The organism is Sporosarcina koreensis, from assembly GCF_000826145.2.
Classification (GTDB): Bacteria; Bacillota; Bacilli; order Bacillales_A; family Planococcaceae; genus Sporosarcina; species Sporosarcina trichiuri.
Genome location: NZ_LN651337.1, coordinates 231,771 through 289,441, shown reverse-complemented (window position 1 = coordinate 289,441; position 57,671 = coordinate 231,771). Strand labels below are relative to the sequence as shown.

Annotated in this window: 56 protein-coding genes and 1 tRNA gene (2 of these 57 cut by a window edge); 8 read left to right on the top strand and 49 right to left on the bottom strand. The window is 53.9% G+C overall.

What is annotated here, in order from left to right; genetic code table 11:
• The 5 genes from sstT to BN1190_RS07095 form a co-directional block, all read right to left on the bottom strand.
• A protein-coding gene (gene sstT, locus BN1190_RS07115; RefSeq protein WP_040286284.1) for a serine/threonine transporter SstT crosses the window boundary here: on the bottom strand, window positions 1-1,034 show its 5' portion. It extends 208 nt beyond the left edge of the window; only the first 1,034 of its 1,242 coding nucleotides appear in the window; the start codon lies at window positions 1,032-1,034; its stop codon lies beyond the left edge, outside the window.
• A 220-nt stretch (window positions 1,035-1,254) separates the two neighbouring features.
• A complete protein-coding gene (locus BN1190_RS07110) occupies window positions 1,255-2,010 on the bottom strand; it encodes an AAA family ATPase (RefSeq protein WP_040286283.1) in 756 nt (251 codons plus the stop codon).
• An 89-nt stretch (window positions 2,011-2,099) separates the two neighbouring features.
• Window positions 2,100-2,804, bottom strand: a complete 705-nt coding sequence (locus BN1190_RS07105) for an SDR family NAD(P)-dependent oxidoreductase (RefSeq protein ID WP_244898690.1) — start codon at window positions 2,802-2,804, stop codon at window positions 2,100-2,102.
• Window positions 2,805-2,895: 91 nt separating this feature from the next.
• Window positions 2,896-3,555, bottom strand: coding sequence for a hypothetical protein (locus BN1190_RS07100; RefSeq protein ID WP_040286282.1), 660 nt, complete (start codon window positions 3,553-3,555; stop codon window positions 2,896-2,898).
• 35 nt (window positions 3,556-3,590) lie between these two features.
• Window positions 3,591-5,498, bottom strand: coding sequence for a bifunctional metallophosphatase/5'-nucleotidase (locus tag BN1190_RS07095; protein WP_040286281.1), 1,908 nt, complete (start codon window positions 5,496-5,498; stop codon window positions 3,591-3,593).
• A gap of 413 nt (window positions 5,499-5,911) precedes the next feature.
• Here BN1190_RS07095 and BN1190_RS07090 point away from each other — a divergent pair, with 413 nt between their 5' ends.
• Complete coding sequence (locus tag BN1190_RS07090) at window positions 5,912-6,547, top strand: 2OG-Fe(II) oxygenase (protein WP_040286280.1); 636 nt, start codon at window positions 5,912-5,914, stop codon at window positions 6,545-6,547.
• A gap of 328 nt (window positions 6,548-6,875) precedes the next feature.
• On the opposite strand, the gene BN1190_RS07085 is transcribed toward BN1190_RS07090, so the two are convergent.
• From BN1190_RS07085 to BN1190_RS07050, 8 genes are all read right to left on the bottom strand, one after another.
• On the bottom strand, window positions 6,876-8,345 hold the full coding sequence (locus BN1190_RS07085; RefSeq protein WP_144036075.1) for a hypothetical protein: 1,470 nt from the start codon (window positions 8,343-8,345) through the stop codon (window positions 6,876-6,878).
• A 91-nt stretch (window positions 8,346-8,436) separates the two neighbouring features.
• The gene (locus tag BN1190_RS07080) at window positions 8,437-8,949 is read right to left on the bottom strand and encodes a hypothetical protein (protein ID WP_040286278.1); all 513 of its coding nucleotides are present in this window, start codon (window positions 8,947-8,949) and stop codon (window positions 8,437-8,439) included.
• Between the two features lie 271 nt (window positions 8,950-9,220).
• Complete coding sequence (locus BN1190_RS07075) at window positions 9,221-9,829, bottom strand: alpha/beta hydrolase (protein ID WP_040287189.1); 609 nt, start codon at window positions 9,827-9,829, stop codon at window positions 9,221-9,223.
• Window positions 9,830-9,845: 16 nt separating this feature from the next.
• Window positions 9,846-10,829: a ring-cleaving dioxygenase gene (locus tag BN1190_RS07070; protein WP_040286277.1), complete on the bottom strand. Its 984-nt coding sequence runs from the start codon at window positions 10,827-10,829 to the stop codon at window positions 9,846-9,848.
• 196 nt (window positions 10,830-11,025) lie between these two features.
• Window positions 11,026-11,481, bottom strand: coding sequence for an inner membrane protein YiaA (yiaA, locus tag BN1190_RS07065; RefSeq protein ID WP_244898689.1), 456 nt, complete (start codon window positions 11,479-11,481; stop codon window positions 11,026-11,028).
• A 121-nt stretch (window positions 11,482-11,602) separates the two neighbouring features.
• A complete protein-coding gene (locus tag BN1190_RS07060; RefSeq protein ID WP_040286276.1) occupies window positions 11,603-11,881 on the bottom strand; it encodes a hypothetical protein in 279 nt (92 codons plus the stop codon).
• Window positions 11,882-12,189: 308 nt separating this feature from the next.
• Complete coding sequence (locus BN1190_RS07055; RefSeq protein ID WP_040286275.1) at window positions 12,190-12,798, bottom strand: CPBP family intramembrane glutamic endopeptidase; 609 nt, start codon at window positions 12,796-12,798, stop codon at window positions 12,190-12,192.
• 106 nt (window positions 12,799-12,904) lie between these two features.
• Entirely contained in the window at window positions 12,905-13,750 is an 846-nt protein-coding gene (locus BN1190_RS07050) for a pyridoxamine kinase (RefSeq protein WP_040286274.1), read from the bottom strand.
• A gap of 201 nt (window positions 13,751-13,951) precedes the next feature.
• Between BN1190_RS07050 and BN1190_RS07045 the strand changes: the two genes are divergently transcribed.
• Window positions 13,952-14,500 carry an ECF transporter S component gene (locus BN1190_RS07045; RefSeq protein ID WP_040286273.1) on the top strand — a complete coding sequence of 183 codons (549 nt, stop codon included), beginning with the start codon at window positions 13,952-13,954 and terminating at the stop codon, window positions 14,498-14,500.
• An 82-nt stretch (window positions 14,501-14,582) separates the two neighbouring features.
• Here BN1190_RS07045 and BN1190_RS07040 read toward each other — a convergent pair whose 3' ends face one another.
• The gene (locus BN1190_RS07040; RefSeq protein WP_040286272.1) at window positions 14,583-15,515 is read right to left on the bottom strand and encodes an NADP-dependent oxidoreductase; all 933 of its coding nucleotides are present in this window, start codon (window positions 15,513-15,515) and stop codon (window positions 14,583-14,585) included.
• Between the two features lie 221 nt (window positions 15,516-15,736).
• Between BN1190_RS07040 and BN1190_RS07035 the strand changes: the two genes are divergently transcribed.
• From BN1190_RS07035 to BN1190_RS07025, 3 genes are all read left to right on the top strand, one after another.
• On the top strand, window positions 15,737-16,516 hold the full coding sequence (locus BN1190_RS07035; protein WP_244898688.1) for an arylamine N-acetyltransferase family protein: 780 nt from the start codon (window positions 15,737-15,739) through the stop codon (window positions 16,514-16,516).
• Window positions 16,517-16,631: 115 nt separating this feature from the next.
• Window positions 16,632-17,060, top strand: a complete 429-nt coding sequence (locus BN1190_RS07030) for a HEAT repeat domain-containing protein (protein WP_040286271.1) — start codon at window positions 16,632-16,634, stop codon at window positions 17,058-17,060.
• Window positions 17,061-17,266: 206 nt separating this feature from the next.
• Complete coding sequence (locus BN1190_RS07025) at window positions 17,267-18,115, top strand: aldo/keto reductase (protein ID WP_040286270.1); 849 nt, start codon at window positions 17,267-17,269, stop codon at window positions 18,113-18,115.
• Window positions 18,116-18,285: 170 nt separating this feature from the next.
• Here the strand turns inward: BN1190_RS07025 and BN1190_RS07020 are convergent, their stop codons facing one another.
• The 5 genes from BN1190_RS07020 to BN1190_RS07000 form a co-directional block, all read right to left on the bottom strand.
• Window positions 18,286-20,343, bottom strand: a complete 2,058-nt coding sequence (locus BN1190_RS07020; RefSeq protein WP_098060123.1) for a transglycosylase domain-containing protein — start codon at window positions 20,341-20,343, stop codon at window positions 18,286-18,288.
• A gap of 238 nt (window positions 20,344-20,581) precedes the next feature.
• A complete protein-coding gene (locus BN1190_RS07015) occupies window positions 20,582-21,349 on the bottom strand; it encodes an AIM24 family protein (protein WP_040286269.1) in 768 nt (255 codons plus the stop codon).
• A gap of 303 nt (window positions 21,350-21,652) precedes the next feature.
• Window positions 21,653-24,814 (bottom strand): type I restriction endonuclease subunit R, encoded by a 3,162-nt coding sequence (locus BN1190_RS07010; RefSeq protein ID WP_040286268.1) that lies wholly within the window; start codon window positions 24,812-24,814, stop codon window positions 21,653-21,655.
• Between the two features lie 24 nt (window positions 24,815-24,838).
• Window positions 24,839-26,068 carry a restriction endonuclease subunit S gene (locus tag BN1190_RS07005; protein ID WP_052461735.1) on the bottom strand — a complete coding sequence of 410 codons (1,230 nt, stop codon included), beginning with the start codon at window positions 26,066-26,068 and terminating at the stop codon, window positions 24,839-24,841.
• Window positions 26,058-27,650: a type I restriction-modification system subunit M gene (locus BN1190_RS07000; RefSeq protein WP_040286267.1), complete on the bottom strand. Its 1,593-nt coding sequence runs from the start codon at window positions 27,648-27,650 to the stop codon at window positions 26,058-26,060. The genes BN1190_RS07005 and BN1190_RS07000 overlap by 11 nt, the downstream gene beginning before the upstream one ends.
• A gap of 236 nt (window positions 27,651-27,886) precedes the next feature.
• Between BN1190_RS07000 and BN1190_RS06995 the strand changes: the two genes are divergently transcribed.
• A complete protein-coding gene (locus BN1190_RS06995; RefSeq protein WP_052461734.1) occupies window positions 27,887-28,387 on the top strand; it encodes a hypothetical protein in 501 nt (166 codons plus the stop codon).
• Window positions 28,388-28,436: 49 nt separating this feature from the next.
• Here the strand turns inward: BN1190_RS06995 and BN1190_RS06990 are convergent, their stop codons facing one another.
• From BN1190_RS06990 to BN1190_RS06910, 17 genes are all read right to left on the bottom strand, one after another.
• Window positions 28,437-30,860, bottom strand: coding sequence for a heavy metal translocating P-type ATPase (locus tag BN1190_RS06990; RefSeq protein WP_040286266.1), 2,424 nt, complete (start codon window positions 30,858-30,860; stop codon window positions 28,437-28,439).
• A gap of 241 nt (window positions 30,861-31,101) precedes the next feature.
• Window positions 31,102-31,302: a copper chaperone CopZ gene (gene copZ, locus BN1190_RS06985; RefSeq protein WP_179860760.1), complete on the bottom strand. Its 201-nt coding sequence runs from the start codon at window positions 31,300-31,302 to the stop codon at window positions 31,102-31,104.
• A gap of 69 nt (window positions 31,303-31,371) precedes the next feature.
• On the bottom strand, window positions 31,372-31,614 hold the full coding sequence (locus tag BN1190_RS06980) for a metal-sensitive transcriptional regulator (protein ID WP_082023375.1): 243 nt from the start codon (window positions 31,612-31,614) through the stop codon (window positions 31,372-31,374).
• Between the two features lie 182 nt (window positions 31,615-31,796).
• On the bottom strand, window positions 31,797-32,123 hold the full coding sequence (locus BN1190_RS06975) for a four-helix bundle copper-binding protein (RefSeq protein WP_040286264.1): 327 nt from the start codon (window positions 32,121-32,123) through the stop codon (window positions 31,797-31,799).
• Between the two features lie 128 nt (window positions 32,124-32,251).
• Window positions 32,252-32,791, bottom strand: coding sequence for a DUF6241 domain-containing protein (locus tag BN1190_RS06970; protein ID WP_040286263.1), 540 nt, complete (start codon window positions 32,789-32,791; stop codon window positions 32,252-32,254).
• A gap of 137 nt (window positions 32,792-32,928) precedes the next feature.
• Window positions 32,929-33,002, bottom strand: a tRNA-Arg gene (locus BN1190_RS06965).
• Window positions 33,003-33,091: 89 nt separating this feature from the next.
• Window positions 33,092-33,595: a metallophosphoesterase gene (locus BN1190_RS06960; RefSeq protein ID WP_040286262.1), complete on the bottom strand. Its 504-nt coding sequence runs from the start codon at window positions 33,593-33,595 to the stop codon at window positions 33,092-33,094.
• Window positions 33,592-34,206 carry an XTP/dITP diphosphatase gene (locus BN1190_RS06955; RefSeq protein WP_040286261.1) on the bottom strand — a complete coding sequence of 205 codons (615 nt, stop codon included), beginning with the start codon at window positions 34,204-34,206 and terminating at the stop codon, window positions 33,592-33,594. The genes BN1190_RS06960 and BN1190_RS06955 overlap by 4 nt, the downstream gene beginning before the upstream one ends.
• Window positions 34,203-34,961: a ribonuclease PH gene (gene rph, locus BN1190_RS06950; protein WP_040286260.1), complete on the bottom strand. Its 759-nt coding sequence runs from the start codon at window positions 34,959-34,961 to the stop codon at window positions 34,203-34,205. Before rph ends, BN1190_RS06955 begins: the two co-directional genes overlap by 4 nt.
• A gap of 100 nt (window positions 34,962-35,061) precedes the next feature.
• Entirely contained in the window at window positions 35,062-35,880 is an 819-nt protein-coding gene (murI, locus tag BN1190_RS06945) for a glutamate racemase (protein ID WP_040286259.1), read from the bottom strand.
• Window positions 35,877-36,332 (bottom strand): MarR family winged helix-turn-helix transcriptional regulator, encoded by a 456-nt coding sequence (locus BN1190_RS06940; protein WP_040286258.1) that lies wholly within the window; start codon window positions 36,330-36,332, stop codon window positions 35,877-35,879. Before BN1190_RS06940 ends, murI begins: the two co-directional genes overlap by 4 nt.
• A 102-nt stretch (window positions 36,333-36,434) precedes the next feature.
• On the bottom strand, window positions 36,435-36,824 hold the full coding sequence (locus BN1190_RS06935; RefSeq protein WP_040286257.1) for an RDD family protein: 390 nt from the start codon (window positions 36,822-36,824) through the stop codon (window positions 36,435-36,437).
• Window positions 36,825-36,946: 122 nt separating this feature from the next.
• A complete protein-coding gene (locus BN1190_RS06930) occupies window positions 36,947-37,171 on the bottom strand; it encodes a helix-turn-helix domain-containing protein (protein WP_040286256.1) in 225 nt (74 codons plus the stop codon).
• 61 nt (window positions 37,172-37,232) lie between these two features.
• On the bottom strand, window positions 37,233-37,688 hold the full coding sequence (locus BN1190_RS06925) for an acyl-CoA thioesterase (RefSeq protein WP_040286255.1): 456 nt from the start codon (window positions 37,686-37,688) through the stop codon (window positions 37,233-37,235).
• Window positions 37,689-38,170: 482 nt separating this feature from the next.
• Entirely contained in the window at window positions 38,171-38,971 is an 801-nt protein-coding gene (gene sdhB, locus BN1190_RS06920; RefSeq protein WP_052461733.1) for a succinate dehydrogenase iron-sulfur subunit, read from the bottom strand.
• 53 nt (window positions 38,972-39,024) lie between these two features.
• Window positions 39,025-40,773, bottom strand: a complete 1,749-nt coding sequence (gene sdhA, locus BN1190_RS06915; RefSeq protein ID WP_040286254.1) for a succinate dehydrogenase flavoprotein subunit — start codon at window positions 40,771-40,773, stop codon at window positions 39,025-39,027.
• Window positions 40,774-40,816: 43 nt separating this feature from the next.
• On the bottom strand, window positions 40,817-41,425 hold the full coding sequence (locus BN1190_RS06910; RefSeq protein ID WP_040286253.1) for a succinate dehydrogenase cytochrome b558 subunit: 609 nt from the start codon (window positions 41,423-41,425) through the stop codon (window positions 40,817-40,819).
• Between the two features lie 227 nt (window positions 41,426-41,652).
• Between BN1190_RS06910 and BN1190_RS06905 the strand changes: the two genes are divergently transcribed.
• A complete protein-coding gene (locus tag BN1190_RS06905; protein WP_040286252.1) occupies window positions 41,653-42,069 on the top strand; it encodes a YslB family protein in 417 nt (138 codons plus the stop codon).
• Window positions 42,070-42,332: 263 nt separating this feature from the next.
• On the opposite strand, the gene uvrC is transcribed toward BN1190_RS06905, so the two are convergent.
• From uvrC to zapA, 12 genes are all read right to left on the bottom strand, one after another.
• Window positions 42,333-44,135 carry an excinuclease ABC subunit UvrC gene (gene uvrC, locus BN1190_RS06900; RefSeq protein ID WP_040286251.1) on the bottom strand — a complete coding sequence of 601 codons (1,803 nt, stop codon included), beginning with the start codon at window positions 44,133-44,135 and terminating at the stop codon, window positions 42,333-42,335.
• A gap of 69 nt (window positions 44,136-44,204) precedes the next feature.
• Window positions 44,205-44,519: a thioredoxin gene (gene trxA / locus BN1190_RS06895; RefSeq protein WP_040286250.1), complete on the bottom strand. Its 315-nt coding sequence runs from the start codon at window positions 44,517-44,519 to the stop codon at window positions 44,205-44,207.
• Between the two features lie 180 nt (window positions 44,520-44,699).
• Complete coding sequence (locus BN1190_RS06890) at window positions 44,700-45,683, bottom strand: electron transfer flavoprotein subunit alpha/FixB family protein (RefSeq protein WP_040286249.1); 984 nt, start codon at window positions 45,681-45,683, stop codon at window positions 44,700-44,702.
• Between the two features lie 37 nt (window positions 45,684-45,720).
• Window positions 45,721-46,494, bottom strand: coding sequence for an electron transfer flavoprotein subunit beta/FixA family protein (locus BN1190_RS06885; RefSeq protein WP_040286248.1), 774 nt, complete (start codon window positions 46,492-46,494; stop codon window positions 45,721-45,723).
• Between the two features lie 21 nt (window positions 46,495-46,515).
• Window positions 46,516-47,289 carry an enoyl-CoA hydratase gene (locus BN1190_RS06880; protein ID WP_040286247.1) on the bottom strand — a complete coding sequence of 258 codons (774 nt, stop codon included), beginning with the start codon at window positions 47,287-47,289 and terminating at the stop codon, window positions 46,516-46,518.
• A 131-nt stretch (window positions 47,290-47,420) separates the two neighbouring features.
• Window positions 47,421-48,002 (bottom strand): TetR/AcrR family transcriptional regulator, encoded by a 582-nt coding sequence (locus tag BN1190_RS06875; protein ID WP_040287181.1) that lies wholly within the window; start codon window positions 48,000-48,002, stop codon window positions 47,421-47,423.
• A 105-nt stretch (window positions 48,003-48,107) separates the two neighbouring features.
• Window positions 48,108-49,802 carry a long-chain-fatty-acid--CoA ligase gene (locus tag BN1190_RS06870; RefSeq protein WP_040286246.1) on the bottom strand — a complete coding sequence of 565 codons (1,695 nt, stop codon included), beginning with the start codon at window positions 49,800-49,802 and terminating at the stop codon, window positions 48,108-48,110.
• A gap of 240 nt (window positions 49,803-50,042) precedes the next feature.
• Window positions 50,043-50,456: a DUF350 domain-containing protein gene (locus BN1190_RS06865; protein WP_040286245.1), complete on the bottom strand. Its 414-nt coding sequence runs from the start codon at window positions 50,454-50,456 to the stop codon at window positions 50,043-50,045.
• Between the two features lie 76 nt (window positions 50,457-50,532).
• On the bottom strand, window positions 50,533-52,890 hold the full coding sequence (locus tag BN1190_RS06860) for an endonuclease MutS2 (RefSeq protein ID WP_040286244.1): 2,358 nt from the start codon (window positions 52,888-52,890) through the stop codon (window positions 50,533-50,535).
• Between the two features lie 17 nt (window positions 52,891-52,907).
• On the bottom strand, window positions 52,908-54,614 hold the full coding sequence (gene polX, locus BN1190_RS06855; protein ID WP_040286243.1) for a DNA polymerase/3'-5' exonuclease PolX: 1,707 nt from the start codon (window positions 54,612-54,614) through the stop codon (window positions 52,908-52,910).
• 76 nt (window positions 54,615-54,690) lie between these two features.
• Window positions 54,691-55,230, bottom strand: a complete 540-nt coding sequence (locus tag BN1190_RS06850; protein WP_040286242.1) for a CvpA family protein — start codon at window positions 55,228-55,230, stop codon at window positions 54,691-54,693.
• 9 nt (window positions 55,231-55,239) lie between these two features.
• The gene (gene zapA / locus BN1190_RS06845; protein ID WP_040286241.1) at window positions 55,240-55,500 is read right to left on the bottom strand and encodes a cell division protein ZapA; all 261 of its coding nucleotides are present in this window, start codon (window positions 55,498-55,500) and stop codon (window positions 55,240-55,242) included.
• A 412-nt stretch (window positions 55,501-55,912) separates the two neighbouring features.
• Here zapA and rnhC point away from each other — a divergent pair, with 412 nt between their 5' ends.
• A complete protein-coding gene (rnhC, locus tag BN1190_RS06840) occupies window positions 55,913-56,854 on the top strand; it encodes a ribonuclease HIII (RefSeq protein WP_040286240.1) in 942 nt (313 codons plus the stop codon).
• Window positions 56,855-57,375: 521 nt separating this feature from the next.
• On the opposite strand, the gene pheT is transcribed toward rnhC, so the two are convergent.
• A protein-coding gene (gene pheT / locus BN1190_RS06835) for a phenylalanine--tRNA ligase subunit beta (RefSeq protein WP_040286239.1) crosses the window boundary here: on the bottom strand, window positions 57,376-57,671 show its end. Its footprint extends 2,116 nt past the window's final position; 296 of the gene's 2,412 nt are visible here — the last part of the coding sequence; its start codon lies beyond the right edge, outside the window; the stop codon is at window positions 57,376-57,378.

Sequence of the window (57,671 nt, the reverse complement as noted above, 5' to 3'; positions counted from 1 at the left end):
AGCAGTGAACCGCCCGCGACACCTGAAGCGCCGGCAGCTGAAACAGCTGAAACAACGGACAGCAGAAGGGCGGTCAGGAAATCGACCTGGATGCCAAATGTGTGGACTGCAGACAGTGTCAGGACAGAAATCGTCACCGCGGCGCCCGCCATGTTGATGGTCGCACCGAGCGGAATGGAGACAGCATATGTGTCCTCATCCAGACCGAGCTCTTCGCACAATTTCATGTTGACTGGGATGTTGGCCGCTGAACTGCGGGTGAAGAATGCTGTAAGGCCGCTGTCACGCAGCACTTTGAACACAAGCGGATACGGGTTCCGCCGGATGTAGACGTAGACGATGAGCGGATTGACGACCAGCGCGATGAACAGCATGCAGCCGACGAGAACCATCAGCAGTCTGCCGTAGTCATACAGTGCCGAGATACCTGTTGTTGCAACGGCATCGAACACGAGACCCATAATACCGATCGGCGCCAAGCTGATAATCCACTGGACGACTTTCGTGATCGCTTCAGACACATTGCCGAGGACATCTTTCGTTGTTTGGCTGGCACTCTTCAATGCGAGCCCGAGTACGACCGCCCATAGGAGAATCCCAAGGTAGTTGGCGTTCAGAAGAGCATCAACCGGATTGGAAACGAGATTCAGAAGCAGCGTCTTCAGGACTTCGACAATCCCTTCCGGCGGCGTCAGCCCTTCCGCTCCAGCTGTCAGTTTCAGCGTAATCGGGAAAATGAAGCTCACACCGACCGCCACCACGCCTGCGAGCAGTGTGCCGATCCCGTAGAGTGTCAGGACCGTCTTCATGTTCGTCTTGGTGCCTTTCTTATGGGCTGCAAGCGCATACATTACGAGGAATAAGACTAACACAGGTGCGACAGCCTTCAGCGCACCGACGAACAACGTCCCGAAGATTGTCACCCACCCTGCTGATTTCGGCAGTGTCAATGCCAGCACCACGCCTAAGATAATACCCGCAATGATACGTTTCACCAAACTGATGCTGTTCCATTTGTTCCAGATCCCCTGCATACCGTATCCCCCTTTTCTGAATAACCTGATAAATGAATACGTGCCGGAATTCTCCCGGGTTGAGATATACATTACCACCGTTTCAAGAATTGGACAATAGTTTTTTTTCTTTCAGTTTATTCCAATCATGCAAGCATTATTCAGCATAAGAACGCTCAGGTCCTCACGAGTCAGAGGGTTTACAAGGGGATTCTATATCTTAATGGTTTCGTATGGATAATTATTTGAACAGATGATGCAGCAGCCGGTCGCGATCTTCGAAGAACTGTTTCAAGACCGAGTAGTGGGACGTCTCTTCCAAGAGTGCCTCCTCGATCCCCTGCTCGTCGATCTGGTAGATGACCGCGTCGGGATAGGCCATCAGGATCGGCGAGTGCGTCGAAATGATGAATTGCGAGCCATCCTCTGCAAGTTCGTGAATCCGGGCGAGCATGGCGAGCTGCCGGACCGGGGACAGGGCGGCTTCCGGCTCATCCAGTATGTACAGGCCATTCCCCTGGAACCGCTCGAGGAAGGCAGCAAAGAACGATTCACCGTGGGATTGTTCATGCAGCGACTTGCCGCCGAACGAATCGATGATCCGCGGTCCGCCGAGCGGTTCTGTATCCAGCTCCTCAATATGGGTGGCGACATTGTAATACGTCTCCGCACGGAAAAAGAACGAATCCCGCGGGCGCCGGACTCCTTTCGTGATCCGCAAGTATTCATCGAGATTGGAATGGGAATCATAGCTTGAAAAATTGAAATTCCGGGTTCCGCCTTCCGGATTGAAGCCGAGATTCGTCGCTGCCCCTTCCAGCAGTGTCGACTTCCCCATGCCGTTCTCACCGATGATGTACGTCACACTGGGGTGGAAGGTCAGTTCCTCCAAATGCCGGAGGAACGGAAGGCTGAGCGGATAGGAGCCGAACGAGCGGATCCGTTCCCGTTTCAGCGACAGGCTTTTGATGTATTGGGTGTCCTTTGTCAGTTTCACTGTGTCTCCCTGCTTTCATTATAGGCGGCTGCCTCTCCGTACAGGCCGTCTCCCCTTTCAGCGGCCGACGGTCCAGCCGCCGTCCACTTTCATCTCTGACCCTGCATATAGTCGGATTCGTCGGAGGCGAGGAACAGGGCCGCCGCTGCGATCTCTTCCGGTTTGCCTGCGCGGCCCGCCGGAATATCCTTGAGACGGCTGTCGTCGATCCCTTCGGTCATCGGCGTGTCGATGAACCCCGGTGCAATCAGGTTCACTTTGATGCCCTTCTGACCAAAATCGTAGGACAGCTGTTTCGTGAAGCCGGCGATCGCATGCTTGCTCGTCACATACGTGCTGCCGCCCGCTCCTGCGACGAATGTCGACTGGGAGCCGATATTGATGATGGTGCCCCTCCCTTTCTTCAGGAAGATCGGCATGATTTCTTTCGTCACAAGGAACGCGCCTTTGACATTCACCGCCATCAGTTTGTCGAACAGCTCTTCATCCGTTTCCGTGACATCTTTGTATCCATCATGGATGCCAGCGCCGTTATAGAGGATATCGATCGTACCGCATGTGTCCGCAGCCTTTCGGACCGCCCGTTTGACGGAATCGGCGTCCGTCACGTCGAGCTCGGCAAACACCGCCCGGCCGCCTTGGTCCGTAATATCCCGGACGATCCGGTCTCCTGCCTCCCGGTCGCGGCCGGCAACGATGACGTGTGCCCCTTCTTCTGCAAACCGTTTGGATGTCGCTTCCCCGAGTCCTGATGTCCCGCCGATGATCATCGCCACTTTGCCTGTAAGTTTCATTGATATCCTGCCTCCTTGGAATTCGGTTTCTTACTGTACCGGATTCCCTCTGGCAACGGCCTCAAACTACAGGAAGCACCGGCAGGAGGTTTCAGAGTTCCCGGCTTTTTGTCCCTTCCGAAATCCGGATATCCACCCCCCACACTTCCGCACTGTCCGCGTGGGACGGGACGCCGGAGACATCGATGTCCTTCTCGAGGACGACTGTCCGCTGTTCCCTGCCGTCCAGTCTGATCCGGAACGGGCCGTCCTGGTTCAGCAGGGACACGGTCGGCACGTCATCGAGCTGCAGGGTATCCTCTTTGAAATGGATATCGAACGACACCGGCGAATCGCTGTGGTTGTGCAAAGCGACTTCACAGCGGCTCCTCAGCACCGACTCCCCATGCATCGCGAAACTGCACGAGCTTTCATCCCTGTCATACGACACGGCATCGATCCCTTCCGCAAACGCACCCTGATAAAGATTCACCAGCACCCACGGACCGATCAGCACGACAAGGACCGCAATCACACCATACAATCCCTGCCTCTTCTTCACTGATTGTGTCAGCAGAATGACGCCTATGATCATTACCCCCAGAATCAGGACACCCGGGAGCTGAAATCCTCCGGCCAATGTCACAGGCAGACCGACCGTCTGGAACAGCGACTGCGCAACCGTCCACCGGTCCGGAAACTGGATGGCAAGGATGACCGCCAGCAGCAGAACAACAACCGCTGCGGCGAATTTATTTTTATTGTCTATCATATCAGCAATCCCCTTTTCCCTCTACTGGCTGCCCATTACAGCAGCCTCTTGCGGCGTTTCCGTCTTACGATGAATACGACCAGTGTAACAATGACAGCGAGCACCGCAGCCAAGACTGCATACGCACTCAAAATAATGCCGTTCGGCTGGCTCAATACAGCGGACAGACTGGAATCCTGTTCGACCACTTTCCTGCCCTGTTCCTCGCTATAGTAGCCAGGGATCTGCGGGACGCCTTCCTGCTGATCGAACGACTTCAAGTATTCTGCAATCGCATACCATTCCTTCACTTCCAGCTGACCGTTCATGTAGAGGATGTGATCTTCAAAGTCTTCGATCGGCTCCCCGTCTTTTGTCTTCGGCACGACAGACAGCAGACCAAAGGACTTCTCGTTGACAAACGGCAGCATCTGAACGGAGTACAAACCGCCTACGACCCGATAAAGTTTGTCGTCGTCAATCTCCTCTGTCACGCCGTCCCTGTCCTGCAGGCGGATGTCCGTCACTTTGTTGAAGAGCAGCCGGTTGGGATTGAACATGTAACTCAGCCCGGAAATATACAATTGCACGGTGTTCATGATTGGAGTGATCGATGCATCGACTTCCGCGACGGTCTTCAGTTCTTTTCCTGTCAGATAGATGCTGAGCAGCGGATAGCCGGAAATTCCGTCTGGCCCGATGCCGAGCGAATTGGCATTGAAGACATCGGAAACCGTGATATCCCCCTCCCGGAATGTGTTCCGGATGGTTCCGACAGGCACGACGGCTGCTGCGACCGGCTCGTAATCGGTTCCTTCCAACTCTTCAACCATATGGATGAACGAATCGCCGATCAGATTCCCGATCGGCTCTTCCTTCTGCTCCCTCCCCAATTGGGAAAACGGAGTAAAGTCGAACGGCGAAGCGGCAAGCACCTCATCGAATTGCATACCGAACGGACGGAGGTATTCGTCTTGGATCACTTGCTTATAAGTTCTGATCAGTTCTGAGACTGCCGGATCTTCCGGTACTGAGTCATCGACCGGCACCAATTCATAGTCAGCAAGTTTCCATCCGTCGTTTTGTCTCTTCAACGTCAGGACCCCCAGATTCTCCCCATACTGGCCCGCAGAACCAAGGATTGTCTTGCCGGTAATAATCGGCTCGGACAGCACAGTATGGCTGTGTCCGCTGATGATGACGTCGATGCCGGGCACTTTTTCCGCCAGCAGTTCATCTTCCGAAAGGGCAGGATCCACGTGCGTACCGGAATGCGACAACGCGACGATCAGATCGGCTTTCTCATTCTTCAAGACGGACACCGCCGCCTTCGCCCGGTCAACCGGATCACCGAATGAGACCCCCGACATCGGCGCATTGCCGGCCGCTTCGTTCCCCATCAGGCCAAAGAACCCGATGCGTATGCCGTTCCGCTCGATCACCACATGGTCTTCGAGACCGTATGTCTGCACGGTCTCCTGCAGGTCTTGCAGATCCGCTGGCATCTGGCCGTCCTCGGCATCCGGAAATTCCATATTGGAGGCGACGATTTGCGGAAGCGGATCACCGCTCTTGAGTGCCGCCCGCAGACTTTCTGACAAGCCGGCCGCCCGGAAATCGAATTCGTGGTTGCCGAGTGTCGTCACGTCATAGCCGAGATACCCGAGCATGCGCAGTCCGGGTGCGTCCGACGTATAGATCGTCTGGAATAAGGTACCCATCGCGAAATCGCCCGCATCGACGAGCAGTGCATCGGGATACTGCTCGCGCTGCTGCCGGATGACAGTCGCAAGCCGCGCATAGCCGCCGGCTGTCCGCGTTTCACCCGCTCCTTCCAATTGAAACGGCAGGAAGTTATCATGCAGGTCATGGGTGAACAGGATGGTGACGGTGTCGTCTTGTGAGGCTGCCTGGCCTGTTGGTGCAGCTATCGGTAAAATTGCAACCGCCAGCAGGATACTCATTACTCGTTTCACAGTTTTCGTAAGTATGACGTGTTCACTCCTCTTCAGTAACAGATGGATGACACAAAGTTGACTGCAAGGCAGCTGAATAGGTGTCTGGATACGCTTCCACCCTGATAGCATTTCTACGTCTACTATCTCACAAAAGATTCAGTAAGTGTACAGTTCTCAATAAAGCGAAGAGAACGATGAGTAGATTAAAAGCGCAAAGAAGACCTAAAAACAGGAATATATAACTACCTTTCCGACTACATTCCGGATTGTCGGGAGTCTATCCGCCGTGCTAAAATATATTGAATTTAGAATGAAAGAGGAAGTGTGAAACTCAAAAGAAGTCCGATATTGGCTGTACACTCATTTTGCATGATTGTGTTTGTTTCAAGGAATTCAAACAACTAAAGAGGTGTTCCAAGTTGATAGCGGAAAATAAAGAGCAAACGATATTCAACCATATAGGTAAGAAAATCACCACAGACCGAGAAATCGAAATAGTCGCCAAAGTCGAAGAACCGCTCGTTGTCGTCCTCGGCAACATGCTGAGCGACGAAGAATGCGACGAACTGATCCGGCTTTCGAGCGACAAGCTGAATCGGTCCAAGATCGGCACGACACGCGAAGAAAACGACATCCGGACAAGCAGCAGTATGTTCATCGACGAAACGGACAATCTGGTCATCACCCGGATTGAAAAGCGCATTGAAGCTGTCATGAATATCCCGATCGAGCACGGCGAAGGCCTGCAGATCCTGCGCTACGCACCCGGCCAGCAGTACAAGGCGCACCATGACTATTTCTCAGCGAACAGCCGTGTCACGAACAACCGGATCAGCACGCTCGTCATGTACTTGAATGACGTCGAGCAGGGCGGCGAAACGTTCTTCCCCCACTTGAAGCTGTCCGTCACCCCGCAAAAAGGGATGGCCGTCTATTTCGAGTACTTCTATAACGATCCCGCACTGAACGACATGACACTGCATGGCGGCGCGCCTGTCGAAATCGGCGAGAAGTGGGTCGCGACACAGTGGATGAGGAAACAGCGGATCCGGTAATTCAGCTGAATACTAGATTAGTAAGAGGTGCCAGTTCGGTATACTGTTTCGGTTGTTCAACCAATCAAGACAGTTTCTCGAACCGGCACCTCATTTTATCTGAAGATATAGTTCTTATGCCACTTCAAATTGCGTTTGTTCCCTTCCTGCTTATTGTTCCTCAGTTTGCTGTAGATGCTGTACTCTCCATACTTTTCTTTAGAAATGCGGTTGGATATATGGATATTACTCTATGACAGGCTGCACGTATTCAGACAAGCAGAAAAGGACAGGAAATCTGTTCGATTCCCTGCCCTTCTTCAAGCAATCCTGACGGCGTACTGCCGGTTTACTTTTCGGTAACCTCAAAACCATAACGGATTGCCGGCATTCCTGAGCCTGGGTGATCCTCTCTGTATGTCAGCTGCGGAATGAGCGTCATATCCGTGTCAATCTCCTGCTGTTCGTAAACGCCAGGATACATATCGATGATGTGATAACCCGGTTCCCCTGTCGCGATGACTTTGTACTCCAAGGTTCCCTGGCTGTTGAAGGCACACATATAGCCTGAATACGCGTTATCGTATGTTAAGTAATACGCGTTGTCGTATTCCGTCCAGCCTCCCCCTTTGATGGTTACATTGATTTCAGTTCCGGCCGGACCGGAAGCAGGTGATAGTTCCACGATGGATGGCGTGATGCGGAGATAGGTCTGCCCATACACCTCTTCACCGACTTTCAAGTCAATGCGATGCGGCAGTCCGCCGAGATCATCCGGAATTGCAAATTTATAGACTGCCTTTCCGTCAGTACCGGACGAAACCGTGTCCAGTACAGTACTATGCTCGTCGAACCCTGCGTCAGTGACGCGGTTCCCTTTCATCGTATTCCAGACAACTTCGACTTTCTTGTCTGCCGGAAGATTGCTTGCGGTCAGTGTGACATCTTCGCCGACAATGCCTTCTTCTTTATCCAATTCCACTGTCACGTCTTTTTTGTTTTCCAGCTTCGGCATTTCGACTCCGCCGCCTGCAGCTTCGGGCGTTTTCTCAACGTATGCCTCCGTCAAAGGCACTTCATCCGTCACGGTAAAAACGAAATCCGGTGCCGGCCATCCGGTATGTGGTGAAGAACCGTGGTTAATGTACGGGCTGCCCAAGTATCCGGATCGCAGACTCAGGAAGTGATCGCCGACACTTCCGGCTGCTCGGAACACAGCGTTTGCTTTCCCTTGCGTCGAAACACCGGAGACCATTCCGGTATATTTATTATCATATGTCAGGTTCCACATGGACTTATACGTCTGCCAATCCAAGCCTTCCGCTTCCAATGTGACTTCCGTACCGACCGGCCCTGACTCCGGTGATATGGAAAACTTCGGCCGTACGAAAAATCCGGTCTGGCCGATTTTCTTATCATCACTCGTCACATACAAAGTGTGATTGCCGCCGAATCCTGAAGGGACGCTGAATGTCCCTTCCCATTTTCCCTCGTCGTCGCTTGTCCCCTTTACGAGCGGAACTTCCTTGGACGTATAGTCTGTCCCGATGAATGCATATAACTTCTGGATATCATAGGCCCCTTCGACTTCCGTCCATTCCAGCTGGACATCCATGCCGGACTCGAGACTGTCGATGGTGAAGTGCACCTCATCATCAATGTATGCTTCCTTTACCGACAGCTCAATATTATCTTTCAAGACCGGTTCTTTCTCTTTGTTTTTATCGGTGGATTTCTCAGCAGATTCTTTATTGGTACAAGCTGCAAGAATCAGTGTCAGAATCAAAGCGAGCAGGACGAGTTCTTTTCTCATTCGCATAATCTTCACTCTCCCTCTTTACTTACATACAAATTGGAAGGATCCAATCGTCCTTCCAACATGTCACGTTATGGACTGGGCAGCTGGAAACTTACTTATCGCCGGCTTCTTCTGTTGCTGCATCTGCAGGGTCGATAATCGTCAAGAGGGATGGAGCCACGTCGAACGGTTTGAACTCCCCTTTTTTGCCGTCCATTTCTGCTGTAACCGAATAATTCAATACCCCTGTAGGCGTATCATCAGTCACTTGGTAAGCAACGGTCCAAAACTCCGGTACCGGATCCGTGTCTCCTGATGGGTGCGCCGCGTGGTGCATTTCAAGATCCTCCCCGGTTGACAGATGGACCGTCAGTTTCGCATCTTCACTGATCTGCTCATCGGTGACAGGGTCCACAGCATCCATACGGAATACAATATTATCGCCCGGTTTAAATTGGCTCTGCAGCACACAGCCGTCATTTTCTGAAACAACATCCCCGTACACTTGAATCGTAGAGGTCTCTGTCTGATTTCCGTCATCAGCCTCTTTGTCGCTGCTGCAAGCTCCCATCAGAAGAATTCCGCTCAAAGCCATACCCGCGGTGATCTTTTTTCCTATTTTCATCGTCTTCAGCTCCTTTATAAGTTTACATTGTCATCTATTTGTAACAATGTTACGCCTGTTTCACCAACATCACAAGTAGTCTGCTTGACAAATAACTTAAAACCATTTATCATTCCGACAAAATTCTTCCTCGATAAGTGATGACTATTGTTTCTCTGGATGACCGCTTTCTGTGCTGCAAGACAATCCATTGCAAGTTAAAAGAGCATCTCCGCTTCAACCGGCGGAGATGCTTTGGCTTCTATCTTGTAGTTTGTAATGGATTGTCCTGTCATCGGAATTTTTGAATAAACCATCCTTGAGCAGCCTTCACCTCCGCCATCGTCAGCTGATGGCCGGCGTGTTCCCAGTGGAGTTCGACCGATGCGCCGGCCTGCTGCAGTAAAGAGTGCAGCTCTGTCGATTCGGCCTGCGGACAGATCGGATCGTTGGCACCTGCACCGATCCAGACGGGGATGCCAGTCAGATCCGGCAAATCCCTGTTGCGGATCGGCACCATGGGATGATGCAGCACAGCACCTTTCAGGACATCGGCAAAATGGAACAGCAGGCTGGCGGCGATGTTGGCGCCGTTCGAATAGCCGACTGCCACGACATTCGACATGTCAAACCCATACGTGTCAGCAGCGCTGTTGATGAAATCTTTCAATTCACCCGTCCGGTACACGAGATCCTCTTCATCGAACACTCCTTCCGACAGCCGGCGGAAGAAGCGCGGCATGCCGTTCTCGAGCACATTCCCCCGCACGCTGAGCACCGAAGCAACTGGATCGAGGATATCCGCAATGGGCAGCAGGTCCTCCTCCGTGCCGCCTGTTCCGTGCAGCAAAAGCAGCACCGGGCGGCTTTTGTCAGTGCCTTCTCTGAAGACGTGCCGCATGCTCAACTCCCCCATCTTACAGATACTCCTTCTCGATCGTCCGCGTGCTGCGGACCGTATCGATCGGCCGGACGACCGCCTCGATCTGCGCCCGTTTCGGCTCAAGGAACGGCGGCAGTGACAATTTCTCCCCGGCCGTTTCGTACGGTTCGTCCTCCAGGAACCCGGGACCGTCCGTCGCCCATTCGAACAGGATCCCGCGCGCGACCCGCGCATACAGCGAGCGGAAGAAGAACCGGTCGACGTACCCCGAATTGGTCAGGCCGAACGCATTGAGCCGGCCGATCCATTCGTGGAGCGCCCCTTCATCCGCCACCCGGAATGCCGAGTGATGGATCGTCCCGTACCCTTGCCGGCCGCTCGGCAGCGACGTATTATGCTCCACGATGACCTGCGCCCCGTTGCCGCCCTCGCCGACTTCGAACAGATGGAGATCGCCATCCGCCGCAATCTCACGGAACTGCATGACGTCCTCCAGCAGCTGCTTGAACGGAATGTAGTCCGCAATCCGGATATGGACGGGACCGAGCCCGGTAATCGCGTATTCGAGCGGAACCGGTCCGTCCTGCCACGGCGTCCCTGGGGCAACACCCGTGTTCCCTTCATCGGACGCGAGCATATACTGCTGGTCATCGAAGTCCGTGAATGAAATCGTCTGCTTGCCGAAGACTTCTTGGATGCCACTGTGACGCACATCGTATTTGTCGAACCGCTTCACCCAGTAGCCGAGCGCTTCATCGGATGGCACCCGGAATGCCGTCTTGTGGATTTCATTCGTCCCGTGTGTCCCCTTCGGTATGCCGGGGAAATCGAAGAACGTCATATCGGTGCCGGGCGATCCCATATCATCTGCGAAAAACAGATGATACGTACGGATATCATCCTGGTTCACCGTCTTCTTCACGAGTCGCATCCCGAGGGTATAGGTGAAAAACTCGTAATTCTTTTCTGCGCTGCTTGTGATGGCGGTTATGTGGTGAATCCCTTTCAGTCCGTTCATAATTGGTCTCTCCTCTTTTATCTTGAATTCAAGATAAATATACTCCCTCAATACGCTGTCGTCAATTATGCAGTCTTGACGATAAGCGGGCACAATATAAAAAGGGCATCCATGCGTTGTTGACGCAGGATGCCTATACAAGTTATAGAGTAGAGATATTCATTTCACTGCAGTTGGAAATCCGCAAAGCAGTCTGTCAATCCTGCTCCCTTGCCTTCTGTGTATCCCTGACGTTCTTCTGCACGGTGATCGCCGAGAAGATACTGAGCACGAACGCCATCGCATAGAATCCTTTTTCACTCAGAATGATACTGCCCGCGTTGAACAGGCCGATCGCCATGAGGGCAATCGCGATGACGATGGCCATCCAGCTGATGCCATAGTAGATCGGCGTCACCGGGATGCCTTCTTCCCGGTCGCGCACCGCCTTCTGCAGCGACACGGCCGCGTACAGGCCGAATACGAGGATCGCGAAGTAATACCCTTTTTCATTCAGCTCCATCGCCGCATTGAACAGCCCGATCAGATACGCGCCGATCCCGATCAGCAGCGCCGCATAGGAGGCCCCTTTGAATGCCGGTGTCGGCTCCCCGCTGTTCGGCACACGCCGGTCGCGCCGCTTGTCTTCCGTCTCATCCCGCTCCATCTCCATGTCTGCCAACTCCTTTTCTCTCATCATATATAACCCGGACGCTGACGGCAACTACTATTCTGACAATACTAAAAATGGCAGCCTTTCTGTAAGGAGTGGTGATTGATCCTGAAATCTCCTGCTACAGACGGCTGATCTGATGGAACAAACCTGTATACACGAGCATCATCACCCAGACGATCACGACACCGGTCCAGCTGGCGCGGCGCCGGTCCGCCGCTTCCAGCAGCTCATCGGGCGCCGTCCGGGTTTCCAGATGACAGAGTTTCCGCAAGACCACCCATCGGTACAGGGAAGTTCCGCGGAATCCTATCAGGATGCCGAACGCAATGGTCAGGCAGTATTCAAGATGACGATTCGTTTCAATAGAACGCCTCCCAATGATTTTCTTTTCAATCAATTCACTTCGAAGCAGCCTCTTCAGCTGCTTTCTTCAAGTGCAAACACGTCTGTTCTCTTACTGCAGAAATCAGAGATGACCCAGGTACATATTCGCAATCCGCAGGTGGAACGGCTCGCAGCCCTGCCTCTACCGCTGTAACCTTCGGTATAAGAAGAGAAGTACGCGTTTATAGATTTGGTTGTCCATACTTAAACCTATCCTTCGTTAATGCTCAATTGGCTTGCATGGATGGTATAACGATAACATTCCAAATTTCCACATGATCAATGAAACGAAATAAACAATCCACCTACAGCTGCTGCCACTCAATCTTTCATGGCAATCATTTTATACTTGAACAGCAAGGTTATCACATAGTTCATGATGAAGTGGATAACGGTCGGCACCAGCAGATTGTCTGTCTTGAAGTACACCCAGCCGAGCGCAATCCCCGGCAGGCTGACGTTCAGAAGCATGAGGGGTTTCTTGAAATATTGGACGTGGAAAAGCAGGAAAACGACGGTCGCCAGCAGGATCGCTCCCCAGGAACTATCGGTCCAGAGGAAGAAAAGATTTTGCAGAAGACCCCTGAAGAAAAGTTCTTCAAACAACGCCCCCGCCAGCATGACTGCTGTAATACTTGCCAAACTGCCCTCCTGGTAAGCCTTGTTCCCTTCATCCACTGTACTCGAAGGCAGCAAAACTGTCAGAACAATTCCATAGCCAACCAACGCCAGTGTAATTGCTGCTGTCCACAGCAGCAGGTCCCCTGGTTTTTCGAAAGACAATAGCTGTCCGATATCCAAGACATCCAAGACTGCAAGCGCAAACAAAAAAGCAGCGCAGATGAATGAAAACAGCAAGAATACGGACGCTGCATTTTTTTGGTCGAGCGATTGTTTTGGTTGTTCCAGTTCGATAGCTCGTTTCTTCATGTCGATCACCTTTTCAATTGAGCTGCGTTTACTCAGCCATTCTATACCTGCGACTCTTCTGATTCATCAGCGTACATGCGATCGTTCTCATGGTGTTTCCATCTGCCTACAGCAGCATTCCCAAATGCGATTCAAAGTTCACCCCTGCCACAGTCGGAATATCTTCCGCAGACGTCGCCTGGATGGATGCCGACACAAACGCTTCCGCCAGTGCCAGCGTCTCCACAGGATCCTGCCCGCGCATCAGCCCGCCCATGATGACGGAGGCGAACAGGTCGCCTGTGCCCGAGTAGCTCTTGCCGTTGTACGCCTGCAGACTGTGATGCGAGCGCTCGCCGTCCACATACAGATTGCCGACCAAACGGGTGCCTTGAAGTTCCGGTGGATTCAAGCCCGTGATGATGACCTTTGCACCGGTTTCCGCCTGCAGCTCCCGTCCCGCCTCCTCGACAGCTGCGACATAGTCTACGTTCGTCCGGTATGATGCCAGCTGCTCAAACGGCTTCCCCGTCAGCAGGCAGCACTCCGTCACGTTCGGCGTGATCACATCCGCCCGCCGCACGAGGTCTTTCATGGCGCCAACCAATTCATCGGTGAATACGTCGTACAGTTCTCCCCGGTCGCCCATGACCGGGTCCACGAGCAGCGTCGTTCCATCCGTGTAGAACGTATGTAAAAACTCAAAAATATGCCCGATCTGCTCACTCCCCGTGACGAACCCGGTATGGATGCCGTCAAACGCTGCGCCCATCTTGTGCCATTCGTCGGTGAACCGGGGCATCTTCTCTGTCAGGTCCACGCTATGGTAGCTCGGATATTCCGTCTGGGACGTCAGGATGGCCGTCGGCAGCGGGACCGCCTGTATGCCCATCACGGACAACACGGGAATCGCCGCCGTGAGCGAGCACTTGCCAAATGACGACAGATCCTGGATGACTGCAACTTTCTTCAAAAAACCACCACCTGTCTCTAACGGAACTTGGATTGTTTCCATCGTACCATAAGAACGAGGCTGCAAGTATACAGAAATTATCCAGTCCCCCTAAAACAATCTGACCTCTAATATTTTATACAATCTGGCACTTCCACTATGGTCAGCTGTCCCGTAAACTGAAAACTATCAACAGTCACATACGTCAGGAGATGAACCAATATGCAATCCATCCACCAGCAGACTGCTGCCCACACACGAACGAAAACGATGGACCTCGTGCTGACAGGCATCCTGTCCGCCATCGTCCTCGTCTCAACGGTCTTCATCAACATCAAACTGCCGATCGGCCAGGGCGGCCTCATCCACCTCGGCACAGGTGCCCTCTTCACCGCAGCCATCCTGTTCGGCCCGAAAAAAGGAGCGCTCGCCGGCGCAATCGGCATGGGGCTGTTCGACATTTTCGGCGGCTGGCTCATCTGGGCGCCGACGACGATCATCGCCCGCTTCCTGCAGGGCTACATCGTCGGCAAGATCGCCTGGTCGAACGGTCATCGGGGCAACAGCGTCAAACTGAACATCCTGGCAGCCGTCGCCTCCACACCGGTCATGCTCGCCGTCTACTACATCGGGCAGGCGATCATGTACAACAACTGGGTCGCCCCGCTCGCCTCCATCCCGGGCGATCTTATCCAGAGCATCGTCGGCATGCTCATTGCCATCCCGCTTTGTCTGACACTAAAGAAGACACCGTTTTTCCGGAATCGATGACAGAGAAAAAGCAGCGAAGCAAAGCCAATCGGCCCGCCTTCGCTGCTTGTTTTTTCATGTCAATCACCGGTCCATGTCCAACTTACCGGATCGTAATGACAATCTTCCCTTTTGCATGGTGTGTCGCACTCAAATCATGCGCATCCCGCAATCCTTGTTCAGTCAGCGGATACGTATGCCCGATATGCGGTTTCACTTTATCGTCTTCGATCAGCTGTCCGAGTTCCGCAAGCTGTTTCCCATTCGGATTCAGCCACAGCGACTCCGCGGTGATCCCCTTCTCTTTCGCTTTCTCCGCATCCGGTTCCCCGGCAATGGAAACGAGACGGCCGCCTTTCTTCACGACGTCCATACTCTTCTCCAAGATGTCGCCGCCCATCGTGTCCACGACCAGGTCCACGTCCTTTGCGACATCTGTAAAGTCGGTCGTTTTATAATCAATGAATTCATCCACACCGAGCTCCTTCAGGAACGCCTCATTCTTACTGCTCGCCGTCGAATACACAGTGGCACCGAAGTTTTTCGCGATCTGGATGGCATAGCTGCCGACACCGCCGGAACCCGCTTGGATGAGCACCTTGTCCCCTTTTTTCACTTGCCCGAAATCGACAACACACTGCCAGGCCGTCAACCCGGCCAGCGGGACCGCGGCTGCTTCTTCGAAGCTCAAAGAATCAGGTTTCAGCGCCACCAAGTCTTCATCGACCGCCACATACTCGCTGTACGTGCCGTTTTCCATGCCGGGACGCGCGAAGACCTTATCCCCCTTCTTGAATTGCGTCACTTTGCTTCCGACTTCGCTGACGACACCCGCGGCATCCCAGCCGAGAATCAGCGGGAAGTTGAAAGGCATAGCATCTTTCATATACCCCTCCCGCACTTTCCAGTCGATCGGATTGATGGACGTCGCATGCATTTCGATCAGCACCTGATTATCATTGATGTCCGGTATCGGCAGCTCCTTCTCGATCAGCTGATCCGACCCGCCATACTGTTCAATTACGATTGCTTTCATGTCAGACACACTCCTTTGGATGTTGGGTTATACAAATTTTGCTGAATGCTTTTCCAATCATCTATACCCGGAATGGACGAATCGACACAAAAGCCGCCATACGACTAAATAAACCAGGAAACCATCGGCTGAATGAGGCCCCTTGCTTATCCATGGTATTCAACAGCCAGATGCGTACAATGGAAGATAGGTTATCCATCGAAAGGGTGAATGGCATGGAGATGTCCAAAATTAAAGAAAAACTAAACCTGAAAGGAACCATACTGGAACAGATCAGCCAGGTCCAGTATTGGTTCGCCCGGCAGTTCGAATTCGAGAACCTCGACGTCCTGCTGGGGAATGAAGAGCCGATCACCGAGCAGTTCCTCCGGGACAAAATGCTGGAACAAGGACGCGGCGGTCTGTGTTACGAACTGAACGGCCTGCTGTATCTCGTCCTGCGAGACCTGGGATTTCCCGTCAAGCTCGCCGCAGCGACCATGTGGGTGCAGCCGCGCAACAGCTATGCCCTGGACCGCACGCACGTCATCAACCTGCTCGAACACTATGGAACCCTCTACCTCATCGACAGCGGCTTCGGCAGCAACCTCGTCCTGCAGCCCGTCGCACTGGACGGAGACGCCGTCACGTCACCAGCCGGCACGTTCCGCTTCCGCAGCGAAACGACCGAAAAAGGGACAATGGTCTTCGAGCAGCAAACGGACGCAGGTTGGGAACGCCGGTATGGCCTGTACCCCGATGAGATTGAATGGTCGCATCTGGACGACGTCAAACAGCAGATCCACCACAGCCCGGAATCGTCGTTCAACAAAGCGCTGCTTATCGCGAAAGTGACGGAGGATGGGACGTATTCAATTAATGATGAGCGGTATCACAGTAAGGGCAAGGATGGCGAAGAGACATTGCAATTCAAAGAATCTGGCGAGCTGCTGGAGCAGGTCAGACAGCATGCATCACCTGCGGTTTATGACACGGCTGAACGCTATCTGGATACAAAGTAAACTGAACAGCGTTCGAGCTACACAAGCAGTCATCGCTATTACGAACGGAACCACGTACAATAAGTGAGACAGAAGAGAAATCCATTTCTCATTCATTAAAGAAGAGGTGCATGACTTGAAGCAGTTTGAAACCACATTACCCGAAAATTACGAGGCATTGAAAAAACAGGCCAATTACACGTCCAGCTGGCGCGACCGCTTACATGCAGTCGAAGAATTATCTGCGTATCAGCACGAGAAAGTCATCGATCTGCTGAAAAACCGGATGCAGCACGATACGGTCTACCCAGTGCAAACCGCAGCCTATGACGCACTGGCCGCGTTCGGCGAAAACGTTGAGAAGCCGGCGCCTGCACGGTTTGACATCATCAAAAACACCGACAAGATCTTTCTGCGGGTGAAAAAAAGCCTGCCGAAGGACCATACCGTGGCCGACTTCGCAGCCAAACTGAAACGTATGCGGCTGGATGTCTATGATGCGTACGAAGGCGACAAAGGGGAACAATTCATGCCCTGGTTAGAAGAACGCTGGGCAAAACTGTAACAAAGACTTCTAAAATCAAAACGGAAAGCCATTTGCTTCGCTTTTGTGGAGAGAATGGCTTTTTCTTATCTTCATCAGCAAACGTCATCTTCAGATTTCTTGTGTATCGCACAAAGGAAGCTTTCAAGGAAGTTTTGCAGTTCTCCGAAAGGGAAAATGAATGAACGGACTAGCAGATAAACCCATCGGAAAGGAGCAGGATAAACATGAAGACTGACCAATCACATCGGTTGAACGACGGCACGAGCCTTCCCTCCATCGGTTTTGGAACGGTGAACATCAATGGGGCGCAAGGTGTCACGTCTGTTGTAACCGCCATCGAAGCGGGCTACCGGCTCATCGATACGTCGACGAACTACAATAACGAGGGGATGGTCGGTGAAGCGATCCGGCGGTCATCTGTCCCGAGGGAAGAACTGATGATCAGCTCGAAACTCCCTGGCCATTCCCATGAGTACGACAAAGCGATCCTCATGATCCAGGAATCGCTGTACCGGCTCGGACTCGACTATTTCGATAAATATCTGATCCACTGGCCGCTGCCAAAGCGAGGCAAGTATGAAGAGGCGTGGCAGGCGCTCGTCGATGCGCAGAAATTCGGTCTCATCAAAACGATCGGCGTCTCGAACTTCCTGCCGGAACACCTCGAGCGGATCATCGACAAAACAGGTGTGACGCCGGCAACGAATCAGATCGAGCGCCATCCTTATTTCAATAACAACGAATTGGTCGAGTACAATAAAAGCCAAGGCATCCTTACAGAAGCCTGGAGCCCATTAGGACGCGAAATCAATGACGTATTGACCAACGACACCATCGAATCGATCGCCAAGAAATACAACAAAGAGCCCGCGCAGATCATCATCCGGTGGAACCTGCAGAACGGTGTCTTACCGATCGTGAAAGCATCGTCTTACGATCATCAAAAAGCCAATCTTGACGTCTTCGACTTCGAATTGAGTGATGAAGATATCCAGACGATCGATTCCCTGGATAAGGGCGAAGAGGGACGAGTCGAAGGGCAGCACCCGAACGATTATGAAGAGTTCGAGTGATCGGCAGTGATGTAACGAATCGTCCAGAGCATGACGGGATGCCTGTCCATCGGTAACCAAATATAAAAGACGTCCTCCATCCACCAGTATCAGCGGCGGATGGAGGACGTCTTTCCATATAGCTACGTTGACAGAAGTAGCGGATCTGCCGGCGCACGTTATGCGCCACATCACTCGTTAAACCACTTCTGCCCCCACTCTTCAAGGCTCTCCCAGAACCCTTTTTGCTTCTCGTCCTTCTCTTTTTTCTTCTCATCCTTTTTCTTTTCCTTCTTCGACTTCTTTTCCTGCTTCTTCAGGTCTTTGATATCATCGTCAATCAACGAAAGATCAAATTCCTTCGCAGATAATTCACTGGCGGACCGGGAAACGACCTTTGCAAAAATGGGCGGTGCCGTCGTGCTGCTGGTCGAGGTCAGATAATGGTCGGCGTCTGTCTTATCGTAGCCGAGCCAGACGGCACCGGCGATGTCTGGGGTGTAGCCGACGAACCAATTATCTTTGGAACCCGTCACGCCTTCAATCGGCAGCTGCGTCGTCCCCGTCTTCCCGGCGACATCCATGCCGGAGATCCGGGCGTTCCGACCTGTCCCTTCCTCGACAGCCCCTTGCAGCATATACGTCATCTGCGCAGCAACTTCCGCATCCGTCACCTGGACGGACTCGCCCTGCCACGTCCCAAGCACCTTCCCGTCCGCGTCTTTGATTTCCATGATCGCATGGGCTTCCTCCATCACGCCCTCATTCGCAAACGCGGAGAATGCCTGCGCCATCCGCAACGGAGACGTCCCTTTGTCGAGCCCGCCAAGCGCCAGACCGAGTACACGGTCCTTCTTCGTCAATGGGATGCCGAACCGTTCCACCGCATCGACGCCGTTCTGGATGCCGATCTGATCCAGCAGCCAGACGGGAGGGACGTTATACGAATTGACCAGCGCGTCGTACAGGGTCACGTGCCCCCGATATTGCTGATCGATGTTGGTCGGGGAATATCCGCCGATATCGATCGGTTCATCCGTCAGCAGATCCGACATGTGGTAGCCGTCTTCAAGTGCCGGCGCATAGACCGCAAGCGGCTTCAAGGCCGATCCGGGCTGCCGAAGGAGATCGGTCGCATTATTGAAGCGGCCCGGCGTATAGTCCCCTCTCCCGCCGACCAGCGCGAGGATCCCGCCCGTTTTTGGGCTCACGAAGACCGACGCACTCTGCAGCAGCTGATCGGGCGGGCTCTCGGGGAAATTCCCGTCATCCGCATACACGGCTTCGAGCGCATCCTGGACGACCGGATTGATGGCCGTTGTAATGTGCAGCCCGCCCGACAGCACCTCGTCTTTCGTAAGACCGTACGTATCCACCGCCTCGTCGACAACCCGATCGATATAATACGGGTAGTTCCCATTATCCTTCGGCACGAGCGACGCAGCCAATTCCAGCTTCTGACCGACCGCTGCGTCATACTCTTCCTGACTGATGTACTGTTCCTTCAGCATCAGCGACAGCACGAGATTACGCCGCGCCACCGACTTGTCCAAGTTCTTCCTGGGCGATAAATTAGACGGCGCTTTGAGAAGCCCGGCCAGCGTCGCCGATTCGCTCAGCGTCAGCTCACTGACATCTTTCCCGAAATACGTCTGGGCCGCACGCTGGACACCCCACGCGCCGTCGCCGAAATAGATGTAATTCAAGTAGCGTTCGAGGATCTCCTCTTTCGAAAACGTCCGTTCAATCTTCTTGGCGAGGATCAGTTCTTTCAGCTTCCGGGAAAACGTCCGGTCCTGCGTCAGAAACACATTCTTCGCAAGCTGCTGCGTAATCGTACTGCCGCCGGATACGATCTTCCCTTTGAGCGCATTCCCAGCCAAGGCACGCCCCATACTGAAATAGTTGAGACCGTGATGCTTGTAGAACCGCTGATCTTCCACGGAAACGACAGCGTCACGCAGCGATTGCGGAATCTGGTCGATCGAAACCCCTTCGATCTTCGAATTCGACACCTTGCGGATCACGTTGCCGTCCGGATCGGTAATGACCGTCGACCGCGGCGCAGGCTTGTCAAGCTCACTCACATCGCTGAACGCGATGAACAGATTCAGGACAAGCACGGCGCTAAGGGCGGCGAGCACCGCACCGATGAGTGTGAAACGGAGGACCCGTTTCTTCAGGCTGCGTTTCGGTCGCAACGATTTTTTATGCTCTTTCTTATATTGTTTGTATTCGGATCGTTTCATAATGGTTCCCTGCTTTTTATTGTGGAGTTTTGTCGAACTGTGGAGCATAGTATTGACGAGGACGGGTGTTTGAAAGTTGCGGGGATTGTCTTTAGGGGGATTATGTGCGAGTGGACGTATAAAAATACCCGCGTGAAAAACAAACAGGCTAGTTTCTCACACAGGCACCGATCGTTGTATGAACAGTGTACAATTGTTTAACACACAAGTCACCTTCACAAAAGGTATCGGAAAGTACCTATGGAAGAAAAGGCGCCATTAAGACTTTGCCTGTGCCGCGGTAAACATTCACCAATCCTTCACCAGAAGCGGCGGAACCCAGAAGTGTTTTGCCGGAGCGCTCGACAGTGAAGTCCAAACTGCCGGACCAGGCAATCGCCATATTTCCATCGATCTTCAACTCATCGTTGTCCAGCTCGATTTCGATCAGTTCCTCTCTCGCAATGGTTGATTCCAGTGCAACTGTCCCTTGTCCGGTCAAGCCAAGGTTGAACAAACCTTCACCGCCTAACGAGGCAGAAGAAAGAGTGGAGCGCATCACGGCCTTATGTTTGAGTCCCGAATCACAAGCCAAAAAGAGTCCGTCTTCAATGACGAGTGACTGATGCCACTCCCCAACATCCAACAGCAAAATATGCTTAAATGTCGGTTCCAAAACAAGTGTGCCGGTTCCCGTATATTCAGGTTTGATGGCCGATTCTTTGGTCACTTTGCCGCGGATCGTCTTCCCGATAAAGTCCCCTACCCCTTTCAGCCCTGTCGTCGCTTTGACATCCCCTGCCATCCATTGCATCGCTCCTGCCTGAATCGTAATGTTGGACTGACCGACATCGCAAACCAGCTGCCGCCGTCTCACATTCATTTCCGACGCAAAATAGGCGGACTGGGCACTTGCGCGATCGGTGCTGAGCTCTCTTTGAAATTCAATCACTTTAAATGGCCCTAGCTCCTCTTTGACTTTCACATTCGGATTGTCTTCAAGATTCCGGATGGTAATAATAATCATCGCCCGCTTTCTGATTTATCTTACTAGAATCATACCATTGAAAAGCTTTAAAACAATACAATGAAATCAATCGTATTACGTATTCCATTGTCAGCTAGGTGGATTGCTTCTAAAATTTTCATTTAAAACATCTCCTCACTAACTTCATTTATGGTTATATCCCCTTATAACCACATGTCACCATCAAACATATGTTTTCACGATATCCAATTTTTCGACAAATATCCTGTAGATTTAACTACGACAAAAAAGCCAACCCGTCAGACGGATTGACTCTTACTTTCACTCATTTATTTAGCTGTCCTACCTCAATTCCTCCCCATAAGGAACAATCTCCTCATTCAGCACATGCAGCCATACCCGTTTCATCTGCGGGCCGTATTTGAGTGGTTTGGCGTCGGGGTGGACTTGCTTGTATTTGTCGAACTGTTTGCTGCCCAGGATGCCGGTGATGTTCGGGATTGTTTCCGAGCCGGGTACGTATTGGATCGCGGACAGGTGCAGTTCGTCTTCGTTGACGAACCAGGTGCTGGACAGAGATTCGATGGCCTGGTTGGAAGCGTCGGTGAAGTATTGGCGTTTGACGGCGAAGATGTCGTCGTTTGGGTCGATCTGTCCGCTGTCGATGCTGTTCAGGATTCGCGTGTATACTTCCCGGACTGGTTCCGGCTTGTTCATCTTCTGCAGCGCCTTCTCGATTTCCTCGCGTGTGTCCTGGCTGTTGGCGATGTACCCTTCCAGCAGCTTGTCGATATAGGTGGAGTCGATGTCGTACAGTTTGGTCGTGTTGTCGCTGTAGAATTCGATTTCCGAGAAGTCCGGATCGGGTTCCCCTTCTGCCCCCTCTTCCGCTATGAGCGAGCCTTTCACTGTGTTATAGACGCCAATATAGTCTTCCAACGTCTTCACTTGTTCGCGCATCTCGCTGGATGTCTCCATGTCGTCATTATAGTCATCATAGGTGACGAGCGCGTCATAGGCGTTGTTCAGTTCCTGGAAGGCTTTGACGAACCCCACCCGCTGCTCGAGTGGTGAGTTTTCGTCGATCTTATCGATGTTCGGAACAGCTTTCTTCAGCTCTTGATGTGCCTTATCAAACCGCTTTTTCGACTTGCTGTAGGATGGGTAGACAAGTTCGCTCTCTTCCTGTGCATGTGAGTAAAGCTTGGTCGCAGCTTCGACGTTCCGCTCCATCGTGGCCGGCTTTCGGTAGGTGACGATGAGTCCCTTTCTTTTGCCTGGATAGGTCCGGTTTGTCCGGGAGAATGCCTGGATGAGGTTGGCATAGCTCAAGTTGCGATCGACGAACAGCGTCTGGATGGTCGGTGCATCGAATCCGGTCAGGAGACGGTCGACGACGATGACGAGATCGACCTGCTTGCCAAATTCCTTGAACTCCGCACGTTTGCGGGCGAGCCGGTTGTTGATGTCCCCGTTATAGCGCTCGATGTCCTCGATCGACCAGGCGGTGCCGTAGTAGCTGTTATAGTCCTCAATGATGCCCGCCATCTCTTCCTGCGTTTCCTTGGCGTTCTCTTCGTTCTCCTGCATGGAGTACGTAATGGCGATCCGCGGGAAGTCCGGGTCGTCCATTGTGCGTCCGGTCCGGATCGGATGGCCGGCGAACTGCTTCGTCATCCAGTCGGGATCCGCCGTCATTTCCTTGATGGCCTTGTAATAACGTTTTGCCATCGCAATCGAGTTGGTCGTCAAAATTGCCGACTTTTGCGGACGGCCATTGACGAAGTCGAATTTCGTATAGGCATTGTCCGGTCGGAACATTTTGTGCAGCACTTTGTCGATGTGTTCATCGGTTTCATACGTGGAGTTCTCGATATAGGACTCTTTTTGCAGTTCATCCATCTCATCGATCATCCCGTTCAGTTCGTCGTTCGTCTTGTCGGCGAATTTCGCCTGTTGGCGGAGCTGGTCGTAGATGTAGTTGTCGACGGACGTGCGCTCCAGTGTATCTTCGTGCTCCACTTGGAAACCGAGCACGGAGCCGTCCTCAAGTGCATTCTTGATGGTATACGTATGCAGGACGTCGCCGTATTGGTCGTGTGTCGTCCGTGCGAGACGCCCTTTCGCCTGTTTCTTGTTTTCTTCGAAGATTGGTGTTCCGGTAAACCCGAACCAGGTTGAGTTCGGGAATACCTTTTGGATGGCCTCCATACCTTCTGCGGAGAGCGCCCGGTGGCATTCATCCACGACGAACACAATGTGCTGGCTCACGAGTTTCTTGAACCGCTGCGTGCCGTTCCGCTCTTCCTGTTTTTCCGCATAGCGCAGGGCCGCTTCAAGTTTCTGCCGGGTTGTGATGATGACAGTGTTCGAGTTCTCGCTCGACAGCAGCGTGTCGCTCAGCTCACGAGAACTGCCTGTTCCGACGATGAGACTGTTCGACTTGGCCGTGCCGGATGAGATTCCGGTATTGAACTCGGACGCGAACTTCGTGAACTCACTCGTTGTCTGGTTGTCCAAGTCCTTCCGGTCGATGAGCATGACCGTCCGATCGACACCGGGTTTGCGCGCCAGCAATTTGGTGGACACGAAACTCGTCAGCGTCTTTCCGGAACCGGTCGCATGCCACACATAGCCGGACTTGTGCTGCATGGCTGCTGTAAACAGCGCCTGGATGGCATGAATCTGATACGGATGGAGCACCATGAGCACTTTGTTGTCCTGGTCTTCACTGACAATTGTGTAGTTCGCAATGAGCTTGTGGGCGTCCGGGATGTTGAGCACCTGCTTGACGAACTCATACAAGTTGTCGACTTTCCGATTGTCCTTCGTCCGCCAGCTGAACAGGAACTTTGCGTGCAAGTTCTTCGGCATCGCGTTTGCGAAATAGCGCGTTGTCTGTTCATTGGAAACGACGAACAGCTGCAGCGTGGAAAAGATGTTGTTCCGGAACACGCCTTCTTCGGCGTACTTCTTGATCTGGTTGAAAGCCTGGAAGTACCCATCCTTCGCCGTCACCTGTTTCAGCTCAATCTGCACGATCGGCAGGCCGTTGATGAGCAGCGTGACGTCGAACCGGCGATCACGCCCCAGCTCGTCCGTCTTCTGCTTGGCGATCTGGTTGACCACTTCATAGGAGGAGATCCCGCCGCCGATATCCTGGTTGGAATACAGCACGAGCGACATCGTGCCGAGTGACGAGACCTCCCGCTCAATCGTGATACGGGCAATGCCATTCTCGCCTTTCAGCCACTTCGCCGCATCGAACGGTGTCTTCGTCTTCTGCAGCAGCTCGGTTCGAATCGTCTCGAATTCATGGTCGGTGAGCGGCGTCTCCCCGATCTCCGCCAAGTTGTTCTGCGTGATCTTTGTGCGCAGGTTGTTCCAAAGGTCTTCTTCCGACTTCAAATCTTTACGGTAGTTCCATTGATTGTGGCCTTCCCCGAGCACCTCAATCAGCCGGCGTTCCACTTCTGCTTCGTCGTTGTATTTCAGGTTCCCCATCGCCGGTTCCTCCTTTCTTGCCGCTTACACAAACATCTTTTGTAAAAATGCTTTCTTCGTTTGCTGGAGGGCTTGTAGTTCTTGTTCTTTAAACACAATAGCTTTCGATATATCTTTTAATAAATTCGCTATTTTCTTTTGTTCCTCTATATCAGGTAAGGGTATCGGCATTTTTCTGAAAACGGCATCTTTGATAGAAAATCTATCCGATCTAGCGCCTGAATCCCCATTTAATTTCATAAACGTGTGCCAATAACTTGTCTCAAAATAAACCTCTAAATAGTCGAGATCAACATCTTTCGCTTTAAAAATATAATATAGCGGAGACATTATACCCGTTCTACTAAGTTTATTTCTTTTAATTGGTCCAACAGGTGCATACTTAGAAATCCGAGGGTTATACACAAAATCATCAGGCTGCACGATATAGTAGCCATCAATGTTAATATTGTTCGATATATCTTTCTCAAAATAATCTCTTTGGCTTACGATTCCTTGCTCAGCTGAGTTAGTAAATGTCTCATTATATTTTCTATTGGTATTTTTTTCAGTTACCTTATTTATCAATTCTCCCAGCTCTTTATAAGACCATTTCTCACTGAACCCAGGAAACCGAATTTCCGGCACGGACTCGCCTTCTTTAGGAAACATCTTTTGCAAGAACCCTTGTTTTGTTTGTTTTAGGGTGGTTAATTTATTGCTCTTCATATAAATATCTTTATCCATACCACTAAGTAAATTACCGATTTTTTCTTGTTCTGATTCTTTCGGTGGGCAATAAAAACTAAAATCTGAAATTTGTTTCAAAGAAATATGTTTTATTGCATTTCCTACTGAAACTTTTTGCATTTCTGATATGAATTTTTCATCCTTAACAATTTGGTAAATAAATTCAAGTTGTTTAGAAGTAATGCGTCCTACCCTTTGCGCGAGTACTGCTCTATCATTTGTATACTTAGATGATTTACCAATATTAACTCCGTCCATAGTGATAAGAATATTATCCCCATTCAATAAATAACTATCTAAAACAGTTTCCTCGGTTATATCTATTCGATTGCTAGAAATTTTTTTTTGTTGTATATCACTTTGAATGTCTTTATTTGTAATAACAAGATACTTGCCATTATCGTTAAATTCACTACTTTTAAAAGCTTTTCCGGTTTTCACATCACCTAATTGGCCAATCGTGCATAGCTGCCATGCCTCTTGGAATTCTGGAAACCTAATCTCTGGAATTTTTTCAATCTTCATTTTTAAACACCTCTAACGCCCCTTGAATCCACTCTTCATTCTCTTCACCATACTGCAGGGAAGAAATCATCTCATACAAGCTCGCTTCCAATTCGGTTTGTTCTTTCCGGATTTCTTTCACACTTGCTCCGATTGCCGCCATGTCGACCGGTTCTTCTTCTTCGAATGTATCGACGTATCGCGGGATGTTAAGATTAAATTCATTCTCTTTGATTTCTTCAAAGCTTGCGACGTGGGCGTATTTCTCGACGTCTTCCCGCTTCCGGTAGGTCTCCACAACTTTGTCGATGTTCTCACCGGACAGCTTGTTCTGGTTCTTGCCTTTGATGAATTCGTGGCTTGCATCGATGAACAGAACATCCCGCGTAGTCCGGTTCTTCTTCAAGATGATGACAGTGGTCGGAATCGACGTACCGAAGAACAGGTTCGAAGGCATGCCGATGACGGCGTCGATGTTGCCGTCTTCCAGCAGTTTTTTCCGGATGATCCCTTCCGCTGCTCCGCGGAACAGGACGCCGTGCGGCAGGACGATCGCCATCGTGCCGGAGTCTTTTAAGTGATAAAGACCGTGCAGCAAGAACGCAAAATCCGCTTTCGACTTCGGTGCTAGCCGGCCGTAGCGGTTGAACCGTGAGTCGTCGAGGAAGGTATCGTCCGATGACCATTTCGCCGAGTATGGCGGGTTCATCAGCACCGCGTCGAATGTATAGGGTTCGTCTGTCGGCCAGTCTTTGTTCAGCGTGTCGCCGTTGCTGAGACGGATGTCCTCTTTGTCGACACCGTGAAGGATGAGGTTCATCTTCGCCAGGTTGAAGGTCGTTGTGTTCAGTTCCTGGCCGTGATATTTGACGCTGTCCGGGTAGTTGATATAATTCCGGATGTTGAGCATGAGCGAGCCGGACCCCATCGTCGGGTCGTAGACGCTGAACAGCCGCTTGTCTTCCTGCCCCATTGCCGCGATGCGCGCCATCATGACAGAGACTTCGTGCGGGGTATAGAATTCCCCTGCCTTCTTGCCGGCTTCCGATGCGAATTGGCTGATGAGGAATTCGTATGCATCACCGACGACATCGCCGCCATGGCCGAGCAGGTCGATCGGATCGAGCTTCTTGATGACTTCGGTGATCGTGATATTACGCTGCTGGGCGTCCGAACCGAGTTTCTTGGACGTCAGATCGACGTCATCGAAGAGACCTGTGAACTGGTCATACTTGGACGACAGGTCGTTGAACGCTTTTGTAAGGTCGTTGAGCTGGAACGTGTTTTGTTTCGCCTGATTGGTGAGGACGTTGAACAGGTATTCCGGTTCAATATCAAAGCCGATCGTGTCGACGAGTGTCTCGATAAGGTCGTCTTTGACGTCGTCATCCTGCAGGAGTTCACGATAGAGCTGGGTCTGCTTGTCCGCCGTATCGTAGTCTTCGAGTGATTCGTCCGCGATTTCAACGACGTTGACGAGCAGCCGGTCGGATAGGTATTTGTAGAAGATGAGTCCGAGCAAGTAGTTCTTGTATTCAGATGCATCCATCTTGGAGCGCAGGTTGTCCGCTGCGCTGAAGAGCCGTTTGTTCAGTTCTGCCATTGTGAGTTCCTCGCTTTTCTTTGATGGTGATAGGCGTGCTATATGTACTGCTTTCATTATAGCATAGTAGCTTTTTTGCGAAAGGCGAACAGGATGCTTTTGACAGGGATATCGGCTAGTGGATTGCCCTTTGTATGGTATACTAGTTACAACTATTATCGGAAACACTCGGTCAGATACCCAGGGCAAAGCAGCCGTCTTGTGGGGCTGTATCATTCGGGAGAGGAGGGACTCGCATGAGTGAGGACTTGGCGGTGATGCTGAAGACGGTGCTGGACAGTTCGCTGCAGCCGATCCATGAGCGGCTGGATCGGATGGACGGGCGGTTTGATAACCTTGATGCAAAGGTGACCAACATCGAAGCAGATCTTGCAGTGGTCAAGAAAGACGTTTCCGGCCTCAAGGCAGATGTCGCTGAACTTAAGACAGATGTCGCTGAACTTAAGACAGATGTCGCTGGATTGAAGACGGATATGGCTGTTGTGAAAGAAGATATCTCTCTTATGAAAACGGATATTTCTGGTTTGCAGAGCGATATGACAGATGTGAAAACATCTATCAAGATTTTGATGGATGGCCAGCGTGGGATGCGGAAGGAAGTTACGCAGCGATTCAATGAGCAGCGTAATGTGACAAACCGTATGGCATTTGATATCAATTACTTGGTCCATAAGGTGACGGATCATGATCTGCTGTTCCAGGAAATGCAGACAGGTTATCGGGATCATCAGGGATAACTGAAAAACCGGACTCGCGCCATTGACGCAGGTCCGGTTTTTGCTTGTGTTATTTCTCCTCCAGATTCACCCGCTGCAGACGCAGTGCATTCAGGACGACGCTGACGGAGCTGAAGGCCATGGCGGCGCCGGCGACCCAGGGGGCGAGGAGCCCAAGGGCGGCGATCGGGATGCCGATGGTGTTGTAGAAGAAGGCGAAGAACAGGTTTTGTTTGATGTTGCGCATCGTTTTGCGGCTCATGACGATGGCGTCCGCGACGCTGTTCAGGTCGCCGCGCATGAGCGTGATGTCGGCAGCTTCGATGGCGATGTCGGTGCCTGTGCCGATCGCCATGCCGATGTCAGCGGAGGCGAGGGCGGGTGCGTCGTTGATACCGTCGCCGACCATGGCGACTTTCTTGCCTTGTGCCTGCAGCTTGGTGATCTGCTCGCCTTTTTCCTCCGGCAGGACGTCCGCGATGACGTGGGTGACGCCGACCTGGCTGCCGATCGCTTCGGCGGTGTGCCGGTTGTCCCCCGTCAGCATGATGACGTCGAGTCCGAGGGCGTGCAGCCGGGCGATCGCGTCCTTGGACGTTTCCTTGACGGTGTCGGCGACTGCGACGAGTCCGGCGAGTGTGTTATCGACTGCGATGAGCATCGCCGTCTTCCCTTCATTCTCGAGCTGTTCCATGCGGGCTTCGATCGTTTCGACCGGAATGCCGCGACCTGTCATCAGCTTGCGGTTGCCGACGAGGATGGTCTTGCCTTCGATAACCGCTTCAATTCCGTAGCCGGGCAGTGCCTGGAAGGAGTCCGGCTGGGTGAGCTCGATGCCCTGTTCCTTGACGCCTGCCGTGATCGCTTGTGCGAGCGGATGCTCCGACTGGTTTTCCGCGGATGCTGTCCAGCGGAGGACGTCGGTTTGATTGAAGCCTTCCTGGATTTCCACGTCGGTCAGCGACGGCTCGCCTTTCGTGACAGTGCCGGTTTTATCCAGCACGACGGTATCGATCGACCGGGTGTTCTCGAGGTGCTCGCCGCCTTTGAACAGCATGCCCATTTCGGCGGCACGGCCGGAGCCTGCCATGATGGACGTCGGTGTCGCCAGGCCGAGTGCACACGGACAGGCGATGACGAGGATCGAGATTGTCGGGATGATCGCCGAACGGAAGTCGCCCGGTGTGACGGCGAAGTACCAGATGAAGAACGTCACGAGCGCGATGCCGACGACGATTGGGACGAAGACGCCGGAGATCCGGTCCGCGAAGCGCTGGATGTCCGCTTTCGTCCCCTGCGCTTCCTCGACGACGCGGACGATCTGCGCGAGCGCACTGTCCTTGCCGACTTTGGTGGCGCGGATCTGCAGGGAGCCGTTTTTGTTGATGGTCGAGCCGATGACTGGGCTGCCGGGTGCTTTGTCGACCGGGATGCTTTCGCCGGTGATCATCGATTCGTCGATCGCCGACTGGCCGGCGATGATCTCGCCGTCCGCAGGGATCTTCTCCCCCGGTTTGACGAGCAGGATGTCGCCTGCCTGGACCTCTTCGATCGGAATTTCCTGTTCGATGCCGTCTTTTAGCACACGGGCGGTTTTCGCCTGCAGGCCGAGCAGTTTCTGGATCGCCTGGCTCGTCTTGCCTTTCGCCCGGACTTCGAACAGCTTGCCGAGCAGGATGAGGGTCAGGATGACAGCGGATGCCTCGAAGTAGAGCATCGGCTCGCCTGTGCTGCCTCCCTGCACCCACTCGATCAGCAGGTAGACGCTGTAGAAGTAGGCGGCACTCGTACCGAGCGCGACGAGGACGTCCATGTTGGCGCTCTTGTTGCGGAGTGCGTTGAATGCACCCTTGTAGAACTGCGCGCCGATGATGAACTGCACCGGGGTGGCGAGCACGAGCTGGACCCACGGGTTCATGAGGATATCGGGCAGGTAGAGGAACGACAGAAATTCGAAGTGCGCGACCATCGTCCACAGCAATGGCAGCGTGAGGATTGCCGAGAAGATGAATTTCCGTGTCTGTTTCTTGATTTCCTCTTCTTTGTGATCGACTTTCTGTTCGTCGGCGGTCTGCGGATGGAGTTCGTACCCCATCTTCTTGACGGCCGCCATCATGTCCTGCGGTGTGATCTGGCCGCTGTTGTAGCGGACGGTGAGCGTTTCGACCGCAAAGTTGACAGCGGCTTCCGCGACGCCGTCCATGCGGGCGATGCGCTTTTCAATCCGGTTGGCGCATGCGGCGCACGTCATGCCGGTGATATCGAATTCGGCTTTGTCGAAGACGACCCCGTAGCCGAGTTTCTCGATTTTCTCCGTGAAGTCCCGGACGTTTGCTTTCTCGGGGTCATAGCGGACGGTCGTGCTCTCGAGCGCAAAGTTGACGTTCGCCGAGTCGACGCCCTCCATCTTGGACAACCCCTTCTCGATCCGGTTGGCACATGCCGCGCACGTCATGCCATTGATTTTCAATGTCTTTTCTTCCATGTCCCTCACATCCTTTCGATACTGTATGGGGGTATGTAGTTTGCAAAAAAGAAGGATTATGCGGTGGGCATAACCGGCTATTCTTTATTATTGATGTTCTGGAGTTCATGGGGCACTCCAGCTTGCAGCGGAAGACGGTGACTCCGGCGGGAATAGCATGAGCATAAGACCCTGGACTGAGCGTCAGCGAGGGAAGCGGCTTATGCCATGCCCGCGGAAAGCATCCGTCTGCAGCGGAAAGCGGTCTTCCTTAGACCACATCGTACCCCTGATCCTCGATCGTCTCTTTCACTTGCTTCATTGTTGCCTCGTTATCATACTCGACAGTCACTTGGTTTGCAGGCAGGTCGACTTTGACCGATGACACACCGGCAAGTTCCCCGACATTCGTTTCCACCGCGTTGACACAGTGCTGGCACGACATTCCTTCGACATTCAATACTTCTTTCATGATAACAGCCTCCTTCATTGGAATTCAGTTCACTATACCATACCCTCGACAGGTATGGAAATCACCGACTTACTTCGTCATCGTCCGCATGACGGACATCAGTTCTTCGATCGCCGCATCGCCGTCTTGCCCTTTGATGGCATTCGCGACACAGTGCGTCGTATGATCCTCGAGAAGTGCGAGTGACACTTTGTTGATGGCCGACTGGATGGCGCTGATCTGGTGCAAGATGTCGACGCAATAGCGGTCGTTCTCGATCATCTGATGGACGCCGCGGACCTGGCCTTCGATCCGTTTCAGGCGTGTCAGCATCTGCTGCTTGTTCGGCTGGACCGTCTTCTTATTTGTTCCTAGGTTCGTCTCCGTCACGGCGCTCACCCTTTCGTATACCCTATACCCCTATCCTAACACGCAAGGTTCAGATACGCAACCAGACGGATTTCATTCAAAAAACCGGCTTGGGATGGATACCCCTCACCGGTTTTACGAGTGGATCATGCTGCGAGCTTGCGGCATGTCTCTGCGCACTTCTTGCAGTGTTCCGCACAGCGCTGGCAGTGATCGTGGTCATGCTTGCCGCATTCCTCGCCGCACTTCTCACAGACATCCGCACAAAGCTGCAGGATCTGCTTCGTGAACGGGCTGTTGCGTGTGATCGCCTGGACAGCATATGCACATGCGTCGGCACATTCACGGTCGAGCCGGATGCACTCCGCCATCATCTTGACGTCCTCTTCCTTCAGGCACGCGTCGAAACAGTTGTTGCACGCCTCGATGCACTCCGAGAGTACGGAGAGGGCTTCTTTGTATTGCGTTTCCATTTTACATCTCCTCCTGTTAGGTTGAAAAGTGGTGTTGCTTTTCTTTTCCCCGCTAGGATGGCATAAAACGTGAAAGGATAAACTCCTAAGAAACTCCTTATACGGCTTATCCACGCCGTCACTTGCCGTTACTCGTTCGTCTTGTAGTGTTTTCTGATGAATTCCTGCTCCTGCTCGATCGTCAGAATGCCTGTCGCTTTTCCGACCGTGCCGCCTTGCATGTCCCAAATTGTATTGTGATCCTGATCGACAGCGGAGAAATCATCGTTCGACCAGCGCTGCAGTATATCCAAATATACGTCAGCATTTTTTCCGTATTTCTTTTTGTTCTTCTCTACAACCTCTGTCAACCGTTCAACCCTGTCCTGTGTCATCGGCAGGAACCCCCATTTGTCTTCTGCTCTCACTTTCTGATGGGACATGGCATGGATGGCGTTTTCAACCTTCAACTGATCCATCGATGCCGGGAATTCCTCTTCCACAGGGACATCCCTGTCTTCCTCGATTGTCAGAATGGGGGCCTTACCGCTATTTTCTGTCGGCCGGTTTGTTTTCTTGATGGTCACACGGTCTTTCCCTGGCTCATTGATGAGGAAATAGGCTGCCGCACCGATAAGGACGACGCCCAGTATGATGAGTGTTTTTTCATAGAACTCCTCCCCCTCCATCCTAATACACCAAGATGTGGAACTCAACGGTCGTTTTCATACTGGCCCTATCCAGGTCTTGCCTTTTTTATAAGTTGCCAAGGACATAAAAACAGCTTCTCAAATTTGAATTGAGAAGCTGTTTCAGATAGTTTATACGTCCCAGGAGGGATTCGAACCCCCGACCGACGCCTTAGAAGGGCGTTGCTCTATCCAGCTGAGCTACTGAGACAACTGCGTTCCCTGAGTTGTGAAGATCTGGTTGTGATCGGAACGACAGGTTTTATTATAGGCAAAGCTGGGTGTGAAGTCAATAGTAAATTAGCGGAGGCTGAATTGTGCGGTCTCGACGACCGCTCCGCTCAGCGGATCCTTAAATGTCACGGTGAGTGCGTCACCGTCTTCAATGACCGCGTAGGTCGCTGCCCGGCCGCCCCTCGGCTGCACGGTGCTGCCCGGATTGACGTAAAGCAAGCCGTCTTCGCGTTCTGCGCCATACAGGTGGGAGTGGCCGAACAGGACGATGTCTGCGCCGGCTTCGGCTGCTGCGTATTTCAGCTGCAGCAGCGACTCTTTGACGTCGTGCCGGTGGCCGTGCACCATGAGCACCCGTCTGCCCGCCACATCGGCCCGTATGGCGTCTTCGAAGCGTGCGCCCCAGTCACAGTTGCCCTGGACGATCCGTATGCCTTCCAGCACCTGTGCGTCGGACGTGAGCTCGCTGTCGCCGCAATGGAAGACGGCGTCTGCATCGGTCTCCCGGCGGCGGATCGCCCCGATCGTCTTCGTATCGCCGTGCGAATCGCTCAATACGACCAGTTTCACTGACGATCGCCCGCTTCGCTGACCAGTTTCGGCAGTTCCGCTTCGAATTTCCGCATCGCTTCGCCGCGGTGGGAGTACTCCGCCTTCTCCGTCGGCGTCATCTCCCCCATCGACTTGCGCGCCTGCGGGACGTAGAAGATCGGATCGTAGCCGAAGCCGCCCTCGCCCCGGCGTTCGAACAGGATGTTCCCTTCACAGCTGCCGGAGAATGTCTTCGTCTCCATGCCCGGCCCCGCAATCGCGAGCACACAGCGGAAGCGCGCCTGACGGGAGCCTTCCGGAACGCCTTCCAGGTTGGTCAGTGCTTTGTCGATGTTGGCCTGGTCGTCTTTCGGTTCGCCTGCATACCGGGCGGAGTAGACGCCGGGCTCGCCGTTCAGCGCATCGATTTCAAGGCCGCTGTCGTCCGAGATGACCCATATGTTCAGGAGCTTGGCGGTTTCTTCCGCCTTCAGGATCGCATTCTCCTCGAATGTCGTCCCCGTCTCGTCCACTTCGATCGGCTCGTCCAGGTCCTGGAGCGAGCGGACGGTGATGCCGTGCGGCTTGAACAGCACTTCGAAGTCCTTCACTTTGCCTTTGTTGTTCGTTGCGATCAATACTTCCTTCATTGCGCTGCCTCCTCGTGTGATTCGATTTGTGCGCAGATCGGGCCGAGTGCTTCTTTCTGCAGACCGATCAGCTGATGGATGCCGGTTTCCGCCAAGTCCAGCAGGCCGTTCATCTCCGCACGGGTGAATGTCGATTCCTCGCCAGTCCCCTGCAGTTCGACGAATTCACCGGCGCTCGTCATGACGACGTTCATATCGACGGCTGCCGAGGAGTCCTCCAAGTAGTCAAGATCCAGGATGAGCGCGCCGTCCTCTTTCTTTCCGACGCTCGTCGCCGCGAGATACTGCCGGATCGGGAACTTCGCGAGCTTCTTGTCGGCTGCAATGCCCGCCGCAGCCATCGCCATCGCGACGTATGCTCCGGTGATCGACGCGGTGCGTGTGCCTCCGTCCGCCTGGATGACGTCGCAGTCGATCCAGATCGTGCGCTCGCCGAGTGCTTCAAGGTCGATGACCGAACGGAGCGCCCGTCCGATGAGCCGCTGGATCTCCATCGTGCGTCCGCCGATCTTGCCCCGTGACGCTTCACGCTGCGTGCGCTGGCCGGTTGCGCGCGGCAGCATCGAGTACTCCGCGGTGACCCAGCCTTTTCCGCTTCCCCGCAGGAATGGCGGTACGCGGTCCTCGACGGATGCCGTACAGATCACTTTCGTATTGCCGACCGTGATGAGCACGGAGCCTTCCGGGTGCAGCAGGAAGTCCTTTTCTATCGTTACGTTTCTCAGTTCGTTGTTCGTTCGTCCGTCGTGTCTCAAATCACATACCCTCTTTCTTTTCATTCGTCCATTTTAGCATACCCATCGGAACCCGCGCAAAAGCCCGGCGGAGGAGCACACCGGGCGGAATGTTCTGCTATTATTGCGGTACAGGGAGCGTCAGCCGGCCGACAGCAGGTGATTGTATGCCGAGCCAGTCCGCCGTGATTGTCCTGAAATGCTCAGGGTTTCCCGTCGTATGGAAACGCGAACTTCCGCGTTCATCGCTCTGCCGCCTGTTTCCCTCAGCCTCCAGGAGCTGTATGACCGTATCCGCAGTTGCGGCACCTGACGTCACGAGTGCCGTCCCGTCCGGCAGATGCTTCCGGATGAACGGAGCGAGCAGCGGGAAATGCGTGCAGCCTAAAATGACGGTGTCGAACGATTCGCTCTGCAGCGGCAGGAGCGCCTGCTTCACCGCCTCGTCGGCCGTTTGTGTCTTGTAGACTGCCTGTTCCACGAGCGGCACGAACGTCGGACAGGCGAGCTGCAGGACGTCCGCATGCGGTGAAAGGCCGTGTATCGCCTCGCGGTACGCACCGCTCTTCACGGTGCCGATCGTGCCGAGCACAGCGATCCGTTTCGTATCCGACTTACGGACAGCTGTGCGTGCGCCCGGGTCGATGACGCCGATAATCGGGAATGTGAACAGCGGCCGCACGTGATCGAGGGCGAATGCTGTCGCCGTGTTGCAGGCGATGACGGCGAGCTTGACGCCGAACCGGTCGAGTGCGCCGATCAGCTGCTTCGTAAAGCGGATGATCTCTTGCGGGGACCGGCTGCCGTATGGGCAGCGGGCGTCGTCCCCGATGTAGATGAAGTTCTCCTCCGGCATCCGTTCCAGCAGTTCTTTCATGACGGTCAGGCCGCCCACTCCTGAATCGATGATGCCGATCGGGTAGTCCGCTGTCCCGCTCATTTCGGTTCCGGGCTCATTTCCACGTGAAGTTTCGACAGCAGATCCGTGAATGACCGGAGTTCCTCTTCACTGAAGTCCTTCATGACATCCTCCAGGTACTGACGCCGCTTGTCGATCACTTCCTGGATGACGCGCCCGCCTTCTTCGAGCAGATGGATGCGGACGACACGGCGGTCCTTGTCATCCCTCACCCGCTTGACGAGTTCGTTTTTCTCCATCCGGTCGACGAGGTCCGTCGTCGTGCTGAAAGCTAGATACATTTTGTTCGACAGATCGCCGATCGTCATATCCCCATGCTCGAACAGCCACTGCAAGGCGACGAACTGCGGCGGCGTAATCGTATAATTGCTGAGGATTTTGCGCCCCTGCTGCTTGATGATCGCGGCGATGTAGCGCAGATCCTTTTCCATTCGGTGGATTTCTTCTTGTTTCGTGTCCATGTTTTCAGTCATCAGTACCCACTCCAAGTCATGAGTTTGCTTATTATTTTCCTCTTAACCCGGGGAAAAAGCAATAGTTATGTCAAACTCATGGGTTTTCGGTGTGCCTGTAAGTCACGCTTCCTCGACGATCGTGCCGGCGAAGCGGTCTTGCGGAAGCTGTCTGCCGCCTTCCTGTTCGAACGTCTTCCGATGTGTGAAGTACTGGATGCCGCTGACGGACTCCCGGTAGACGATCCGTTTGGCGATCTGGACGCCGGATGGTTTTCCGCCGTTTTCATCCTCAAGCTGGAGTCCGGTGAGCCTGTAGCCGACCGTCTGCCCTTTCGTATATAGCTGGGCGAATTCGAGGGTTCCCGCGATGACGGACGGCGTCACCAGGTTATGGACCGCTTCACTTTTCACTTTCTTCCGCAGCAGGTATTCCGTGAATGCCGTGACCGCTGCGTTGACGGCATGATCGATCATGTATGCTTTCAGACGCTTTTTTGTAATTTCTTTCATCTTTTCTCCTCCTCGACTTGTATATTGGTTCAAAATGAAGTATACCAGATCTGTCCGATATTCTTCCGAATCACGAAAAAAGACTGCAGACATCTCTGCAGTCTTCCATACCCGCTTTGCGGTCAATCAATGCTCAATTCACCGAGCCGGATCAATTCGATCATCGCCTGGGCTCTGCCAGAGACCCCAAGTTTCTGGATGGTGTTCGAAATATGATTCCGAACTGTTTTTTCACTGATGCCCAATTCGCCGGCAATCTCTTTTGTTGTGTGATCGGCAATCAGCAGCGTGAATATTTGCCGTTCCCTGCCCGTCAGCACAGAACGGCTGCTAAACTCCTCATTCAAGACGCGCCCCTCCCATCGGTTTCTCTTTACAGTATTCCAACTGTGGAGAGGCTGTGCCGGCTCAGTTCCTGGTTTTCTCGCAGAATTGCTCTTTCTCGTGTTCACTCCACGGAACACCCGACCCGGTTTTCTTGGAAATCTGCACCATGGCACCGCGCCCTGTGAAAACGATGTCTCCCTTTTCGTTCTTCCCCATGTAATGGATATCGACGGAACTTCGTCCGATCGAACCGGCTTTGACATGAACGTCCACCGTTTCATCGAAAAACACTTGTTTCATATAATCGCATTGGAGATCGGCGACGACAGGGATGCAGTCGCCGTCCGGATCGAGCCAGTCATTCATGAGGCCGATATGTTTAAGATAGTCGATGCGCGCCTGCTCGAAATAGGCGAATGTCACCGTATTATTCAAATGGCCGAACATATCCGTCTCGGAAAAACGGACACGGATCGGCACGGAGAAACGAAAGCCCTCCTGCCACTCTTCGAAGTTCTCAATATACGTCTGTTTCAATCAAAACGCCCCCCAGTCTGATAAGTGAATACTCATTCATTTATCAGTATAGCAAAGTTATCTGAAAATAAGAAGTGAGATTGACTTGTCAAGTGCATTATACGCGGCACAGGCTGTACGAGGCATGCGAGTTGAGCCGCGGAAGTCGGTGACGGCTCCATCGCCTTGGGTGTTCCACAGGAAATGCGGAGCGCAGCGGAGCCGGCAAGCTAAGGGGTTGAAACTTTTTTTGGAATGGACGTCTTTATGAGCGGTTTGGACAAGTTTATGAGCGCTATTTTAGTTTAATGATCACTACTGGAGATTTATGAGCGGTAATCGCTTTTTATGAGCAGATTCCGGGATTTATGAGCAAAAACTCTTTTTTATGAGCGGAATGACCCGGTTTATGAGCGCAGGCCGCCTTGCCCCCATTCAACGAAAGAAAAAACACCCGGACGGCCAGCGAACAGCTGGCAATCCGGGTGTTGGACTGGCGGGGATCAGTCCACCATATGGTCGCTTCCGAAGAAGTTCTTGAACATCTGAACCGTTGTTGCACGGTTCATGGATGCGATGGACGTCGTCAATGGAATACCTTTCGGGCAAGCCACGACACAGTTCTGGGAGTTCCCGCACTCGGCGAGGCCTCCGTCTGTCATCAACGCTGCGAGACGCTCATCTTTGTTCTTCGCGCCAGTTGGATGCGTGTTGAACAGGCGGACTTGCGAAATCGCGAACGGCCCCATGAAGTTTGTCGAGTCGTTGACGTTCGGGCATGCCTCGAGGCAGACGCCGCATGTCATGCATTTCGACAGCTCGTATGCCCACTGGCGCTTGCGCTCCGGCATACGGGGACCTTCACCGAGATCGTACGTTCCGTCAATCGGAACCCATGCTTTGATTTTCTTGAGGGAGTCGAACATGCCTTCACGGTCGACCATCAAGTCACGGACAACCGGGAATGTGCGCATCGGCTCCAGTTTGATCGGCTGTGTGAGCTGATCGACGAGGGCTGTACACGACTGGCGCGGACGGCCGTTGATGACCATCGAGCAGGCACCGCATACTTCCTCGAGACAGTTCATGTCCCAGTTGATCGGTGTAGTTTTCTCGCCCTTCGAATTGACCGGGTTACGTCGGATTTCCATCAATGCGGAAATGACGTTCATGTTAGGCTTATATGGGATTTCGAAAGACTCCATGTATGGCGCGGATTCAGGTGTATCCTGACGCTGGATTTCGAAAATAACTGTTTTACCGGGTGCTGTCTTTTCTGCGACAGCGGTTTGTTGTTCACTCATTTCCGTCAGTCTCCTTTCGATGCGGAATAATCGTGCAGCGATACGCCGGGCACTTAGTGGGCTGACGTATAGTCGCGCTTACGAGGCGGGATCAGGGATGTATCGACCTCTTCGTAAGAGATGATCGGTGCGGACTTTCCGTCGAACTGGGCAATCGTCGTTTTCAGGAAGTTCTCGTCGTCACGTTCCGGGAAGTCCGGCTTGTAATGCGCGCCGCGGCTTTCGTCACGTTTCAGGGCACCGAGTGTGATGACCCGTGCCAAGTATAGCATGTTTTTCAGCTGACGCGTAAACGTTGCGCCTTGGTTGGACCACTGCTGCGTATCTGTCATATCGATGTTTTCCCAGCGCTCGAGGAGCTCCTGGATCTTCTTGTCTGTCGCCTCGAGACGATCGTTGTACCGGACAACGGTCACGTTCTCCGTCATCAGCTCGCCAAGTTCCCGGTGAATGACATATGCATTCTCGGTCCCCTTCATGCTGATGATTTTATCCCACTTGTCCTGCTCTTCTTTGACCGCGTCGTCGAAGATCTTGGAAGGCAGATCATCCGCAGATGTCTTGAGACCTTTCATGTACTTGACGGCTTCCGGTCCTGCGAGCATACCGCCGTATACCGCAGAAAGGAGGGAGTTCGCACCGAGACGGTTTCCGCCATGCTGTGAGTAGTCACATTCACCCGCCGCAAACAATCCTGGGATGGACGTGTGCTGTTCGTAGTCGACCCACAGTCCGCCCATTGAGTAATGGACTGCCGGGAAGATCTTCATCGGCACTTTGCGCGGATCTTCGCCTGTGAACTTCTCGTAGATTTCGATGATGCCGCCGAGTTTGACGTCAAGCTCATGCGGATCTTTATGGGACAGGTCGAGATAGACCATGTTCTCGCCGTTGATGCCGAGCTTCTGGTTCACACAGACGTCGAAGATCTCACGTGTCGCGATATCCCGCGGCACGAGGTTACCGTATGCCGGGTATTTCTCTTCGAGGAAGTACCAAGGCTTGCCGTCTTTGTACGTCCAGATCCGTCCGCCTTCCCCACGTGCGGATTCACTCATGAGACGCAGTTTGTCGTCTCCCGGAATCGCAGTCGGGTGGATTTGGATGAATTCGCCGTTCGCATATTTCGCACCCTGCTGATAGACGATCGAAGCGGCCGATCCTGTATTGATGACCGAGTTCGTCGACTTCCCGAAGATGATTCCCGGTCCGCCGGTCGCCATGATGACCGCATCCGCAGGGAATGCTTTGATTTCCATTGTCCGGAGGTCCTGCGCACGGATTCCGCGGCAGATGCCTTCTTCGTCAAGTACCACACCAAGGAATTCCCAGTGTTCATACTTCTGCACAAGACCTGCGACTTCCTGTGCACGGACCTGCTCGTCCAATGCATACAGGAGCTGCTGGCCTGTCGTCGCGCCGGCATATGCCGTACGGTGGTGCATCGTTCCGCCGAAACGGCGGAAGTCAAGAAGGCCTTCCGGTGTCCGGTTGAACATGACGCCCATCCGGTCGAACAGGTGGATGATACTCGGTGCCGCGTCCGCCATCGCTTTTACCGGAGGCTGGTTGGCCAGGAAGTCCCCGCCATATACCGTATCGTCAAAGTGGATCCATGGGGAGTCGCCTTCCCCTTTCGTATTCACCGCACCGTTGATACCGCCCTGGGCACAGACGGAGTGGGAACGTTTAACAGGTACGAGGGAAAACAAGTCGACTCCGACGCCTTCTTCTGATGCCTTGATGGTTGCCATAAGTCCGGCGAGACCGCCGCCTACGACAATCACTCTGCCTTTTGACATAGTTGTTTCACTCCTCAAAATTTACATGATTACAAAATTGTTCTTAGACGAATGCGAACAGTGCACGCAGACCGATAACCGTCAGAACAACGAAAAAGATCATAGTTACATAAGAGACGATACGCTGGGAACGCGGTGACTGTGCAAGTCCCCAAGTAACGAGGAATGACCAGATACCGTTCGCCAGGTGGAACGTTGCTGCGATGATTCCAAGTGCATAGAACACGATCATGAACGGGTTGCTCAGGATGTCAGCCATCATGTCGAAGTTGACTTCCGTACCGAACAGTTTCTGGATACGTGTCTCGTAGATGTGCCATGCGATGAAGATGACCAGGAATACACCTGAAATCCGCTGGAGCATGAACATCCAGTTACGGAACGTGCCGTAGCGCTGCACGTTGTTTTTCGAAGTGAACGCAAGATAGACTCCGTAAAACGCGTGGAACATGAGCGGTATGTAGATGACGAACCATTCGAGGAAATAGATGAACGGCAGGTTTTCAATGAAATGTGCCGCTGTGTTGAATGATTCAACACCTCTTGTTGCGAAATGGTTGATGATCAAGTGCTGCGTCACGAACAGGCCGATCGGAATGATCCCGAGCAGTGAATGCAGGCGTCGCCAATAGAACTCTGATTCTCTCACCAAGTGATTTACCCTCCCTTAATATATGAGCCGGATTGTGTGTACATCGCCGTACGTTTGCGAACGAATGATTGACGGTCCGTCTCTTCGTGTTACAATATAATAACATGTACATTGTACTCTTCCATTTTGGGTAGGTCAAGGTGACTCGCTTATTTGGTGCGTCTTTTCCGCATGTTGAGGCTATTCTAAAATAGTAAATAGATTACGATGAAAGGGATGCTTGCGTTTTGGCAAACGAGACCACTGGACAGCCGACCCGCTTCGGTTATGAGCTGCTGAGAGATCATGTGATCCCGGATATCCTCGGTAAGCATGAAGATGATATTCTGTATTGGGCCGGCAAAGAGATCGCCCGCAAGTTCCCTGTTTTTTCGGTGGATGAAGTCCCCCAATTTTTCAAGGAAGCCGGCTGGGGGACGCTCGTGCGCGTGTCATCCGGCAAAGAGGAAATCGATTATGAATTGACGGATCGGCTGGAGTCGCCGGCGACCGAGGATGCGTTCAGCCTGGAATCCGGATTCCTCGCCGAGCAGCATCAGATCGCGAACGGCTGCCTGACCGAGTGTTATGGATCGCGTGACGCCGACACGGGCCGCATCGTTTTGCAGGTCCGCTGGGATGAGACGTATAACTTAGGTGACTGATGGATGGACCGGAGGGGCTTGCGGCCTCTCCGGTTTTTTGTGTTCGGGTGTTGCAGTGCTGCAGGATACGGACCGCTCCATTCAAGCGGCGAACCGCTCGTTTCAGTCGGCGAACCGCTCCATTCTTGCAGCTGACCGATCATATAGTACCGCTAAGCGATCAATTGCTGGTGCTGACCGATCATTTCCTCACCATAATCGCTCAATTCCTCATGCCCCTCCCCCGTCACAGCACAAAAAACGGACCCGCCACAGGTCCGTTGTCAGTCTTGCGCTTCCTCTTTCGCTTTCGCCTGCTCCGTGAAATATTCTGTCACCGATTCGGCGACGGACTTCGGGAGGCCGGCTTCGATGAGCTGGTCGGTGGTGGCGGCCTTAATTTTCTTGACGGAGCCGAAGTGCTTGAGCAGCTTCTGCTTCCGTTTCGGCCCGACGCCGGGCAGTCCATCGAGCGAGGACACGAGCGAGCCGGCCTGGCGCCGCTGCCGGTGGAACGTGATGGCGAACCGGTGCACTTCGTCCTGGATGCGCTGCAGCAGGTAGAACGCTTCGCTCGAGCGCTTCAGCGGGATCAGTTCCGGTGGCGACCCGTACAGCAGGTTCGCGGTCTGGTGTTTCTCGTCCTTGGCGAGACCGGCGATCGGGATCGACAGGCCGAGCTCGTCTTCGATCACTTCGCGGGCGATGTTCATCTGCCCTTTCCCGCCATCGATGACGATCAGGTCAGGCAGCGGGAGATCGTCCTTCAGCACGCGGCTGTACCGGCGCCGGATCACTTCCCGCATCGCCCCGTAGTCATCATGCGCTGCGGCCGTCTTCGTCTTGTATTTCCGGTAGTCCTTCCGGTTCGGCTTGCCGTCAACGAACGATACCATTGCCGATACCGGCTCGACGCCGTGCGTGTGCGAGTTGTCGAACGCTTCGATGCGCAGCGGGATGGAGATGTTCATCGCATCGCCGAGTTCCTCGCAGGCGCCGACTGTCCGTTCCTCCTGCCGGTCGAGCAGCTGGAATTTCTGCCGCAGGGAAATCGCTGCGTTCTTGTTGGCGAGCTGCACGAGATCCTTCTTCTTGCCCCGCTGCGGAATGTACGCGTGCACATCGAGCAGCTGCTCGACAAGATCTTTGTCGGTATCCTGCGGCAGCAGCACTTCGCTCGGTTTGATGTGCGCGGCTTTGCTGTAGAACTGGCCGATGAACGTCAGCAGTTCCTCTTCCGGATCCTGGTACATCGGGAACAGCGAGACGTCGCGCTCAATCAGCTTGCCCTGACGCACGAAGAACACCTGCACGCACATCCAGCCCTTTTCGACGGCGTAGCCGAAGATGTCACGGTCCTTGAAATCGTGCATCGTCATCGTCTGCTTCTCCATGACCGTTTCGATGTTCGTGATCTGGTCGCGGTACTCCGTCGCCCGCTCGAATTCGAGGTTCTCGGCAGCGGCATTCATCTTCACGGTGAGCTCTTTCTTCATTTCTTTATAGCCGCCGTTCAGGAACCGGGCGATGTCGTCGGTCATCTCCTTGTACGTCTCCTTCGATACGTCGTAGACGCACGGCGCCAGGCACTGGCCCATATGGTAATACAGGCAGACCCGGTCCGGCAGCGTATGGCATTTCCGGTACGGATACAGCCGGTCGAGCAGTTTCTTCGTCTCGGTCGCTGCCGTGACGTTCGGATACGGACCGAAATAGCGGCCTTTGTCCTTTTTGACGATCCGCGTGACGATCAGTTTCGGATGGCGTTCCGCGGTCAGCTTCAGATACGGATACGTCTTATCGTCCTTCAGCATGATGTTGTATTTCGGATCGTACTGCTTGATGAGGTTCAGCTCCAGGATGAGCGCCTCGATGTTGGACGACGTGATGATGAACTCGAAGTCCTCGATTTCGGAGACGAGCCGCTGGGTTTTCGCGTCATGGGATCCGGTGAAATAGCTGCGGACCCGGTTTTTCAGCACTTTCGCCTTACCGACGTAGATGATGGTGCCCTGCCTGTCTTTCATGAGATAGCACCCGGGATCATCGGGAAGGATGGCGAGCTTCTGCTGGATCAATTCATTCATGGTTATCTGTCACCTGCCAAAAAAACCGGGTTCCGCTGAGAACAGGGACCCGGTCTTGAGATAGTAAGCTTATGCGTGCTGGTCAACCAATTTTGCAAGTTCCTCTTTCGGACGGAAGCCGACTACTTTGTCGACAGTTTCGCCGTCTTTCATGACGAGGAGTGTCGGGATCGACATGATGCCGAATTTGCTTGCAGTTCCCTGGTTGTCATCCACGTTCACTTTCACGATCTGCGCTTTGCCTTCGATTTCGCCGTCCAATTCTTCAAGAACCGGAGCGATCATCTTACAAGGCCCGCACCATGGTGCCCAGAAGTCAACGAGTACGACACCTTCACTTGTCTTTTCAGTAAAGTCTGCATCAGTAGCGTTCAGAATAGCCATTGGATAATTCCTCCTTTGTAGGTAACAACTCTGGAACAAGTATATCATGCACATTCACCCGAGGCGAAAAATCTGCTTATAGCGCTTACAGCACCTGCGGGATGGATCGCTTGCAGGATCCGCTCCGGTAAAACAGGGCCTTCCATTCAAGTACAAATGGAAGGCCCTGCCGAAATGTGATTATGCAGTCTGACCCGCTTTGAGTTTCTTCACTTCGTCGATCAGGATCGGCATGACGTCGAACAGGTCGCCGACGATTCCATAGTCCGCCACTTTGAAGATGTTGGCTTCCGGATCTTTGTTGATGGCGACGATGATCTTGGAGTTCGACATACCCGCCATGTGCTGGATCGCGCCGGAGATGCCGACCGCGATGTACAGGTCAGGCGTGACGACTTTCCCTGTCTGGCCGATCTGGAGCGAGTAATCACAGTAGTCCGCATCACACGCACCGCGGGATGCGCCGACTGCGCCGCCGAGCAGATCCGCGAGTTCTTCGAGCGGTTTAAAACCGTCTTCGCTCTTGACGCCGCGTCCGCCTGCTACGATGACTTTCGCTTCGGAGAGGTCGACCCCTTCGGATGCTTTCCGTACGACGTCCGCGATGACGGAGCGGAGGTTCGTGATGTCCGCAGATACGGATGACACGTCACCAGAGCGGCTGTCGTCCTTCTCAAGCGGTTCGATGTTGTTCGGACGGATCGTCACGAACAGCAGTCCTTCTTTGTTCTTGACCTTCTCGAATGCTTTTCCGGAGTAGATCGGGCGGATGAATTCCGCATCGTCGCCTTCCCCTTCGATCGTTGTAACATCCGAAATGAGTCCCGAGCCGAGTTTGGCTGCGATCTTCGGGGAGAGGTCCTTCCCGAGTGCTGTATGCCCCATGACGATGGCTTCCGGCTTTTCCTGTTCATAGACAGCCATGAACGCCTGGCCGAAGCCGTCGGATGTATACTGCTTCAAGTCCGCATTCTCAACAGTGACGACACGGTCCGCCCCGTGCTGGATCATGTCCTGCGCAAGGTTCTCCACTGATTCCCCGATGAGTACGCCTGTGATCGTGCCGCCTCCTGAAATCTGCTTCGCCGCCGCTATGGCTTCAAAGGATACGTTCCGCAATTCGCCTTCGCGAGTTTCGCCCAGTACTAACACATTTTTTGACATGTTTTGTCCCTCCTAGAACGGTTTAAATGGTCCGAAATCAGATGACTTTCGCTTCTTTGCTGAGCAGTGTGACCAGTTCGCTCACCTGGTCCGCCACTTCGCCTTCGAGGATCCGCCCTGCCTCTTTTGCAGGCGGCATGAAGATGTCGACAGTTTCCGTTTTCGCTTCGACATCGTCTTCGTCGAGATCCAGATCATCGAGTTCCAGTTCTTCAAGCGGTTTCTTTTTCGCTTTCATGATCCCCGGCAGTGATGGATAGCGCGGTTCGTTCAATCCCTGCTGTGCCGTCACGAGGAGCGGCAGGGCAGTCTTGATCGTCTCCGAGTCCCCTTCCACGTCGCGGACGAGTGTCGCATCGGTGCCGTCCAGCTTGAGGTCGGTGATCGTCGTCACGCAGTTGATGCCGAGGAGTTCCGCAACACGCGGGCCGACCTGGCCGGAGCCGCCGTCGATTGCGACGTTTCCTGCAATGATGAGATCCGCGTCTTTGTCTTTCAAGTATTCGGCGATGATCTTGGCTGCCGAGAACTCATCCATTTCATCGAGATCGTCTTCCGTGTTGATGAGAACCGCTTTGTCAGCCCCCATCGCAAGCGCTGTGCGGAGCTGCTTTTCCGCGTCCTCACCGCCGAGTGACAGGACGGTCACTTCCCCGCCGTGTTCGTCGCGGACCTGGATCGCTTCCTCGACCGCATACTCGTCATACGGGTTGATGATGAATTCTGCACCGTCGTCCTGGATTTCACCATTTTTTACAACGATTTTTTCCTCTGTGTCAAATGTGCGTTTTACCAAAGCATAGATATTCATATTGCTGACCTCCTCAACTTTTTATCGTCCATTGAATTTCGGTTTGCGTTTTTCGATGAATGCCTGGATGCCCTCTTTTGCGTCTTCCGACACGAAGACCTGACCGAAGGAGTCGGCTTCCGCCTGTACGCCTTTGCGGTACGAATCGTCTTTCGTATACTGCAGCATGCGCAGTGCCGCCTGCATGGCGACCGGGCTCTTCTCTGCAATTTTGTGTGCGATTGCAAGAGTTTCCGTCATCAGGTCCTCTTCCGGGAAGGCGCGGTTCGCGAGCCCCCACAGCACGGCTTCGGTTCCTGTGATCGGTTCACTCGTCAGCAGCATCTCCGCTGCTTTTGCCTTGCCGACATATCCCGGCAGGCGCTGGGTTCCCGCAAATCCGGGAATCAGGCCGAGCTGCAGTTCCGGCAGGCCGAGTTTCGCAGTTTCCGTCACAAAACGCATATGGCAGGCCATCGCCAGTTCCAGTCCGCCGCCGAGTGCGGCACCGTGGATAGCTGCAATGACCGGCTTGTGATACGTCTCGAGACGTTCGAAGACCGCCTGGCCGTCGCTCGAAAGTTTCGAGAATTCAGCGCCTGAAGAAACTGTCGTGAATTCCTTGATGTCCGCGCCGGCGGAGAAGAAATTCCCTTCGCCGCGCAGGACGATCACACGGACGTCATCGATGTCTTTCAGCTGTTCGAGCAGTTCCCCGACCTCAAGAATGAGGGCGCGTGCCAGGGCGTTCGCCGGCGGCCTGTTGATGGAGGCGACGGCAACCCCCCGGTCGATCGTTACGGATAAAAACTCCATGTCATCCCATCCTTTTTCAGTACAGTGTGCTGGTTGTTAACTAGAAATGGAAGCGCCTTCAATGATAGCATACATGTTTCACTGATTTAAAGATTTATACTTATTCCGCATCCGGCTGCCGGGTGTGCTGCTCAGCCTTTCATGCCGGAGAGCAGCAGCTTATGGACTTTTGGTGCAAGTTCCGTGAGACCGTATTTCTGGTCGTTCATGACCCAGGACGTGCACGTCTCGTCGATCGTGCCGAAGACCATTTGCCGGGCGAGCCGGGTGTCGAGATCCTGCGCGAATTCGCCGTTTGCGATCCCCTCTTTCAGGATGGCGTCCATGAGCGTCATGTACTCTTTCAGCACTTCATTGATACGGAAGCGCAGTTCCTTGCCTGACTGCCGCAGTTCAAGCTGCGTGACAATGGCCAGGTTGCGGTCCTCGTGGAGGACGTTGAAATGGTTCTGGATCAGTTTATACAGCTTCTCTGAAGCCGGGCAGTCCATTTCCAGAATTTCTTTGACGTAGTCTGCGAAGACGGCCATCTTTTCCTGGAACACGGAGATGAGGATGTCTTCTTTGTTCTTGAAGTAGAGATAGATGGTACCGTCTGCGACGCCCGCCTCTTTTGCGATTTTGGACACTTGCGCCTGATGGTAGCCGTTCTGTGCGATCACTGCGACGGCAGCGTCTACGATTTTCTTATATTTCGGTTTTTCCCGCTTCAGTTTGCTCACCACCATCATTGATTGAATAAAAAAGAAAATATGAATGATGGTTCATTCATATTTTCATAGTAATCGCTATTCAGTTTTCCGTCAAGCTTTTTTGCCTCAGGAGGTCAGTTTCTGTTCGAGCTTCTTCTTCTCCTCGTCGACCAGCGCCCTGCGCAGGATCTTGCCGACTGCGGTCTTCGGCAGTTCGTCACGGAAGTCATAGATGCGCGGCACTTTGAATGAGGCCATGTTGGCGCGGCAGAAGGCGTCCAGTTCTTCTTCCGTCGCGTGTTTCCCTTCCTTCAGGACGATGTACGCTTTCACTGTCTCGCCGCGATACGGATCCGGCACACCGGCGACAACGCATTCCTGGATGGCGTCATGCTCATACAGCACTTCCTCGATCTCGCGCGGTGAGATGTTGAAACCGCTCGCGATGATCATATCTTTCTTGCGGTCGACGACATAGAAGAAGCCGTCCTCATCCATGTACCCGAGATCACCGGTCAAAAACCAGCCGTCCCGGAAACTTTCCGCCGTCTCTTCCGGCCGGTTCCAATAGCCTTTCATCACCTGCGGCCCTTTGACCGCGATTTCGCCGACTTCCCCGGGTTTCATCCGCTCCGCGGAGTCGGGCGGGAGGATGGCGACATCGGTGTCCGGCCATGGCACGCCGATCGATCCGCGTTTCCGCTGGCCTTCCCAGACGAAGTTCGCGATCGCGACTGGGGACGTTTCCGTCAGTCCGTAGCCTTCCACGAGCTTACCGCCGGTGACGGTCTCGAATTTTTCCTGGACGTCGACCGGAAGTGCCGCCGAACCGCTCAGGCACGCTTTGATGGAGGACAGATCGTATTTGGCGATATCCGGGTGGTTCAGCAGACCGATGTAGATGGTCGGTGCGCCGGGGAACAGCGTCGGCTTCTGCTTATCGATCTCCTTCAGTGCCGTTTTGAAATCGAATTTCGGGATCAGCACCATTTTGTTCGCGGACATGACCGATGCAATCAGGACGGTGGTCATGCCGTATACATGGAAGAACGGCAGGATGCCCATGTACACTTCTTCCCCGTCAGCCGCCTTGTACAGCCAGGCCCGGCACATCTCAGCGTTCGCAATCAGGTTGCGGTGCGTCAGCATGACCCCTTTCGGCGGGCCGGTCGTGCCGCCCGTATACTGCAGCAGCGCAAGTGTCTCGCTGTAATCGGAATCGAGCGGGATTTTGTCCGCCGGCATCGATTTCATGATTTCCGTGAACAGATGGCTGACGCCGCGGTGCTCGACTTTGACGGCGATGCCGTTGTCCTTTTTCTGGATGAACGGATAGATCAGATTCTTCGGGAACGGCAGGTAATCTTTGATGCCCGTGACGATGATGTTCTCAAGGTCCGTCTCCTTGAAGACGGCCATCACGCGCGGGTACAGCATGTCGAGTGTGATGATCGCTTTCGCTCCTGAATCGTTCAGGATGTACTCGATTTCGCGCTCCTTGTAGAGCGGATTCGTCTGGACGACGACTGCCCCGGCATAAAGGATCCCGTAATAGGCGATCGCATTCTGCGGACAGTTCGGCAGCATGATCGCCACCCGGTCTCCTTCTTCGACGCCGAGTTTCCGCAGGTAGCCTGCGAACTTCAGTGCGGATTGATAGAATTCGCCGAACGAGACGTCCTTGCCGAGGAAGTGGATTGCGGTCTTCGACGGATAAGCCGCCGCGGACCTCGTCAAATAGTCCTGCAGCGGGATCAGATCGTACTCGAGCGACTCCGGAATTTCCGGCGGATATTGAGCCAGCCATGGTTTCGAACTCATGTGAACAGCCTCCTTTTCGACAGTATATTCATAGAATATTCTTTCTTTCCTAAGTATAACGAAAGTTGTATGCGTTTACAATTGCAGATTTCCAAAAGAAAAGGCAGACGTCCGACGCGAATGCGTCAGGAAGTCTGCCGGACCATCCATATGATGCCGATCACGATGAAGACTATGCATAGGACAAGCAGGATCTTCGAGAGTTTTTCCATTTAGTATCGTCTCCACTGTACTGATGTTTTACGAAATGCTTGCACCGATGACGAATGACAGGCCGACCGAGATGATCATCGATATGAACCCGACGGACCGGTTATCCTTTTCGATTTCGTCGTCTACATGGAACATCGGCGTCAGGAATTCGAACAGGACATAGGCGAAGACGAGAAGGGCGAAACCGTACAATCCCCAGCCGATCATCTGCGGCAGCGTATTGTGCTGCTCGATGGAATAGCGGAAGATGTTCGCCACGCCGAATATCTTGCCTCCTGTCGCGAAGGCGACCGCGAGATTCCCGTTCTTGATTTCCTGCCAGTTGCGGTATTTGGTCACGAGTTCAAAGATGACCATCGCTACGACGAGACAGAGGACGACGGTGCTGAAATAGCCGGCTGTCTCGACGAGCGGGTTGCTCCAGAATCCGGTAGTTGCCATGTGTGCAGACCCCTTTTTTACGATGATATCCTATCGGTTACGGATGGGTCTGCAAAAAGTTTCACTTTCAGAGGAATTATTTCAGTTCGACGACCGTTACGCCATGGCCGCCTTCCCCGGCGTCTCCGAACCGGTAGCTTTTGACGCGGGAATGCTTCTTCAGCATCTGCTGAATCCCCTGCCGGAGCGCGCCGGTCCCTTTGCCGTGGATGATGGAGACCTGATGATAGTTCGACAACAGTGCGTCGTCCAGGTATTTCTCTGTCCTGCGGATTGCGTCTTCGTAGCGCTCGCCCCGCAGGTCGAGTTCGAGTTTGACATGTTCGGTACGTCCCCGGACGGCCGCAGATGCTTTCGTCTGCTTTTCTTTCTCCGGCTTGACGTACTCGAGTCCCGATTCGTCGAGCTTCATCTTCAGGATGCCGATCTGGACGATCCATTCCTTATCGGAGACCTTTTCCATGAGCGTGCCTTTCTGGCCGTAGCTGAGCACTTTCACTTCGTCGCCTGCCTGAAGCGGACGCGGCGCCGCTTTCGCCTTCGGCGCCTGCTTCTTCGTCTGGGCCGGAGCAGCGCCTTCCAGCCGTTTCCTCGCTTCGATAAGTTCATGCTCTTTGACGTTTGCACCTGCCGTCATACGGAGCGCACGCAGGTCTTTGATGACTTCATCCGATTCGCGGCGTGCGTCATCGACGATCCGCTTCGCTTTCTCCTTCGCCTTTTCGGTCAGACGGTCTTTCATCTCTTCCTGTTCGGCGAGTTTTTCGGCGAGTTCCTTTTTCAGCAGTTCCGTCTCTTTGAGCAGCCGGTGCGTCTCTTCGGCGTCTTTCTCGGACTGTACGCGGCTCGCTTCGAGTGACGCGATCATCGAGTCGACTTCGCCGCGATCAGTGCCGGTGAACGTCTTCGCCCGTTTGATGAGGTGCTCGCCGAGACCGAGCCGTTTCGAGATCTCGAACGCGTTACTGCGCCCCGGCACGCCGATCAGCAGCCGGTAGGTCGGGCTGAGCGTGTCGATATCGAACTCGACACTTGCATTGGCGACCCCTTTCCGGTTGTAGCCGTATGCTTTCAGTTCCGGGTAGTGCGTCGTCGCCATGACCCTCGCGCCGGTTCCGTGGACTTCATCCAGAATGGAGATGGCGAGGGCCGCCCCTTCCTGCGGGTCGGTGCCGGAGCCGAGTTCATCGAAGATGATGAGGGAGTCCGAATCGAATTTCTTCAGGATATCGACGATGTTGACCATATGCGACGAAAACGTACTGAGGCTCTGCTCGATCGACTGTTCGTCGCCGATATCGGCGAAAACCGAACCGAAAACGGCGATCTCCGAGCCGTCGAGCACCGGGATCGGCAGGCCGGCCTGTGCCATGAGGACACAGAGGCCGACCGTCTTCAATGTGACAGTCTTCCCGCCCGTGTTCGGTCCGGTGATGACGATCGTCGTGATATCATTGCCAAATTCGATCGTATTCGCGACCGCTTCGTCCATCGGCAGCAGCGGGTGACGGGCTTTCGTCAGTTTCAGGTAGCCATCGTTGTTGACGTCCGGCTTCGTGCAGCGGTTCGCCTGCCCGTATTTCGCCTTGGCGAGGATGACATCGACCCGGATGAGCTGGTCGACGAGGATGAACAGGTCATGGGCATGCTCCTGGACGCTTGCGGACAGTTCCCGCAAGATCTTCTCGATCTCTTCCTTTTCTTTCGACTTCAGGGCACGGATTTCGTTGTTCGCCTGGACGACGGCGTCCGGCTCGATGTAGAGCGTCTGGCCCGATGCGGAGGAATCATGGATGACTCCGCCATAATGGCCGCGGTACTCCGACTTCACCGGGATGACGAACCGGTCGTTCCGGATCGTGATGATGCTGTCCGACAGCATCGTCGCTGCGTTCCTGCCGCGTGTGATGCTCTCGAGTTTCTCCCGCACACGGCCTTCCTGGATGCGGAGGCTCTGACGCACGGAACGGAGGGCGCTGGATGCGCTGTCGAGCACCCGGCCGTTCTCGTCGATCGCGCTGTTGATTTCATGTTCGAGCCCTGTGATGATCGGCATCGCTTCCTTGATGGCCAGGAAATGCTTCAGGTCAAGCTCTTCTTCCTGCTGGAGGCTTTCGATGAACTGCCGGAATATCCGGCTTGCGCGGATGGTCGAGGATGTCTCCATCAGCTCCTGCGCACTCAGCGTACCGCCGATCTGGGCGCGCCGGGCATGCGGCCGGACGTCAGTGATGCCGCCCATCGGCACGTTGCCGCGGACGCGCAGGATGGCGAGTCCTTCATCGGTCTCTTCCAGCAGTGTGCCGACCGTTCCGAAATCGGTGCTCGGCACCAGTTTCTCGAGTGCTGCCCGGCCTGCCGGGAATGTCGTATATCCGGCGGCCTGTGTCAGCACCTTATCAAATTCGAGTGTTCGGTAAACCCGTGAATCCATGGACGGATCCCTTCCTTTCACTTATCGACGATCTCCCGTTTAAACCGGTCGAGCGGCCACGTATTGACGACGGTGTCTTTTTTCAGCCACGCTTTCTGGGCGTAGGCGACGCCGATCGCCATGATATCCAGCTGGCCGGTTGCATGGGCGTCGGTGTTTATGGCAATCGGAACGCCCTTCGACTGGGCGAGTTCCAAGTAGTCTTTGTTCAGATCGAGCCGGTGCGGGCTCGCATTCAGTTCCAATATCTTTCCATACTCGGCCGCCCATTCGATGAGCTGCGGCACGTCCGGCTCATAGCCGGGACGTTTGCCGATCAGGCGCCCTGTCGGATGGGCGACCATATCGACATGCGGATTTTTTATGGCCGCATGGAGGCGCTCCATGATCTTCTCCTGCGGCTGGCTGAAACTCGAGTGGATCGAGGCGATGACGAAGTCGAGCTGCGACAGCACGTCATCGTCGAAATCGAGCGTCCCGTCCGGCAGGATATCCATTTCCGTCCCGCTGAAGATTTCGATGTCCGGGTATTCTTCGTTGATTTCCCTGATTTCTTTCAGCTGATCGAGCAGCCGTTCCGGTGTCAGGCCGTTCGCCACTTTCAAATAGTGCGAGTGGTCGGTGATCACCATATGCGTGTAGCCTTTCGCACGGCAGGCGTCCGCCATCTCGCGGATCGAATAGCCGCCGTCCGAGGCGGTCGTATGCATATGGAAGTCGCCGCGGATGTCACGGAGCGTGACCAGTCCGCCGAGCTCGTCCGCCCGCTCGATTTCGCGGCCGTCCTGGCGCATGTTGGGCGGGATGAACGGCAGGCCGAAATGGGCGAAAAAGTCTTCTTCGGATCCGAACGTCAGCACGGAACCGTCCTCCTGCTCGACGCCGTACTCACTGATCTTCTCCCCCCGTGACTTCGCAAGCTGCCGCATGGCGACATTATGCTCTTTCGATCCGGTGAAATGATGGAGCGCGCTCGCATACTGGGCGTCCGTGACGAAACGGAAATCCACATCGATCACTTCTTCGAGATCGAGTGTCACGGAGAGTTTGGCGTCACCCGCTGCAATCGTCTCGCGGACCGGCAGCTGTTCAAGAAGCTGTTCCCGGACGGCACCGGGCGTGTCCGTCACGAGGATGAAATCCATGTCGCTGCTCTGTTCGGCCGTCCGGCGGTAGCTGCCGGCGACGGAATATTTGCTGATCTCCCCGATGCCATCGAGCACCGGCTCGACGGACGCGACGAGCCCTTCCATCTGCCAGAGCGGGAAGGACGTCTTCCGTTCCGACAGCTGTTCGATTTCGTGCAGGAACTTCTCTTCGGTCTTCTTGCCGAACCCAGGCAGTTCGCTCACTTTGTTCGTTTCGCATGCTTCCTTCAGCGATTCGATGGAGTCGATGCCGAGCGCCTTATGCAGCTTTGCGATCCGTTTGCCGCCGAGGCCCGGGATATCGAGCAGCGGAATCATCCCCGCCGGCACGGTTTCCTGCAGTTCATCCAGCAAATCGGACTTCCCTTTCGCAAGAAGGTCCACGATGACGGCACCGGTCCCTTTTCCGATGCCTTTGAGCGTCAGGATGTCGTCCATTTCAGCGAGACTGCGCGGGTCCGTCTCAAGCACTCCGGCCGCCTTGCGGAATGCCGACACTTTGAACGGGTTCTCCCCGAGCAGTTCCATATAGAGTGCGATACGTTCAAGAGTTTGTATGATCACTTTCTTATTCACAATGCATCCCCCTTTGACTGTCTGTACCCGGACGGAACAAAAGCTTCCCGCCGCACGGGAGGGAAGCTGATCCAGATTATTTCGTATAGACGTACCACCAGTTTTGCACCGCATTGGACAGCAACGGTGTGTGTTCGAACATGGTCTTCGCCAGCAGCGACGAACTCACCAGCTTCTGGATGAAGTCGACCGGCAGCAGCGCCAGTACACCCACGAGCAGCAGGATGATCACGTAGAATTCGACAAATCCGAGTGCCGCCCCGAAAAAACGGGAGATGAAGCCGAGCACCGGCAAGTATTTGAGGAAATCGAACATCGAGACGATCAGCTGCAGCACGAACTTCACTGCGAAGAAGATCAGGATGAACGCGAGCAGACGATAGAACGTCTGGTCGAGATCCAGTTCCCCGAACGCCCACGTGAGCTTCGACTCGGCCGTCACTCCCGGATACGGGATCCAGAGGACAAACTTCTCGGCAAGCTGTTTGTAATAGGCGAATGCGACGATGAATGAAATGATGAATCCGGTCATATGAAGCACCTGCACGAGCAGGCCTCTGCGGAACCCGGTGATGAGACCCCCGAGCAGCAGGAATAGTATGAGTATATCTAACATGAGCAGCCGTCAACCCTTCAACTTTTTCAATTCTTGTTCCAGCAGTTCTTTCTCAGTTTGCAGTTTCAAATAGTCATGTACACTGTTGACAGCTGTCAGTACAGCGACTTTGGTCGTATCGAGATACGGATTCCGCGCGCGCAGCTCCCGCATACGGTCATCGACCAGCGATGCCACCTGGCGAACGTGGGCAGCCGTGTCCGAGCCGACGATCGTATAGGTCTGTCCGTAGATGTCGACCGTGATGCGTGTCTTTTCTCCTTCTTCCACTGTCATAACCTCCTGCCCAAAACTATGAAGTCCATCATACCATGAAAGCGGAATATTTGTGAACAAAGGGGGTGTCTGTCCGTTATTTTTGTGCTTGCGTTCGGCGGGCGGATGCGGAAGAATGGAAGTCTGGTGTTTGTTACGGAACTGAAGTCAAGTTGGACAAAGTTGATCTGCGTTCCGGGCGGACGCGGGCCTGCAGGATGCAGGTCATTCAACCGTTGCGGCACGGTGCCGCGAACTTAGGTTGCTTCCTTCGCTGATCCCGGGCCAACAGGACGCTGGTCATGCAGCCGTTGCCGCAGGACGCGGCGTCTTAGGCTGCCCAGGAGTCGCCACCCTGCACTACAATCAACTGGCATCGTCAGTTAAGTAAGTATAATTTCAACATCGTTGAAAGGAGAATATAAATATGTCGAATAATGTAGTGTTGCTGGATGCAGCTCGGATGAAGGAGCTGCAAGCGTATTATCAATCCGATAAGGTGACGCGCAAAGCGCCGGGGGTGGTGTTTGCGGCGAAGACGGCGGATGCGTCGATCACGGCCTATAAGTCGGGCAAGGTGCTGTTCCAGGGCGGCGGTGCTGCTGCGGAGGCGGCGAAGTGGGAAGATTCCGCTGCGCCGGTTCCCGGACATGCGAAGAAACCGGCCCGGCATGCGGATGCGCTGCCGGAGAATCTCAGCTCGCTGTCGGTCATCGGCTCGGATGAAACGGGTACAGGTGATTTCTTCGGCCCGGTGACCGTCTGCGCCTGCTACGTGCGCGCCGATCAGATCGCGCTTGTCGAAGAGCTCGGCGTCAAGGACTCTAAGCAGCTGACCGATCCGTACATGCGTACGATTGCGCCGGATCTGAAGAAGGCGCTCACGTACAGCGTGCTGACGCTGAAAAATGAGAAATATAATACCGTCCAGCAGAAAGGCTGGTCGCAAGGGAAGATTAAGGCTCTCCTCCACAACCAGGCGATCCGCCACGTGCTGCGCAAACTGGACGGCGAGCACCCGGACTGCATCCTCATCGACCAGTTCGCGGAGCGCGGTGTGTACTACAACCATTTGAAAGCCGAGCCGGAGATCGTGCGGGAGAAGGTGTTGTTCGCAACGAAAGCGGAAGGCCTGCACGTCGCGGTGGCGGCAGCGTCGATCATCGCCCGGGTCGCGTTCCTGGAAGAAATGGACCGCTTGAGCGGGCTCTCCGGCCGCACGCTGCCGAAAGGCGCCGGGAAGAAGGTGGATGAAACGGCTGCGGCTATTTTGCTGGCGAAAGGTGAGCCGTTTTTGAAGTCGATGACGAAATGGCACTTTGCCAATGCGAAGAAAGCGGCGGTGCTGGCGGCGAAGAAGCGCGGGTGACGATCGCCCGCGCGGGTTTTTTCGGGGATTATGTCGGGGGCTTGAGCGCTTGTAAGGTATGCTTGAGCGCGTGAGTGACCCACTTGAGCGACTTGCTGCTTGCTTGAGCGTTTCCTATGTTGCTTGAGCGTTTCGACGGAAACTTGATCGTTTCTGCCCGTCTCTTGAGCGTTCCGGCCCCTTCTTGAGCGCTCCCCTAGCAATGGACACTTCCTGCCCTGCTGCTCACCAACAGAAAAGGCGAAGCGCAGCGGAGCCCACCATTCAATCTCGGTTTTAATTTGACGAGTCTCTATTGATCGCGCAATGGAGAGGGTTTGGCTCGGCTGTTTTGCCGCGGGAATGGAGCGGTCGGGCAGCGGAATGGAGCCTGGGGAATGGATCGCTTCGCCAGTCAAAATGAACGGTTAACCGGGTGAATGGATCGCTTAGCCGGCAGAATGGAGCGCTCGCGCGGAAGCATACCAACTCAAAAAGCGGAACGGGAGCCCTTCCCCGTTCCGCTTTTCCTATTCATCCATTCAGCCGCGCAATACAGCGCCAGATTTCGTATTCAGAGCTTCCAGTACTTTCTCGTGCCTTGCAACGACTTCTTCGTCAGTCAGCGTGCGCTCCGGATCGAAGTACGTGAGCGAGAATGCGAGCGACTTTTTGCCGGCTTCGACGTTGTCGCCTTCGTACAGGTCGAAAACCGTCACGTCCTTCAGCAAAGCGCCGCCGGCTTCTTTGATGACCGCTATCAGGCTGCCGGCCGATTCGTCGGTCGGCACGACGAGTGCGATGTCGCGGGAGATCGATGGGTAGCGCGGTACTTGTG

Coding starts and splice junctions, on each gene's coding strand:
- BN1190_RS07105 (WP_244898690.1), bottom strand. CDS start 2,804: ATGAAACTTACAGGCAAAGTGGCGATGATCATCGGCGGGACATCAGGA.
- BN1190_RS07100 (WP_040286282.1), bottom strand. CDS start 3,555: ATGATAGACAATAAAAATAAATTCGCCGCAGCGGTTGTTGTTCTGCTG.
- BN1190_RS07095 (WP_040286281.1), bottom strand. CDS start 5,498: ATGAGTATCCTGCTGGCGGTTGCAATTTTACCGATAGCTGCACCAACA.
- BN1190_RS07085 (WP_144036075.1), bottom strand. CDS start 8,345: ATGCGAATGAGAAAAGAACTCGTCCTGCTCGCTTTGATTCTGACACTG.
- BN1190_RS07080 (WP_040286278.1), bottom strand. CDS start 8,949: ATGAAAATAGGAAAAAAGATCACCGCGGGTATGGCTTTGAGCGGAATT.
- BN1190_RS07075 (WP_040287189.1), bottom strand. CDS start 9,829: ATGCGGCACGTCTTCAGAGAAGGCACTGACAAAAGCCGCCCGGTGCTG.
- BN1190_RS07070 (WP_040286277.1), bottom strand. CDS start 10,829: ATGAACGGACTGAAAGGGATTCACCACATAACCGCCATCACAAGCAGC.
- yiaA (WP_244898689.1), bottom strand. CDS start 11,481: ATGGAGATGGAGCGGGATGAGACGGAAGACAAGCGGCGCGACCGGCGT.
- BN1190_RS07055 (WP_040286275.1), bottom strand. CDS start 12,798: ATGAAGAAACGAGCTATCGAACTGGAACAACCAAAACAATCGCTCGAC.
- BN1190_RS07045 (WP_040286273.1), top strand. CDS start 13,952: ATGCAATCCATCCACCAGCAGACTGCTGCCCACACACGAACGAAAACG.
- BN1190_RS07040 (WP_040286272.1), bottom strand. CDS start 15,515: ATGAAAGCAATCGTAATTGAACAGTATGGCGGGTCGGATCAGCTGATC.
- BN1190_RS07035 (WP_244898688.1), top strand. CDS start 15,737: ATGTCCAAAATTAAAGAAAAACTAAACCTGAAAGGAACCATACTGGAA.
- BN1190_RS07025 (WP_040286270.1), top strand. CDS start 17,267: ATGAAGACTGACCAATCACATCGGTTGAACGACGGCACGAGCCTTCCC.
- BN1190_RS07020 (WP_098060123.1), bottom strand. CDS start 20,343: ATGAAACGATCCGAATACAAACAATATAAGAAAGAGCATAAAAAATCG.
- BN1190_RS07015 (WP_040286269.1), bottom strand. CDS start 21,349: ATGATTATTATTACCATCCGGAATCTTGAAGACAATCCGAATGTGAAA.
- BN1190_RS07010 (WP_040286268.1), bottom strand. CDS start 24,814: ATGGGGAACCTGAAATACAACGACGAAGCAGAAGTGGAACGCCGGCTG.
- BN1190_RS07005 (WP_052461735.1), bottom strand. CDS start 26,068: ATGAAGATTGAAAAAATTCCAGAGATTAGGTTTCCAGAATTCCAAGAG.
- BN1190_RS07000 (WP_040286267.1), bottom strand. CDS start 27,650: ATGGCAGAACTGAACAAACGGCTCTTCAGCGCAGCGGACAACCTGCGC.
- BN1190_RS06995 (WP_052461734.1), top strand. CDS start 27,887: ATGAGTGAGGACTTGGCGGTGATGCTGAAGACGGTGCTGGACAGTTCG.
- copZ (WP_179860760.1), bottom strand. CDS start 31,302: ATGAAAGAAGTATTGAATGTCGAAGGAATGTCGTGCCAGCACTGTGTC.
- BN1190_RS06980 (WP_082023375.1), bottom strand. CDS start 31,614: ATGCTGACACGCCTGAAACGGATCGAAGGCCAGGTCCGCGGCGTCCAT.
- BN1190_RS06975 (WP_040286264.1), bottom strand. CDS start 32,123: ATGGAAACGCAATACAAAGAAGCCCTCTCCGTACTCTCGGAGTGCATC.
- BN1190_RS06970 (WP_040286263.1), bottom strand. CDS start 32,791: ATGGAGGGGGAGGAGTTCTATGAAAAAACACTCATCATACTGGGCGTC.
- BN1190_RS06955 (WP_040286261.1), bottom strand. CDS start 34,206: ATGAAGGAAGTATTGATCGCAACGAACAACAAAGGCAAAGTGAAGGAC.
- murI (WP_040286259.1), bottom strand. CDS start 35,880: ATGAGCGGGACAGCGGACTACCCGATCGGCATCATCGATTCAGGAGTG.
- BN1190_RS06940 (WP_040286258.1), bottom strand. CDS start 36,332: ATGACTGAAAACATGGACACGAAACAAGAAGAAATCCACCGAATGGAA.
- BN1190_RS06935 (WP_040286257.1), bottom strand. CDS start 36,824: ATGAAAGAAATTACAAAAAAGCGTCTGAAAGCATACATGATCGATCAT.
- sdhB (WP_052461733.1), bottom strand. CDS start 38,971: ATGAGTGAACAACAAACCGCTGTCGCAGAAAAGACAGCACCCGGTAAA.
- sdhA (WP_040286254.1), bottom strand. CDS start 40,773: ATGTCAAAAGGCAGAGTGATTGTCGTAGGCGGCGGTCTCGCCGGACTT.
- uvrC (WP_040286251.1), bottom strand. CDS start 44,135: ATGAATGAATTGATCCAGCAGAAGCTCGCCATCCTTCCCGATGATCCC.
- trxA (WP_040286250.1), bottom strand. CDS start 44,519: ATGGCTATTCTGAACGCTACTGATGCAGACTTTACTGAAAAGACAAGT.
- BN1190_RS06890 (WP_040286249.1), bottom strand. CDS start 45,683: ATGTCAAAAAATGTGTTAGTACTGGGCGAAACTCGCGAAGGCGAATTG.
- BN1190_RS06885 (WP_040286248.1), bottom strand. CDS start 46,494: ATGAATATCTATGCTTTGGTAAAACGCACATTTGACACAGAGGAAAAA.
- BN1190_RS06880 (WP_040286247.1), bottom strand. CDS start 47,289: ATGGAGTTTTTATCCGTAACGATCGACCGGGGGGTTGCCGTCGCCTCC.
- BN1190_RS06870 (WP_040286246.1), bottom strand. CDS start 49,802: ATGAGTTCGAAACCATGGCTGGCTCAATATCCGCCGGAAATTCCGGAG.
- BN1190_RS06865 (WP_040286245.1), bottom strand. CDS start 50,456: ATGGCAACTACCGGATTCTGGAGCAACCCGCTCGTCGAGACAGCCGGC.
- BN1190_RS06860 (WP_040286244.1), bottom strand. CDS start 52,890: ATGGATTCACGGGTTTACCGAACACTCGAATTTGATAAGGTGCTGACA.
- BN1190_RS06850 (WP_040286242.1), bottom strand. CDS start 55,230: ATGTTAGATATACTCATACTATTCCTGCTGCTCGGGGGTCTCATCACC.
- rnhC (WP_040286240.1), top strand. CDS start 55,913: ATGTCGAATAATGTAGTGTTGCTGGATGCAGCTCGGATGAAGGAGCTG.